General features: G+C 34.5%; 46 protein-coding genes, 1 tRNA gene and 3 pseudogenes (1 of these 50 running past the window's edge). 28 read left to right on the top strand and 22 right to left on the bottom strand.

The genetic code is table 11. From position 1 onward, the window contains the following. Window positions 1-325: 325 nt before the first annotated feature. The gene (locus tag NJT12_RS14140; protein ID WP_271336569.1) at window positions 326-955 is read right to left on the bottom strand and encodes a nitroreductase family protein; all 630 of its coding nucleotides are present in this window, start codon (window positions 953-955) and stop codon (window positions 326-328) included. A 267-nt stretch (window positions 956-1,222) separates the two neighbouring features. Between NJT12_RS14140 and NJT12_RS14145 the strand changes: the two genes are divergently transcribed. The 4 genes from NJT12_RS14145 (at window position 1,223) to NJT12_RS14160 (ending at window position 5,177) form a co-directional block, all read left to right on the top strand. Then, complete coding sequence (locus NJT12_RS14145; protein ID WP_271336570.1) at window positions 1,223-2,275, top strand: DUF1852 domain-containing protein; 1,053 nt, start codon at window positions 1,223-1,225, stop codon at window positions 2,273-2,275. A 30-nt stretch (window positions 2,276-2,305) separates the two neighbouring features. Continuing rightward, window positions 2,306-3,337: a methionine synthase gene (locus tag NJT12_RS14150; RefSeq protein ID WP_271336571.1), complete on the top strand. Its 1,032-nt coding sequence runs from the start codon at window positions 2,306-2,308 to the stop codon at window positions 3,335-3,337. 166 nt (window positions 3,338-3,503) lie between these two features. Beyond that, a complete protein-coding gene (locus NJT12_RS14155) occupies window positions 3,504-4,496 on the top strand; it encodes a bile acid:sodium symporter family protein (protein WP_271336572.1) in 993 nt (330 codons plus the stop codon). A gap of 228 nt (window positions 4,497-4,724) precedes the next feature. Beyond that, entirely contained in the window at window positions 4,725-5,177 is a 453-nt protein-coding gene (locus tag NJT12_RS14160; RefSeq protein WP_083694586.1) for an Lrp/AsnC family transcriptional regulator, read from the top strand. A 121-nt stretch (window positions 5,178-5,298) separates the two neighbouring features. Here NJT12_RS14160 and NJT12_RS14165 read toward each other — a convergent pair. From NJT12_RS14165 to NJT12_RS14175, 3 genes and pseudogenes are all read right to left on the bottom strand, one after another. Then, a pseudogene (locus NJT12_RS14165) lies at window positions 5,299-5,568 on the bottom strand (XRE family transcriptional regulator); the annotation flags it as partial. Between the two features lie 85 nt (window positions 5,569-5,653). Then, a complete protein-coding gene (locus NJT12_RS14170) occupies window positions 5,654-6,043 on the bottom strand; it encodes a hypothetical protein (protein WP_271336573.1) in 390 nt (129 codons plus the stop codon). A 214-nt stretch (window positions 6,044-6,257) separates the two neighbouring features. Continuing rightward, complete coding sequence (locus NJT12_RS14175; protein ID WP_271336574.1) at window positions 6,258-7,706, bottom strand: serine hydrolase domain-containing protein; 1,449 nt, start codon at window positions 7,704-7,706, stop codon at window positions 6,258-6,260. A 303-nt stretch (window positions 7,707-8,009) separates the two neighbouring features. On the opposite strand from NJT12_RS14175, the gene NJT12_RS14180 reads away from it, so the two are divergent. The 5 genes and pseudogenes from NJT12_RS14180 to NJT12_RS14200 all read left to right on the top strand — a co-directional run. Next, on the top strand, window positions 8,010-8,888 hold the full coding sequence (locus tag NJT12_RS14180) for a helix-turn-helix domain-containing protein (RefSeq protein WP_271336575.1): 879 nt from the start codon (window positions 8,010-8,012) through the stop codon (window positions 8,886-8,888). Between the two features lie 84 nt (window positions 8,889-8,972). Further along, a complete protein-coding gene (locus NJT12_RS14185; protein WP_271336576.1) occupies window positions 8,973-9,569 on the top strand; it encodes a DapH/DapD/GlmU-related protein in 597 nt (198 codons plus the stop codon). 11 nt (window positions 9,570-9,580) lie between these two features. Then, entirely contained in the window at window positions 9,581-10,036 is a 456-nt protein-coding gene (locus NJT12_RS14190) for a cyclophilin-like fold protein (RefSeq protein ID WP_271336577.1), read from the top strand. A gap of 7 nt (window positions 10,037-10,043) precedes the next feature. Beyond that, window positions 10,044-11,126: an alpha/beta hydrolase gene (locus NJT12_RS14195; protein ID WP_271336578.1), complete on the top strand. Its 1,083-nt coding sequence runs from the start codon at window positions 10,044-10,046 to the stop codon at window positions 11,124-11,126. A gap of 451 nt (window positions 11,127-11,577) precedes the next feature. Continuing rightward, window positions 11,578-12,067: pseudogene (locus NJT12_RS14200) on the top strand (SDR family NAD(P)-dependent oxidoreductase); the annotation flags it as partial. Between the two features lie 352 nt (window positions 12,068-12,419). On the opposite strand, the gene NJT12_RS14205 reads toward NJT12_RS14200, so the two are convergent. From NJT12_RS14205 to NJT12_RS14215, 3 genes are read right to left on the bottom strand one after another with little or no spacing between them, the layout of a single operon-like run. Next, entirely contained in the window at window positions 12,420-12,893 is a 474-nt protein-coding gene (locus NJT12_RS14205) for a cupin domain-containing protein (protein ID WP_271336579.1), read from the bottom strand. Window positions 12,894-12,919: 26 nt separating this feature from the next. Further along, window positions 12,920-13,351: a Dabb family protein gene (locus tag NJT12_RS14210; protein ID WP_271336580.1), complete on the bottom strand. Its 432-nt coding sequence runs from the start codon at window positions 13,349-13,351 to the stop codon at window positions 12,920-12,922. Window positions 13,352-13,363: 12 nt separating this feature from the next. Next, the gene (locus NJT12_RS14215) at window positions 13,364-14,692 is read right to left on the bottom strand and encodes a hypothetical protein (protein WP_271336581.1); all 1,329 of its coding nucleotides are present in this window, start codon (window positions 14,690-14,692) and stop codon (window positions 13,364-13,366) included. Between the two features lie 263 nt (window positions 14,693-14,955). Between NJT12_RS14215 and NJT12_RS14220 the strand changes: the two are divergent. Both NJT12_RS14220 and NJT12_RS14225 read left to right on the top strand, forming a co-directional pair. Beyond that, window positions 14,956-15,645 (top strand): annotated as a pseudogene (locus NJT12_RS14220) (response regulator transcription factor). Further along, the gene (locus NJT12_RS14225) at window positions 15,642-17,003 is read left to right on the top strand and encodes a sensor histidine kinase (protein WP_271336582.1); all 1,362 of its coding nucleotides are present in this window, start codon (window positions 15,642-15,644) and stop codon (window positions 17,001-17,003) included. The pseudogene NJT12_RS14220 and the gene NJT12_RS14225 overlap by 4 nt, the downstream one beginning before the upstream one ends. Before the next feature lie 180 nt (window positions 17,004-17,183). Here NJT12_RS14225 and NJT12_RS14230 read toward each other — a convergent pair whose 3' ends face one another. Next, window positions 17,184-17,732 (bottom strand): TetR/AcrR family transcriptional regulator, encoded by a 549-nt coding sequence (locus NJT12_RS14230; protein WP_271336583.1) that lies wholly within the window; start codon window positions 17,730-17,732, stop codon window positions 17,184-17,186. A 216-nt stretch (window positions 17,733-17,948) separates the two neighbouring features. Between NJT12_RS14230 and NJT12_RS14235 the strand changes: the two genes are divergently transcribed. Next, window positions 17,949-19,007: an NAD-dependent epimerase/dehydratase family protein gene (locus tag NJT12_RS14235; RefSeq protein ID WP_271336584.1), complete on the top strand. Its 1,059-nt coding sequence runs from the start codon at window positions 17,949-17,951 to the stop codon at window positions 19,005-19,007. 19 nt (window positions 19,008-19,026) lie between these two features. Beyond that, complete coding sequence (locus NJT12_RS14240; protein ID WP_271336585.1) at window positions 19,027-19,452, top strand: DUF2141 domain-containing protein; 426 nt, start codon at window positions 19,027-19,029, stop codon at window positions 19,450-19,452. Window positions 19,453-19,918: 466 nt separating this feature from the next. Here the strand turns inward: NJT12_RS14240 and NJT12_RS14245 are convergent, their stop codons facing one another. The 3 genes from NJT12_RS14245 to NJT12_RS14255 form a co-directional block, all read right to left on the bottom strand. Then, the gene (locus tag NJT12_RS14245; RefSeq protein WP_271336586.1) at window positions 19,919-20,539 is read right to left on the bottom strand and encodes an NAD(P)H-dependent oxidoreductase; all 621 of its coding nucleotides are present in this window, start codon (window positions 20,537-20,539) and stop codon (window positions 19,919-19,921) included. A gap of 27 nt (window positions 20,540-20,566) precedes the next feature. Next, entirely contained in the window at window positions 20,567-21,697 is a 1,131-nt protein-coding gene (locus NJT12_RS14250) for an aldo/keto reductase (RefSeq protein ID WP_271336587.1), read from the bottom strand. Window positions 21,698-21,803: 106 nt separating this feature from the next. After that, complete coding sequence (locus tag NJT12_RS14255; RefSeq protein WP_271336588.1) at window positions 21,804-22,685, bottom strand: helix-turn-helix domain-containing protein; 882 nt, start codon at window positions 22,683-22,685, stop codon at window positions 21,804-21,806. A gap of 1,055 nt (window positions 22,686-23,740) precedes the next feature. Here NJT12_RS14255 and NJT12_RS14260 point away from each other — a divergent pair. Then, a complete protein-coding gene (locus NJT12_RS14260; RefSeq protein ID WP_271336589.1) occupies window positions 23,741-24,604 on the top strand; it encodes a YoaK family protein in 864 nt (287 codons plus the stop codon). 14 nt (window positions 24,605-24,618) lie between these two features. Here NJT12_RS14260 and NJT12_RS14265 read toward each other — a convergent pair whose 3' ends face one another. Continuing rightward, window positions 24,619-28,551, bottom strand: a complete 3,933-nt coding sequence (locus NJT12_RS14265) for a hypothetical protein (RefSeq protein ID WP_271336590.1) — start codon at window positions 28,549-28,551, stop codon at window positions 24,619-24,621. 166 nt (window positions 28,552-28,717) lie between these two features. Here NJT12_RS14265 and NJT12_RS14270 point away from each other — a divergent pair, with 166 nt between their 5' ends. Further along, the gene (locus tag NJT12_RS14270) at window positions 28,718-28,888 is read left to right on the top strand and encodes a hypothetical protein (RefSeq protein WP_271336591.1); all 171 of its coding nucleotides are present in this window, start codon (window positions 28,718-28,720) and stop codon (window positions 28,886-28,888) included. Beyond that, the gene (locus NJT12_RS14275; RefSeq protein ID WP_271336592.1) at window positions 28,885-30,435 is read left to right on the top strand and encodes a recombinase family protein; all 1,551 of its coding nucleotides are present in this window, start codon (window positions 28,885-28,887) and stop codon (window positions 30,433-30,435) included. The genes NJT12_RS14270 and NJT12_RS14275 overlap by 4 nt, the downstream gene beginning before the upstream one ends. Here the strand turns inward: NJT12_RS14275 and NJT12_RS14280 are convergent. Further along, window positions 30,401-30,474 (bottom strand) — tRNA-Arg (locus NJT12_RS14280). The two genes, NJT12_RS14275 and NJT12_RS14280, sit on opposite strands and share 35 nt — an antisense overlap. 126 nt (window positions 30,475-30,600) lie before the next feature. Between NJT12_RS14280 and NJT12_RS14285 the strand changes: the two genes are divergently transcribed. Then, entirely contained in the window at window positions 30,601-31,113 is a 513-nt protein-coding gene (locus NJT12_RS14285) for an adenine phosphoribosyltransferase (RefSeq protein ID WP_271336593.1), read from the top strand. An 81-nt stretch (window positions 31,114-31,194) separates the two neighbouring features. Here the strand turns inward: NJT12_RS14285 and pheT are convergent, their stop codons facing one another. After that, the gene (pheT, locus tag NJT12_RS14290; protein WP_271336594.1) at window positions 31,195-33,615 is read right to left on the bottom strand and encodes a phenylalanine--tRNA ligase subunit beta; all 2,421 of its coding nucleotides are present in this window, start codon (window positions 33,613-33,615) and stop codon (window positions 31,195-31,197) included. A 275-nt stretch (window positions 33,616-33,890) separates the two neighbouring features. On the opposite strand from pheT, the gene NJT12_RS14295 reads away from it, so the two are divergent. The 3 genes from NJT12_RS14295 to NJT12_RS14305 all read left to right on the top strand — a co-directional run bounded on the left by NJT12_RS14295 (window position 33,891) and on the right by NJT12_RS14305 (window position 36,952). Further along, entirely contained in the window at window positions 33,891-35,396 is a 1,506-nt protein-coding gene (locus NJT12_RS14295) for an aldehyde dehydrogenase family protein (protein WP_271336595.1), read from the top strand. A 95-nt stretch (window positions 35,397-35,491) separates the two neighbouring features. Continuing rightward, window positions 35,492-36,511 carry an alcohol dehydrogenase AdhP gene (gene adhP, locus NJT12_RS14300; protein ID WP_271336596.1) on the top strand — a complete coding sequence of 340 codons (1,020 nt, stop codon included), beginning with the start codon at window positions 35,492-35,494 and terminating at the stop codon, window positions 36,509-36,511. 66 nt (window positions 36,512-36,577) lie between these two features. Beyond that, entirely contained in the window at window positions 36,578-36,952 is a 375-nt protein-coding gene (locus tag NJT12_RS14305; protein ID WP_271336597.1) for a DUF779 domain-containing protein, read from the top strand. A gap of 294 nt (window positions 36,953-37,246) precedes the next feature. Here the strand turns inward: NJT12_RS14305 and NJT12_RS14310 are convergent, their stop codons facing one another. The 6 genes from NJT12_RS14310 to recG all read right to left on the bottom strand — a co-directional run bounded on the left by NJT12_RS14310 (window position 37,247) and on the right by recG (window position 47,312). Then, window positions 37,247-38,170 (bottom strand): AraC family transcriptional regulator, encoded by a 924-nt coding sequence (locus tag NJT12_RS14310; RefSeq protein WP_271336598.1) that lies wholly within the window; start codon window positions 38,168-38,170, stop codon window positions 37,247-37,249. 72 nt (window positions 38,171-38,242) lie between these two features. Then, on the bottom strand, window positions 38,243-39,106 hold the full coding sequence (locus NJT12_RS14315; RefSeq protein ID WP_271336599.1) for a bestrophin family protein: 864 nt from the start codon (window positions 39,104-39,106) through the stop codon (window positions 38,243-38,245). Window positions 39,107-39,133: 27 nt separating this feature from the next. Next, complete coding sequence (locus tag NJT12_RS14320; RefSeq protein ID WP_271336600.1) at window positions 39,134-40,444, bottom strand: TolC family protein; 1,311 nt, start codon at window positions 40,442-40,444, stop codon at window positions 39,134-39,136. A 73-nt stretch (window positions 40,445-40,517) separates the two neighbouring features. Further along, window positions 40,518-43,616, bottom strand: coding sequence for an efflux RND transporter permease subunit (locus NJT12_RS14325; protein ID WP_271336601.1), 3,099 nt, complete (start codon window positions 43,614-43,616; stop codon window positions 40,518-40,520). A gap of 109 nt (window positions 43,617-43,725) precedes the next feature. Further along, window positions 43,726-44,787 (bottom strand): efflux RND transporter periplasmic adaptor subunit, encoded by a 1,062-nt coding sequence (locus NJT12_RS14330; RefSeq protein ID WP_271336602.1) that lies wholly within the window; start codon window positions 44,785-44,787, stop codon window positions 43,726-43,728. A gap of 416 nt (window positions 44,788-45,203) precedes the next feature. Next, window positions 45,204-47,312, bottom strand: coding sequence for an ATP-dependent DNA helicase RecG (gene recG, locus NJT12_RS14335; RefSeq protein WP_271336603.1), 2,109 nt, complete (start codon window positions 47,310-47,312; stop codon window positions 45,204-45,206). 326 nt (window positions 47,313-47,638) lie between these two features. Between recG and NJT12_RS14340 the strand changes: the two genes are divergently transcribed. Then, on the top strand, window positions 47,639-48,067 hold the full coding sequence (locus NJT12_RS14340; protein ID WP_271336604.1) for a hypothetical protein: 429 nt from the start codon (window positions 47,639-47,641) through the stop codon (window positions 48,065-48,067). Window positions 48,068-48,153: 86 nt separating this feature from the next. After that, entirely contained in the window at window positions 48,154-48,696 is a 543-nt protein-coding gene (locus tag NJT12_RS14345) for a DUF1697 domain-containing protein (RefSeq protein WP_271336605.1), read from the top strand. 85 nt (window positions 48,697-48,781) lie between these two features. Here the strand turns inward: NJT12_RS14345 and NJT12_RS14350 are convergent, their stop codons facing one another. Continuing rightward, a complete protein-coding gene (locus NJT12_RS14350; protein ID WP_271336606.1) occupies window positions 48,782-49,549 on the bottom strand; it encodes a Dph6-related ATP pyrophosphatase in 768 nt (255 codons plus the stop codon). A 67-nt stretch (window positions 49,550-49,616) separates the two neighbouring features. Here NJT12_RS14350 and NJT12_RS14355 point away from each other — a divergent pair, with 67 nt between their 5' ends. From NJT12_RS14355 to NJT12_RS14370, 4 genes are all read left to right on the top strand, one after another. Then, entirely contained in the window at window positions 49,617-51,677 is a 2,061-nt protein-coding gene (locus NJT12_RS14355; RefSeq protein ID WP_271336607.1) for a M1 family metallopeptidase, read from the top strand. Window positions 51,678-51,882: 205 nt separating this feature from the next. Then, entirely contained in the window at window positions 51,883-52,782 is a 900-nt protein-coding gene (locus NJT12_RS14360) for a patatin-like phospholipase family protein (RefSeq protein ID WP_271336608.1), read from the top strand. Between the two features lie 39 nt (window positions 52,783-52,821). Further along, on the top strand, window positions 52,822-53,229 hold the full coding sequence (locus tag NJT12_RS14365; RefSeq protein WP_271336609.1) for a hypothetical protein: 408 nt from the start codon (window positions 52,822-52,824) through the stop codon (window positions 53,227-53,229). Between the two features lie 46 nt (window positions 53,230-53,275). Continuing rightward, entirely contained in the window at window positions 53,276-54,010 is a 735-nt protein-coding gene (locus NJT12_RS14370; protein ID WP_271336610.1) for a hypothetical protein, read from the top strand. A 50-nt stretch (window positions 54,011-54,060) separates the two neighbouring features. Here the strand turns inward: NJT12_RS14370 and NJT12_RS14375 are convergent, their stop codons facing one another. Then, window positions 54,061-54,582 carry a DUF7935 family protein gene (locus NJT12_RS14375; protein ID WP_271336611.1) on the bottom strand — a complete coding sequence of 174 codons (522 nt, stop codon included), beginning with the start codon at window positions 54,580-54,582 and terminating at the stop codon, window positions 54,061-54,063. 124 nt (window positions 54,583-54,706) lie between these two features. Here NJT12_RS14375 and NJT12_RS14380 point away from each other — a divergent pair, with 124 nt between their 5' ends. Both NJT12_RS14380 and NJT12_RS14385 read left to right on the top strand, forming a co-directional pair. Next, the gene (locus tag NJT12_RS14380; protein ID WP_271336612.1) at window positions 54,707-55,474 is read left to right on the top strand and encodes a sulfite exporter TauE/SafE family protein; all 768 of its coding nucleotides are present in this window, start codon (window positions 54,707-54,709) and stop codon (window positions 55,472-55,474) included. Between the two features lie 216 nt (window positions 55,475-55,690). After that, a protein-coding gene (locus tag NJT12_RS14385; protein ID WP_271336634.1) for an ATP-dependent helicase crosses the window boundary here: on the top strand, window positions 55,691-57,671 show its 5' portion. It continues 359 nt past the right edge of the window; the window shows 1,981 of its 2,340 coding nt (coding positions 1-1,981); the start codon lies at window positions 55,691-55,693; the stop codon falls past the right edge of the window.

A 57,671-nucleotide genomic window follows, 5' to 3' on the forward strand; every position in this document is an offset into this window, starting at 1 on the left:
GACATGTACCTAAAATGTATCGTAAATTAAGAACCGCCTTGGTACGGATCCGTATGCCAGGTGGTGTGGAAGGTCACCTAGGGAACTAATCCCTAGGTTCCTATCCGATTGGTGATGTTTACTTCACAATTTGCAAATCATTTTTATGAACGATTTAAAGAAATTGGCGTACTTCTAAGTTAATTTATCATAATGCAATAAACCATGATTCTGTCACAAAACTTATGCGGGATAAAAACTGTATTATTTGCCTTAGCCCTTTATAGCAGAGAAGGTATCAAGTCCACAAAGTTGAACGTATACTTTTTCCATAATCATTAACATATTAATATAATTTCGTTATCATTTCATCTATTGGCAGACGAACTTTTTTCATAGTTGCCATGTAGTCTTTTTCCAAATCACGGTATCCTAATGCAAGGATAACTGCAGCATGCAGCCCTTTTTCTTTCAAGCCCAAAACTTCATCGATAGTGGCGGCATTAAATCCTTCGATAGGAGTGGCATCCACTTTCAATTCTGCCGCAGCAATAAGTGCTGTTCCTAGTGCAATATAAGCCTGTTTGGCAGCCCAAAGTGCTTTTTGTTCTGCGTTAATAGCGCTAAAATAGGAATGCAATCCATTTCTAAATCCTGATAAGGCACCAGCATCAAGACCTCTTTGCTTTTCTGTCATTGCCATGTAATCGTCAATATAAGTCGAAGACATATCATTGAATGCAGCAAAAACCAACAAATGAGAGCATGAGGTAATCTGTCCGTTATACGAATCAGTACCTAATTTTTTTTGGATTTCCAGGTTGCTTACAACAAAAACGCGGTAAGATTGCAGACCGCAAGAAGATGCTGAAAGATTTATAGCCTCTAAGATCTGATCGATCTTCTCTTCTGTTACTTTAATGTTATTGTACGCTTTTGCGGCGTAGCGCCATTTTAAATTTTCTATCAAATTCATTACTATGTCAATCTTAAATTTTGGCAAATATAAATGATATTATTTTCTTTTTCGAGTTTTTGAAGCGCTCTGGGAAACTCCAAGTCAATCATCTTAGGCTACTAAAGAATATTTATCTGTTTTACTTCATTATTATATTTGTTTAAAGATTAATAATCTTTAATAATTTATGTAAAAAGAATAATTAACTGATTTTATGTATAAATAAAAATATTTAATCTTTTATATTCAAATTTGCAGGGTAAAAAAACTAAATATCACCATCAAATGAAAGCGAACATACAAGAAGATAGGGGAATAAACGAAAAGCATAATATTGAAAACACCCAGAATACAATCCAGAATGATTTTGCATTCACACTAAAGAGCACTTGTTTAGATGAAAACTATCATCCCTCAAGTCAAACGCGTTTGACAACCAATTTTGCAAACCTGGCCAGAGGAGGTAATCGCCAACAAAACTTACGTAATGCATTAAATATGATTAACAATCGATTCAATGCATTGGCTCACGTGGACAATCCAAAAGCTGATCGTTACCTTGTAGAACTTGAAATCATCACAGTAACGATGAGTATTGATGATAAGAATGGTATTAAGAATCTGCCGTTGATTGAAGTTTTAAAAACGAATATTTTTGACCACAAGACTAGTCAGCGTATCGAAGGTATTGCCGGAAATAATTTTTCTTCTTATGTTCGTGATTATGATTTCAGTATTTTATTGATCGAGCACAATAAAAATAAATCTAATTTTTGTCTTCCTGAAAATTTTGGTGATTTGCATGGAAAACTGTATAAGTGCTTTGTCAGTTCAGCCACTTATAAAGAGCACTTCAAGATGTCACCGATCATTTGTCTAAGTGTATCGAGCAATAAAACTTATACTCGAACTGAGTATCAGCATCCGGTTCTGGGTTTTGAGTATCTGCAGGATCAGTATTCTATCACTGATGAATATTTCTCTAAAATGGGATTAAAAGTTCGTTTTTTCATGCCTCAGAATAGTGTGGCACCGATGTCTTTTTATCATTCCGGAGATCTGCTTGCTGATTATACTGATCTTGGACTAATCAGCTCAATCAGCACGATGGAGACTTTCCAGAAAATTTATCGCCCTGAAATCTACAATGCAAATTCAGTGGCTGGGAAAATCTATCAACCTAATCTTAAACACGAAGATTATTCATTGACCCGCGTGGTTTATGACCGCGAAGAGCGCAGCCAATTGGCTGTTGAACAGGGTAAATATGCAGAAGAACATTTCATTAAGCCTTATAAAAGTCTCCTGGAACAATGGTCTGCTAATTTTACCCTTTAATTGATTACAACACATTAAAATTATACTATTATGAAGAAATTATTATTACCCACCTCAATTGTTGGAAGTTTACCCAAACCTGCCTGGCTTGCACCACCCGAAAAACTTTGGTCACCATGGAAATTAGATGGCGATCAGCTATTTGAAGGGAAACAAGATGCTTTACGCATTTCTCTGCACGAACAACAATTGGCAGATCTGGATATCATTTCTGACGGTGAGCAGACACGTCAGCATTTTGTAACGACTTTTATCGAGCATTTAAGCGGTGTAGATTTTGAAAATCGTAAAACAGTAAAAATCCGTAACCGTTATGACGCGAGTGTTCCAGTGGTGGTAGGTGAGGTTGCACGTCAAAAAGCAGTTTTTGTTGAAGATGCTAAATTTTTACGTAAACAGACTAACAAGCCTATAAAATGGGCATTGCCAGGTCCGCTGACAATGGTAGATACCTTGTACGACGACCATTATAAAAGCCGGGAAAAATTGGCATGGGAATTTGCGATAGCACTCAATGAAGAAGCAAGAGAACTTCAAGACGCAGGGGTAGATATTATCCAGTTTGATGAACCTGCATTTAATGTGTTCTTTGATGAAGTAAACGATTGGGGAATGGCAGCATTAGAAAGAGCCATTGAAGGTTTACACTGTCAAACTGCGGTTCATATTTGCTATGGTTATGGAATACAGGCAAATACTGATTGGAAAAAGACATTAGGTTCAGAGTGGCGACAATACGAAGAAATTTTCCCGAAAATTCAAAAATCTAAAATTGATGTGGTGTCTTTAGAATGTCACAACTCTAATGTACCTTTAAATTTAATGGAACTTGTTCGAGGTAAAAAAGTAATGGTAGGTGCCATTGATGTAGCAAGCAACACTATCGAAACACCAGAAGAAGTAGCTGATACGCTGCGTAAAGCTCTTGAGTTTGTAGATGCCGAAAATCTTTACCCTTCTACAAACTGCGGTATGGCCCCACTATCTCGAAACGTAGCCAGAGGCAAGTTAAGTGCTTTACGCGCAGGGGCAGAAATTATACGTAAAGAACTTGGGATTTAGTCTCAATTTATTAATTAGAATAGGATTTCCTTGCCTCATGCGTGCTGTCCGTAGAATTTAGCAGAGCGAGTCTGCGGACAGACTAATGAATCTAGAGAATCCACGTTTATCTGCGTAAGACATTTTTGTAATCTTGACTCTACGGACGAATAATATTTAAAACACATTGAAGAAATTATTAGAAGTATTAAAAAAAGTAGGTTTCGACGGTTTCCTGTTAATGATAGCCACCATGATTCTGATGGCTTATTTTTTGCCAAAGCCAGGCATGATCAAAGAACCTGTTTCGCTGGAGGAGATTGCCAATGCTGGTGTTTCCTTGATTTTTTTGTTTTATGGCATGCGACTGAGTGTTGAGAAACTAAAAGCCGGACTTTCTAACTGGAAAATGCACATTGTCGTCCAGTTGACCACCTTTTTATTTTTTCCGCTCATTGTTTTGGCATTTCGCCCGTTGTTTGTCAATAACGGCTTCGAGCTGCTTTGGCTTGGTGTATTTTTTCTGGCAGCATTGCCATCCACAGTTTCCTCTTCGGTGGTGATGGTTTCCATCGCTAAGGGAAACATTCCCGCAGCCATTTTCAATGCTAGCATTTCCAGTTTGATTGGAGTAGTCGTTACGCCTATCTGGGTTGGGCTTTTTATAGCTTCTGCGACAGGCAATTTTGATGTTACTCATATCGTCATAAAGTTGATTCTTCAAGTCTTGCTGCCTGTCATCATTGGCATAAGCCTCAATTCCCGTTTGGGTGCCATTGCCGAAAAATACAAGAAACAGCTCAAATATTTCGATCAGGCAGTTATTCTAACGATTATTTACACGTCGTTTTGCAAGTCATTTTCCGAACATCTTTTTGAAGGCTTCACCGCCCTTGAACTTGCCGGACTCGCTGCAGGGATGATGGCGTTGTTTTTTGCTGTATTCTTTTGTGTCGGATTACTCAGCCGCTTGCTTGGTTTTTCAGATGAAGACCGTATTACTGTCTTATTCTGCGGGTCTAAAAAGTCATTGGTACACGGCACCGTTATGTCAAAAGTACTTTTTCAGCACAGCACCATCACTGGCATCATATTGCTGCCGCTCATGCTTTACCATGCCTTGCAATTGATTGCCGCTAGTATCATCGCTCAGGGTATGGCTCGACGAAAAGAAGTATAATTTTATTTATGACGTGGCCTTTTATCTTTTTTCGATCAAGGGCATCAAGGATAACTCTCCCTGCTATAAAATAATGCCTTTTAGATTTTTATACTGTGAAGATCAATGCTGCAGTATGTTATGTTTTTAACTTGTGTAAAATAAGATTTTTGTATTGTTTTTGGTTATATTTGAAGAATTTTATTCTGTTTTAGAAATAAATTAAACCTGTTTAAAGTAAAATATTCTATGGAACAAATAGATGATATTGATCTTCAATTATTAAATATACTGCATGATAATTCTAAGTATACAGTAAAAGAGCTTGCTAAGATGGTAAATCTTTCGGCATCGCCTGTTTTTGAGCGAATTAAAAGATTAGAAAACAGTGGCTATATTAAGAAGTATATAGCACTCCTTGATGCAGAAAAATTAAACAGGGGATTCATCGTTTTCTGTAATATCAAACTTAAACAGCACGATCGTAATATCGGAAATCAGTTTGTTAGTGATATTATGAAAATAGAAGAAGTTGTGGAATGTTACAATATCTCTGGTGATTACGATTTTTTAATGAAAGTTTCTGCTAAAGACATGAAGCATTATCAGGATTTTGTTTTTAATAAATTGGGATCAGTTGAAAGTATAGGGAGTACTCAAAGTACCTTTGTTATGTCGGAGATAAAAAATATGTATGGATAGTTCTGCGATGGCTTATTTATTTGAAATTCGTTTCCTGACTTCGTGTCCGTAAATAATGTTCTAAAACAAAAAAGAGACTTTCAAAGTCTCTTTAATAGAATTAATATATATTGACAAATAATTATTTATTAATCAATTTTTCAAGCCTCACCATCATCTCATCTTTTTCTTTCAGCATACGCTCGTATAACTCAATTTTTTCATCATATAATTGAACAATTTTGTCAACAGGATTGAAAGAGGGTTGGTAGCTAAATCCAGAGGCGACAGCGTTATCCTTAAAATCTTGGAATGAATAAGTATTTGCAATTACATTCACCGCTTGTTATTCATCAAAATTCTAAATAGCTTCAACAGGAATTTTTAATGCATCAGAGATTTTATTAAGTATACACTAGTATTAAGTATTCCGATTTTTTTAGTTTCTAAAGTGTCTTTAAGGTCTGAATTCTAAAATTAACAATTGTGACAATCTTTTAATCCAGTGGCAAAACTATCCTGTCCTTAATTTTAGATGACCATTGAACCTGCCACATACGTCCATCAAGCTGATCAATCAAAATGAAATTATATATATTCGTCGTTGGATAAAGAAAGAATCTGCCATTTTTTTCTTCTTCGGCTGAAACACGAGGTGTTAAAAATAAAGGAGATTCAAATTTTCCTTTTCCCGCATCCCATTGCACCTGCCACATTTGCCCATTTTTTGTGTTTAACTTAATAAATGTCCCAATATTATAGGTTGAAAAAAGGCGATACACAATATCGTTATCAGGCGAAACGATAGGAGTTGTGGTTGTTTGATTTTGTGCAAAGACAGTCATTGCTGTCAAACTAATAATTAGAGAAAATAGCATTTTATTCATATCGTCATTTCTATTTATTCGATTATTATTTAGCTCCTTGTTTTAAACTTGCGTTACGTTCTTCATTAATCGCGAATACCATTCAGTATCTTAGCGAGGCCAGTAAGTACGGAGCCTATTATGTTTTGTAAAGATAAAATTTCTTAACAAACGTAAACATTTTTGATTATAAAAAAGCATAAGACAATTTTTGTCGTGGTGTTTTTACAATGCTTTAATTTATTTTATTTGCCTGAGAACTGTCACCGTTTGCTTTCCAAATTTCAATCGATTTACCTTCTCCTTTAGGAAAGATGAGTTTCAAAGACTTTTCAGGAATTAAAAATTGATTTTCGGCAATGGGGATTAGCTGGTATCTGTCTGAGTTGATCAGTACAAAAAGCTTATCATCCTCTTTTGTAATTATCAAAAAATTTCCTTCCCAGTCAAACTGACCTGTAAATTGCTTTAATGACTTAATATCAATTGAGACTGCATCATAGAATTCGGGACGGAAATAATCCCATTTATATTCCTCGGCTACTGCACGCTGGATACAATCAAATAGATCCTGAGTATTTTCACCATTGCTCATCACGATAACAGCCTGATCATTATCAACTGATCCAAATATAAAGGAAGTAAAGCCATGACTGTGTCCATTATGCCTGAATACGATATCATTTTTATAGGTCCAAAGTGAAAATGCAAGTTTATCTTTATCTTCTCCTTTGTTAAAAACGTTTTTGCTCATTTCCTCAGATAATAGGATGTGCGACTCTGTTTTATAGTCTTTTATTAAAGAAATAACGAATTTTCCCAGATCATCGGGTGTTGTCCAGATTGCGCCTGCCGCTCCAAACGGATATATTTTACGCGGGAACGGACGTAGATTTCCGGAATATCCAGTTGCTACCCTGTTTCTTAACTGCTCAGGAAGTGACTGCTGAAAAGTACTGTTTTTCATCCCGCACGCGTTAAACACAAGCTGATCTACAGCATTGGCAAAGGATTGGCCACTTGCATCTGCAATCAGTTCTCCAACAATTAAGTAACCGGTGTTAGAATATTTACGGGTCTTTCCTGGCTCATTAAAAAAACGAAGTCCCGGATCAACAGAGGGGTTTTTACCATTCAGCATCTGTTCAAAGGTTGGAATAGAGTCCTTTTCCATATATTCTGACCAAAGTTGTCGGTCCAGACCAGAAGTGTGTGACAGTAATCTTCTTAAGGTTACTTTTTGTGTTTTTGTAAACTCGTTTTCGGGCATCTTCCATTCGACCAGTTTTTCATTTATATTTTTATCTAAATCCAGTTTACCTTTTTCCACAAGATTTAAAGCAGCAACTGCTGCAACAGGTTTGGCCAGAGAGGCTCCCGCAAATACCGTGTTGACATTTACCTTTATTTTTTTTTCAATATCGGCATATCCATAATCTGCAGACCACGCCATTTTGCCCTTATCAATAAAAATAATTCTTAACCCGGGGATGTTGTCGCGCTTTAAAAAATCAGAGATTGACATTTTTTTAGTCTGTCCTTTAATGGAATAAATTGGAATCAGATTGTTTTCTATATTTTTAAAATGCTTAAGATCTGTTTCTTTTCCGGACACATTATTCTGGGCTTTTGCAGTCCAAAATAAAACACACAATATTAATGATGCTAAAAATCGAGTTTTCATAATTATATTTTTCCGTTAATGATGATTGAAGTTATTAATAAGACAGTTAAATACTGTTTTTGTTACATCAAAATGATTTATAAGTAGGTTCTAAGGTCAAAAAAAAATAAAACTCCGAAGTTATTTGATTTTGGAGTTTTACAATTTGGTTTGGATACCCTGTTAGGCAATATCATTAAGTTAAGTTTTTAAAAGTAAAATTATTGTAACTCAAACCCGTTTTTATCCGCGTCAAAATTAGACGCTGATTTGAGAGTTAGATTATAAGATCTTAAACAAGTTTGAATTTCTTAACTTTACATAATGAAACAGAAGATAATAAGAGAAGTTTCCAAGTTTAATAATGAACTGAAACTGCAGGGGTTTAAAGCATTCCAGATAGAAGATGATGGTGCTGAAACCAGAACTTACAGCAGAAAAGAATTCTATAAGATCTGCTTAACTACAGGGAAAAGTAAGATTCATTATTCGGATAAGACCTATGAGCAGGAGGGTACGATTCTCTTCTTTGGGAATCCACACATTCCATATTCCTGGGAAACAATCTCCACGACTTATATTGGTTACACTATTTTATTCTCGGAAGAGTTTTTTAAAAACTCCGAGCGTTCTGAAAGTCTGCAGCAATCGTCTTTTTTTAAAATTGGAGGAACACCTGTTTTGAAAATAACAGAAGAGCAAAGAGGCTTTCTTAATACTATTTTTCATAAAATGATTACGGAACAAGAAAGTGATTATCAATTTAAAGATGAATTGATTCGCAATTACATCAGCCTCATTATACACGAATCTCTAAAGATGGAACCTTCTGAAAATTTCGAACAAAATAAGAATGCATCTTCCAGATTGTCATCTGTGTTTTTGGAATTATTAGAAAGACAATTTCCAATTGAAACCACTTCGGATCCACTTCAATTAAGAACAGCACAACATTATGCACAACATTTGAATGTGCATGTCAATTACCTGAACAGGGCTGTAAAAGAAGTTACAGGAAAACCGACAACGACTCACATTGCCGAGCGGATTATTACAGAAGCCAAAGCGCTCTTGCTCCATACTGATTGGAGTGTTTCGGAAATCGGTTACGCACTTGGGTTTGATTATCCAACTTACTTCAATAATTACTTCAAAAAAAATACCGGCACTAATCCCTCTACATTTCGTTTGTCAGAAGTTTGAATTTCTTAATCTTTGGTTTGATAATCATTACCGCCTTGCTTAAAGGCGGTCTTACCTTTGTATTGATTATTTAATTCAAATATTATGTCAGATACAAACCCAATTTCCAATGCCGCACCATTTCAAAAAGATATTTTTGAGAGACTTTTAGCTGGTGAAACCATATTTCCCGACGATTCGCAAATAGGCAGATTGAGAGATGAAGCATTTGCTTTGAAAGCGCTGCTTAATCAGATGAATAATGCTGTAAATCCTGAAGAAATCACGCAGATACTAAGCAGAATTATAGATAAAGAAGTTCAGGATGTTTCCGTATTTACACCTCTTTATATCAATTACGGAAAACATATTACAATTGGTAAAAATGTATTTATCAATTTTGACTGTACCTTTTTAGCATTGGGTGGAATTATTATTGAAGACGATGTTTTAATTGGTCCGAAAGTCAGTCTTATTACCGAAAATCATCCATTAGATCCTGAGGAAAGAAAAGGACTAACAGGTAAACCAATTCTCATTAAAAAAAATGCATGGATTGGTGCCAATGCTACGATTTTATCCGGCGTAACAATTGGAGAAAATGCAGTTGTTGCAGCAGGAGCAGTCGTATCTAAAGATGTTCCGGATAATACTGTCGTTGGTGGGATTCCTGCAAGATTCATTAAAAATATTCAACTTTAAAAGATATAATTATGAAACTGAAATTTTTATTGACAGTTATCGCTATTCTTTTTGCTTTTTCTTTTTGTAATGCGAGCTGCAAAAGTAACAATGAAAGAACACCAAGACAGAATAATAATAGTAAAATGAAAATTACAATTGGTACAGCAGTTTTTACAGCAACATTGTACAAAAAACCAAGTGCAGCTGCATTGAAAGTAATGCTTCCAATTACCGTAGATATGACTGAACTGAATGGTAATGAAATCTATTGCGATTTACCTGGTCGGCTTCCAATAAATTCTTCAGTTGGAGGAGATATAAAAGTGGGTGATCTAATGCTTTACGGAAACAATGTGCTGGTGCTTTTTTATAAAAGTTTCAACACTTCCTATAGTTATACAAAACTCGGATCTATAGACAATCCTGCAGGACTAGCTTCTACATTGGGTGCCGGAAATGTAGTTGTGAAATTTGAAAATAATTAAAATCATTATGAAAAATATAAAATTGAAAACAATTCAGAATAAAATAAAAAAAACATTCGCCATCGCAATATTATTCCTGATATCAGGGCAATTATTGGCACAAAAAGAAAAATCAAATTCAGAAAAAATGGATACATCAAAAGAACATTATACATTCCGGCTTAGTGACAAAGTAACACGTCAAAAAGTGAACTTCAAAAACCGTTACGGAATTACATTAAGCGGCGATTTGTACCTTCCGAAAAATGCAGGAAACGAAAAATTGTCTGCATTAGCAATCAGCGGACCGTTTGGAGCTGTGAAACAACAATCATCTGGACTATATGCTAACCAAATGGCAGAACGTGGTTTTATAGCTTTGGCTTTTGACCCATCCTATACAGGTGAAAGTGAAGGGGAACCACGAAATTTAGCATCTCCGGAAATCAATACAGAAGATTTCAGTGCTGCGATTGATTTTTTAGGATTACAAAAAATGGTGGATAGAAATAAAATTGGAATCATAGGGATTTGTGGTTTTGGAGGTTTTGCTTTAAACGCAACAGCTATTGATAAACGAGTAAAAGCCGTTGCTGCGACAAGTTTGTATGATATGACCAGAGTGATATCAAAAGGATACAATGATTCAGTAACATTAGAACAAAGAACCCAAACACTGGAAGCTTTGGGTGAGCAGCGTTGGAAAGATGCTGCAAAAGGAAAACCGGCAGATGGTCCAAGAAATTTACCGGAAAAATTGAAAGGCGACGAACCACAATTCGTAAAAGAATATTTTGATTATTACAGAACTCCGCGTGGTTTTCAAGTTAATTCTGTAAATTCAAATGGAGCTTGGCTCTTAACCAATGCGATATCTTTTATGAATATGCCAATATTGGCTTATGTAAAAGAAATTTCGCCAAGACCAATACTTTTAATCGCAGGAGAAAGTGCGCACTCAAGATATTTTAGCGAAGATATTTTTAAAGTAGCAAATGAACCAAAAGAATTAATAATTATCCCAAATGCAGTTCACATTGATTTATATGACAAAGTAAATGTAATCCCTTTCGATAAGTTAAAAAGTTTCTTTAATGATAATTTGAAGTAATATATCCGATGGCGATTTGACACAAACTCAAACAGGGTGGATAAAGCAAATTGATAACCTCTAAAAGCCATTTTTGATTTTGGAGGTTTTTTTGCATTCAAAAAAAAAAAATTACGGGACAGATTTCTGCTTCCTTTAGTTCTCGTCTTGATTCAAACTAACTTTATTATTTGGGTGAAAAAAAGGCAACAATTGTCTTCAATTGGCATCTTTTGTCTGTGGTGACAAAAAACTATAATTATCTATTCGAAGTTTTACGAAATGAAGATAAAATAATTTTTGAAGCTCGTATAATTATTACAAAGACGATTGAAGATAAATAATATTAATTTTTTGTAAGCTGGTTTAATTTTTACTAACGACCAGTTTGGAAACATCTTACCCCAATTTGGAAACAGATCGTATGGCTTAGTTTATGGAAATTTGCAGTGTAATTTAAAATACTATAAAAATGCAAAAAACAATTTTCATTACAGGAGCTTCTTCAGGTTTAGGAAAAGCTGCTGCTAAATTATTTCAGTCAAAAGGATGGAATGTAATCGCTACTATGCGTAATCCGGAAAAAGAAACAGGACTCAATCAATTGCAAAATATTACAACTGGTTGCCCTTGATGTTACCAATCCTGAACAAATTCAAACCACAATAAATAAAATTAACGCTGTATATAATGTCGATGTTGTGTTTAATAATGCGGGGTACGGATTAATGGGCGCACTGGAAGCTTTTACCGATGAGCAGATCTTAAAACAGCTCAATACAAATCTTCTGGGTGTAATCCGGGTTACTAAGGCATTTATTCCTAATTTTAGAGAAAAGAAAAGCGGCTTGTTTATCAGCACAACTTCAATGGGTGGTTTTTTGGCATTTCCATTGCATTCTATTTATCATGCATCCAAATTTGCTGTTGAAGGATGGTATGAGGAAATGTCCTTTGAATTAGTAAGCAATTTAGCTAAGACTAAAAAGAGCTGTTTGCCGACAGCTCTTTTAAATATAAATAAATTTTAGAATGACTTTTTTAATTTTTATAGGTTTTACCTGTAAGTCAGTATTTTTGAAATTTGATTTCTTACTCGATCTTTTTTCAGATTTTTTGGTGCCATTTTAATAAATTAGAATTCATTTGAAATGGACAGCATTTAAATTTTTTATTCAAACACTCAGAAATGCAAAAAGTAGGTGTTTGAAGGACAAACACCTACTTTTTGCATTTAATTAAACTATTTTATGCTTTAACAGACGCTCGGTTTAACTCAGTGAGTGCATTGAAGATCATAAAAAACTTTGATACTTATTTTTTTTCAGCCTGAAAAAGATCATCTGAATTATCTGTAATAGGAATATATAATCGTTCCCAAACATCACTATCGACCATATCCCAGCTATGGCCTTTTCCTTTAATGTCTTCCGCGAGCAGCACTACACCAGGTTCTATTATAAAAGTACTTCCATCTGATACCTTAAATTTAATTTTACCTTTTACAGTTATTACATATTGTTTTCTTGGTGCTGGATGTGCATTTTTTTCCCACGCTTCGGTTTTATTACTGTACCAGAATGAAGCAGTATTCATATGCTTTAATGATGGTATAGAACCTTTTTCGAAGGAACAGGTGCCATCAGGATTATTGATAAGGCGGTAAGCAGGAATTTCCGACGCTTCTTCAAGAGCTTTTACCTGAACTTTTTTGTGATCTTGTGCATAATTGCTGTTTGCTGACATAAAGGCTACAGTTAGGATAAATCCTTTTAATAAGTTTTTCATTTTGATATTAAATTTAAAAGTAATAATTATTTTGTTATTGATTGATTGTATACAGAATCGTGAACCATCATTTTATTAAAGAATGGTTTGTATTTTGCCACCAGAGCAAGATGTCCGTCAAGCTTACCATACGTTTCTAAGTCTTCAAGAGAGTCAAATTCCATTGAGGCATTGTAGGTAAATGAATTGTCCATGACAGGTCTGGGAGTCGAGTTTGCAGGTCCGCCATAACGTACGTTTTTTACATAAGGCAGTTTTTTAAGCCCTTCAAAAAAGTTTTGAAACTCTTTTACCTGCGCCTCTGTAAGTTCTGGCTTAAGCCAAAATAGGAGGTAATGAAAATAAATTGTCTTAGGCTGAGGCTCTGTTTCATTTGTGTTATTTGCCAATACTTTTCCTCCTATAAGCGAAAGTGCTCCGGCACTCGCTGATGTGATAATAAAATTTCTTCGTTGCATACTATTTAGCTTTTAATTAAAATCGATTCTGTATTTCAAAACAAACTGCCATTTTCGGTCTGATACATCGGCTAGACCGGCATTGTTCAAAGTATAAATGGGACGGTTCTGAGCATCAACCGTAAGTCGTGATGACATGCCATTCATTAATAATGATACACCAGCATCATAAGTCAATGCTTTGTCGTGAAGACCGTCAAGATCTGAAAGCATCACACTTGCAGCCGGCTGCAGCTGCAGATTGTTTTTGTCTTTGTTGAAGTAGGGGAGTGTACCGCCAATTTGTACGTAATACGTATTACCGGTTCCTATCACAGGCGAATTATTTCCTGCACCATTAAGACTGCTTGCAGCTGTATTTACGCCGCTTGCAGGATTACTTACACCCGAGTAACGTACATAATTTGGACCATAATTATTATTCATAGCCATGGCGTAAGCACTAAAAGAGGTACCTCGGTCTTTGTTGATAGGCGTATCGTAGAAAAGGTCAACGGCAAAACTTTTTTCGTCATCATTGATGGTGCTTTTCGTTTGGTCTAAATGCCATAGTGCATTGTGCATGTATTCAAATCCTGTACCCAGTGCAAGTACTTTCTTTTTACCGCTGTAGGTTCCGGAGTGAAATGGTGAAGAATTGTTTTCTGATTCAAAGAATTCATATTTAAAATACCCTGAATAATCTTTATTAGGACTCGTTTTACTAAATGCGGCAACATTGTATTGCGGATCTGTACTTACATTAGTATACGGATCTGCGATTACCAAACGGTAATCTAATTTGCCTATTTGTCCTTTTGCATAAATACTTAATTCCCGAACTGTTTCATCAGATATTCCGGCATTTCCCGTAGCATAAGACGGTAGATCGTATAATAAAGTATTCAAAGGGCCGGTAGTAAATCTTGATAATCCTCTCCAGGTAGACCTACCTGCACCGGCAGCAATTATATCGCTGAATTTGTATTCTGCATAAGCATCCAGAAGCTCAAATGCAGGTGTTGTTTTAGAGGCAACATTTACGTTAGTTAAACCACCCTGCAATACAAAGGTAAAATTCTCAGTAGGCTGGTAAGCCATTTTTACCCTTACCCTTCTTAGTGATAAATCTGAAATACTATTGACCTGTTCACCATTTACCAAACTTCCGGGGTTAAGCTCTGCGTAACGCGCCCATATCTCTGCGTAACCGCTAAAGGAGATCGATCGTGTTTTTTCGTCGTTTAGATAATGTGTAAGTGTAGGGTTTCCAAAATCGTTCTTTTTTTGGGCACTTACCGTATTGATTGCCCCTGCAAGCAGAGAGAAACAGATCCCAATTTTTAAATAACTTGTTTTCATGTATCGTTAAAATTTACATTTTGTTTGGTAGTGATCACTACTTGTTTTTGACATGACAAAGGTAGATTCAGCATAGTCTTTGGGTTATTAGAAAAGTATTAGAAAGGCTATAGAATGTTATTAGAAAATTAGTTGATTTGATATTAAGTTGTTTAAATTCAAGCGTTTAAGTTTGTGGTTTACAGGGCTTGCAGTTAGTAGTCTTTTAGAAAAAGAAAATATTGTCGTAAATTTGATCTCGATTTTAAAATCAACGAATACAGATGAAGATATTGATAGTTGAAGATAACAGTCGGGTTTCTGCCCTTCTTAAACGAGGGCTCGAAAGTCAGGGTTATCAGGTATATATTGCAGAAGAAGCAGAGGAAGGTCTTGTACTTTTATAAAAGATTGATTTTGAATTGATTATCACAGATATTATGCTGGGAATAATGGATGGGATAACGTTTTGTAAAAAAATACGTAATTCAGGAAAAAAAGTCCCAATAATCATGCTTACGGCACTCGGAACCATTGACGAAAAGATTGAAGGATTTGATGCGGGCGCGGATGATTATCTCGTTAAGCCTTTTGAAATACGTGAACTTTATGCAAGAGTTAAGGCTTTACTGCATCGCAAGCACGATTCAGGAAATACTTTAGAAGAAGCATCACAACTAATTTATAATGATCTTGTTATGGATAAACGGACCAAGGTTATCTATAGAGAAGGACAGACTATCAATCTTACTCCAAAAGAGTTCAATCTCCTGCATTTTATGATGCAAAATCCGGAAAGACTTCTCACGCGTGATGAAATAGCAGATAATGTCTGGGGCAATAATTTTGATACCGGAACCAACTACATCGACGTTTATATAGCCTATCTCAGAAAAAAAATCGACAAAGGTTTTGATCAAAAACTAATTCATACCAAAGTAGGGATGGGATTTATTTTAAGCAATAAAATATGAAATTAGTAACCCGTACCGCTCTTGCTTATGCTATTCTAACGGCTTTTATACTTTTTGTTTTTGCCTACAGCGTGTATTTTGTATCTGAAAAAAACAGAAAAGATGAATTTTTTGACCGGCTTGATTATAAAATCATCTGGCGCGCAGAGTTTATATTTGACGCCCAAATCAATAAAAACCTGATAAAGTTTTTGCACATTAAAAACAAGAAAGTGCTTAATGAGGCAGATATAAGCGTGTACGACAGCTACTTTCATCTTTATTTTTCAGATAATATGCCGCCGCTTGGTAATCAAAAGATATTAGAATCTATAAAAAAGAAGCAGTCTTTAAACTGGTCGGATGATAAATACCAATATCGAGGTGTTTTATATATAGATAATAATAGGGAATTTTATGTAATAGGCAGGGCGGTAGATATTTCTGGTCTCAATCATATCAATGCTTTCAAAGAGAACCTGCTTTATGTCTATTTTACCTCTATAATCCTGATCTTTATAATTGGTTTTGGGTTTTCTTACTATACCTTAAAACCTTTAAAAGATATTATTTTCCAAATTAGAGATATATCAGAGCATAATCTGAATAAACGCATCGTAGTACCAAAAGCAAAAGATGAACTTTATGAGCTCACTCAGACTTTTAATGCGACTTTTAACCGGTTAGAGAAATCCTTTAATAACCATCGAAATTTTGTAACCACAATATCGCACGAATTCCGTACACCTCTGTCTATTTTGATAGCAGAAATTGAACTTGGAAAAGAACTCAATCAAACTGTTGAGGACTACAAAATATCATTAGATAATGCTTTAGAAGAAGCAAATCATGTTTCTCAGCTTTCAACTGCCCTTCTTGATTTTGCACGTGCTAACTATGACAGGTCTCAAATAAAAATGTCGGATATCAGAATAGATGAAATCCTGGTTGATGCCAAGCTTAATCTTTTAAATAAGAAAGATGTCAAATACAAAATAAGCATAAGTTATAGCACCTTAGACTATACTGATGAGAATTTTTACAACTATTTCGGTAATCAATACTTGTTGCAATCAGCCTTTTCGAATATAATGGAAAATGGATGTAAATATTCTGCAGATCATTCCTGCCACGTAGACATTAGCGGTGCTGCAGATGAAATTGTCCTGACTTTTTCTGATAACGGAATTGGTATTCCTGAGGGAGATTTAGAACAGATCTATGATTTGTTTTACAGGGGAAAAAACAAAAGTTATGAAAACGGTTATGGCGTGGGGCTCTCTATTGTTAAACAAATTATTAACCTACATAACGGTTCAATCGATGTGAGTTCAACTGTTGGAAAAGGAACAAAATTTACAGTTACGCTTCCTATATAGTTATGATAACAAGAGTGACATTTATAGTTATCATGTTTCTACTTTTGAATTAATTTACTTTGAGCACTACTGTAATGTATCTCATTAAAGAAAGATTAACCAATTCGTTTTTAAAATCCATGATAATTGTTTACTTTGCTTTGAGAGATTCGACTAGGAATTGGTGACTTATAAAAATTGCTATAATTTATTGAGTTTATTTACCAGATAACTTATCGTTTGTGCAATACTTTCAGCAGGAATAGAGAAATCATTTTCGATCCAATTTTTGATGACAGCAATACTTCCTTTTTCGCCAAATTGGTATGCCATTTCAGTAAAAGGCTTTACTTCGGCAGTAAGTTCTATTTGATTTTCAACTGGAAAATTATTGCGAACACTTCTCAGGATCCGCGACAGAATTCCGCTTCCATCCGCTTTGGTAAACACAATTTTACTCATCTGCTTATCGCTTTCCAGTAACTGGCAGCTGAGCAGTATCACATCATCCATATTGGTGCTTGTACGCAAAACCGCTGAGAGTTTTTCAAAAACATCATCTTCTATTTCAAGCAGTATATCCAGCGGAATATTATAATGCCTATAAAATGTATTGCGGTTGACATCGGCTGTTTTACACAGTTCGGTTATGGTAATTTCGCTCAATTCCCTCTCGTGCAGCAAACTAAATAATGCCTCGCGCAATATTTTTTTAGTATACTGAACCCTTCTGTCTTTTCTTAAATCCATCACAAATTATTTTATATACGCTACAAAAGCATTAGTCTTTGTTCGCTAATGTACAGTTGCATCCTTTTTTGAAACAACAAATACATTCTTCTTTAATAGTTTTACGTAGTAATTAAAAAGAACACAACGTTAAATATTGAACATATTGTATAACAAATATAGCTTTTTCATCAAAATTTAAGCGGATTGAAAAGGACAATGTTAAATTTAAAAAAAATGGAAAATAAGATATCACGAAAAAAAATACTGCTGACCGGTGCATCTGGAACTGTAGGATTTGAAACCTTGCAGCATCTGGTTCAGCATACGGATTATGAAATAACGGTTTTTGATGTAAAAACCCAAAATTCGGTAAAAAAACTGGCTCCCTTTCGATCTCGGGTAGAGATTATGTATGGCGACATCAGCAATAGAGATGAAGTGCTAAAAGTTGCAAAAAATAAGGATGTAGCGATCCATTTGGCAGCAGTCATTCCACCTCTTGCAGATATAGATCCAGAGATGGCTTACAGTGTCAATGTGAAAGGGACCGAAAATCTTATTTACGCCTTAGAGAAGAATTCACCGGATTGTTATCTGATTTTTAGTTCCAGTATTTCAGTTTATGGTGACCGGATGAAGAATCCCCAGATAAGTAGCACTGATATTTTGCAGCCCAGTCCCGGTGATCAGTATGGAGAAACAAAGGTGTTGTGTGAGTCGTTGATTGTGAAATCCAAACTATCATGGAGTATTTTTCGTCTGGCTGCAATTATGGGGAACCATAAGATATCGAAATTGATGTTTCATATGCCGCTAGATACACCAATGGAAATCTGCACGCCAAAAGATACGGGAAGAGCTTTTGCTAAAGCAATTGAAAACCAAAAAAAACTAGAGAAGCAAATATTCAACTTAGGAGGGGGAGAGGATTGTGTTATTACTTATAGATCTTTTCTGGACAAAATGTTTGCTGAATTTGGCTTAGGCGAAGCTGATTTTCCTGAAAAGGCGTTTGCAGAGAAAAATTTTCACTGCGGGATTTTAAAAGATGGTGAAGATTTAGATAATATTCTAGGTTTTCGACAGCAAAATTTGAATGATTATTTCGAGATGGTACGCCAGAAAATTCATCCTCTCCAAAAAAAGATCACCTTTATATTTAAAAGTATTATAAAAAAATGGCTGCTCTCACAATCAGAACCCTATCAGGCGTTTAAAAAAGGGAGCGTTAAAAAAATGAATCACTTTTTTAACCAATTAGAGAAAGAGAAGTTAGAAAAGGTTCTATTGTAAATCCTAAATAATATTACTTATGAAAATTAAAATGATAAGCTTGATAGTACTTTTAATAGTTAATTCAGCACTGTTTGCACAACATAATTTCAGCGTTGAAGTGTCAGGCATAGAACCCGGCAAAGGATCTGTTTTTTTTGGATTGTATGATAAAGAGAAAGGCTTTCTTGATAATGAGTCACAGATTGCCACCGCAAAAGTAAAAGCTACAGAAAATAAAGTGGTCTACACGTTCAAAAACCTACCGGATGGCGATTATGCTATTGCTGTTTATCAAGACTTGAATAATAACGGAAAATGTGATAGAAATATGATTGGTTATCCGATAGAAGGATTTGGATTTTCTAAAAATTATAAACCAAAACTCTCAGCACCTAATTTTGATGAAGTAAAAATTGCAATTAACCAGTATGCTAAAACCAGTATTGCATTGATTGTAAAATAGAAGACCGTTGCTTAGTTATGGGAATTACATATTGTTATACTCTGCTGCTCATGACTACATTAATATCTATACAGGCGGGCTTTAAATTTTCTTTTAGGAATTGCAAAGGGTGAGCCCCGTCGCATAAACGTAAGTTTTTAGTTACGTGATTAAGTGTAAAAAAAAGGCGCCAATTGTCTTCAATTGGCGCCTTCTGGTTTTTGTGACCTCGACGGGACAAATTTCTATAAATTTTATGGATGATTTGAAGAAATTGGCTTACTATATGTAGTACCTGTCTTTCATTGTCTTTGTAAATTTGGTTTAGATGTCCTGTTGGGGATTGATGTAAAATATTTTTAAACATTGATGCACTTGTTAAAATAATAACCTCCTAAGTCATTTGATTTTGGAGGTTTTTTTGATTCAATAAGTATTTCGATTTTGTTATAAGATATATAACCCTGAATTTACAGAGATTCTGATTCTAATCCTCAAGAATTAATAGGTGTTTGTTTTCTATAATCTTTTCTAAATGTTTAGGGTAATTTTTTAAATCTTTAGCAATATCTCCATCTTTAAATATATCAAAACAGTTATAAACTTTTAAAATTTCTACACCGCAAAAACGATAATTGCTTGTAATATTTAAAAATAAATCTTCGGTTCCTTTCCCTTGCATTAAAGATTGTAAAGGATTGTCAAAACTTTCAGCGGGTGCATTGAAAGTAGCAGAAATCATAAATTTTTTTCCCTGCATTTTTCCACCTGTCCCGTATTGCTTGGTTAAGTCTTCTCTGGTTCTTCCGTCGCCTGACAGAAACTTTTGACTGTGTAATCCGCTGTTAAAAACTTCATCTACATATTTTTTATATATCCACGGTGCACCAAACCAATTGACTGGTGTTTGAAGAATGACAATATCAGCTTGGAGATGTTTTTCTACTTCTTCATCTGCGTCGTAGCCGTCTTCTACTTTCGTTTCTATAATTTCAAAATCTTTTGATTCAAAAAAATCTTTAGCTTTTTGGTTGAAAGCATCGTTTAATAATCCTTCTGACCAATTGGGATACGTTAAATGTGTATTGATTAATAATACCTTTTTCATCTTTATTATAATTTCCTGATTTTGTAATTAAATAGTATAATCTATTGAACTCATATGTGCTTCGCCCATACGATCGCCATATATTGGGAATTTTGTAAAACAGATTTCTATACTTTGAATATCTTCTTTTGTTAAATGAATTTTTGACGCGCCAAGATTTTCCAATAAATGTTCCTCAGTACGGGTACCAGGAATTGGAACGATATTCGGACTTTTAGCAAGTAACCACGCCAGGGCAATCTGAGATGGAGTTGCATTCTTTTTTTTAGCATACTCTTTTAACCACTCTATCATTGGCATGTTCAGTGGTAAAAATTCTTTTGAAAAACGAGGAAAACCCGAACGGAAATCTGATTCTTTATCGTATTTAGTGGTTGTGTCGTATTTACCAGTCAAAAAACCCGCACCAACAGGAGCCCACGCGACAAATCCGATACCTAAATCTTCACAGGTTTTAAGCACTCCATTTAATTCGACATTACGTGTCCATAATGAATATTCCGACTGAACAGCGGATACTTTTTGAACGGCATGTGCACGCTGAATTGTTTTTGCACTTGCTTCAGAGAGTCCAAAATGCAAAACTTTGCCCTGTTGAATAAGCTCCTTAATAGTGCCTGCAACTTCTTCGATTGGCACGTTAGGATCAACTCGATGTTGGTAATATAAATCAATATGATCGGTTCGGAGACGTGTAAGTGATTCTTCAACAACTTTTTTGATTCGTTCAGGTCTGCTGTCTAATCCTGCAGTACCATCAATTGCGAACCCGAATTTTGTGGCAATCTTGACTTCATTACGAAAAGGCTCAAGTGCTTCGCCAACAAGTTTTTCATCTGTATAAGGACCATATACTTCTGCTGTGTCGAAAAACCTTACTCCATTTTCAAACGCCGTACGTATGGTTTTAATAGATTGTTGATGATTTGCAGGTGGGTTGTAATTTCCGACCATATTCATGCATCCAAGACCAATTTCTGAAACTTCCAGAGTTCCTAGTTTTCTTGTTTTCATATTGTTTGTTTTTTTATCGTTGATTTGTTTTGAATATGATGAAGTATTTGTTGCAGACAATAAGTTTGGTGCAATTAGCAAACCCGCACCAACAACTGCTGTTTGCTGAATAAATTTCCTTCTTGAATTTTCTTCGCTTTTCATATTGTATTTTTTAATGATACAAATTTAGATTTAGCGTAAGGAAGCAAAGGAAACTGATCACTAATAAAAAGGAAACAAATTACGGATAACAAAAAAAAACACCATCTTACGAAGGCGTTTTAGTATTAATTTGGACAAGTTGCAGTCGGTATTCTTTTGGCGTGAGATTGACCTGCTTTTTGAAGAATTTTGAAAAATAATTGGGATATTCAAAACCTAATTCATAAGCTACTTCTGCGGTTTTCATTTGAGGATTTTGTTCCAAAAGCTCCTTCGCTTTTTTGATAACAAATTCATGAATAGTTTCAAGTGTAGACTTTTGAGTAAAATGTTTTACAATATCACCCAAATAATTAGCGGTTAGTCCCAATTTATCAGCAAAATATTGAACATTTGGAATTTGAGGGACAGGTTGATTGTAATAATCAATTAAACTTTGTTGAAAATCAGATATGATGTGATTGTATTGTTTAGGATCGGTTAAAAACTGTCTTTTGTAAAATGCTTCAACTAACGAAATCAAAACATTAACGTAGGAAAGTAGAACCGAAAAATGTTTTTTATCGCTTTCGTAATATTTTATCATTAATTTAAAAACCAGACTAATCTCTTGTATTTCTTCTTCTGTTAAATATAATGCCTCGTGTTGTCCGTAGTCTAAATAAGTCTTAAATAAAAAACGGTTTTCCTCAATTATTTTTTTGGATAGCTGTAAATACATTCCAGTATATGTTGGTTCAACATCCCAGCCTGTAGTCAAAACTAACTCAGGACTATTAAAAAATACAGCATTAATTGGTTTCTCTGTGGGTGTAATTTTACTCTTAAAATTTATTTTGATTGAAATTCTGTAAAAATCAACCATTACCGCTTCTGATTTTAAAAGCATGTTTGGCGGGTCATAATAGCCAACGTCAATGTCATTGTCCAATGGTTTGTCCAACCCTATGTAATCATTGTACGATTTGAAGTCTTTGAAAAGTTTCATTTGTAGTTTGTTTTTGATTCTGATGAAAACTTCAGATCAATTGATTGTAGACATTAAAATTGCAGTAATGAAACAATTATTATGTCTTTATGCAAAAAATTAGTTTCTTATGAGGCTAATATAAGAAATATCTTTGCGATAATTGGTTTCTGGTCTAAAGGTGGGTAGATGTTTAATAAAATTATTTTTTTTAAATTTTCTTCAAATCCTGCGAAAAATGTTTTGTAAACATGTTTGTAAGTTCCAAAATAATTTTAGAAATCTTTAAGTTAATTGGATGAAGCGCGTTTGTTTTATGAAAGCGCATAAGGGGCTATTAAATAATAGAAAAGGCATAAAAAAATCCCATTTCGTTAGAAATGGGATTTTAATTTGGGACCTCGACTGGACAAATTTCTATAAATTTTATGGAAGATTTAAAGAGATTGGCTTACTACTGGTAGGGGATGTCTTTGTACGGCATCATAAGTTTGGTTTGGATGTCCTGTTGGGGATTGAGACAAAAATGTATTTAGTTTTATATATGATTTTGTCACAAAATGTAATCTGATGTTTTTATTTAAAGTAAAAAAATAAAAACTTAATTTTTTGTGGTAAAAAAGTAATCCACTCCATATTGTATTTGCATTTTGAATTGCATTATAATAAAAGTGCCAATGCAAGTAAGGCTATAAAAAACACCTGCCATGGATGATATAAAACGGAAAGTTCGAAAGAACTGGATACTAGGCAACAAACTCGACTATAATTAAATTAAAGTTTAATTTCTAAGAATATATTCAAAATTATACGTATTTTGGATCAGGATGATACTATATCAGTTTTTTTGAAATACCAGTTAAAACCACTGGCGAATTACAAGAGTTTATTGCAGCATTTAGCAATAAAGAAAATCTGCCAGATGCTATTACTTTTTTAGCAAATAATTAAGATCAATCGATCGTTTATCTGTGACACCATTTTTTTGCTGATGGTTTATATCTTACTTAGTTTAAGTGGAATCTTATCGTTCACGAATAATTATAATTTTAAGGATCGTAAAATACTAAAATACAATGTTCAAACATCAGGGAAACAAAAGAAATCTAAGACATAATCTTAAAATAGCCTCTTTATTATCATTTGTTGCAGGACTGGTAAATGTAGCGGGTTTTTTGGCAGTTCAAAAATTAACAACCAATGTTACAGGACACTTTGCTTTTTTTGTAGATGAGATTTTTAAACTTAATTTCAAGCAGGGATTTATTTACTTTCTCTATATCTTCTTTTTTTTCCTGGGATCTTTTTTTTCAAGTTTACTCGTTGAGTTTCTCTTGCGAAAAAATGAAAAATACACTTATGTAATTCCAACAGCAATTGAAAGCATAATTTTGTTCGGGATTGCTGTCTTTGGAGAGCATTTAATTATACAGAATCCTGACTTTATAGCCTATACCTTATTATTTGCAATGGGTTTACAGAATTCTCTGGTCACAAAAATATCTAATGCTACTGTAAGAACAACACACCTGACAGGGCTTTTTACAGATTTGGGAATCGAATTATCCCAACTGTTTTTTTATCATGAAGATTCCTTTAGAAAAAAGCTGTTTGTCTCGATAAAATTACGAATGACCATTATTAGCTTTTTTTTTACAGGAGGAATAACAGGTGGAATTTTTTATTCTAATATGGGATTACATGTTTTATTAATAGGAGTTATGGCTTTGCTTTTAGGACTCTTATATAACCGGAATTTGCAGTATACCAACATAGATATCGAAGAAAGAAATAACATGCTGGAGGATATTATTAATAAAGATACCGACAATCTGCGAGGTACGGTTATACTTGGATTCAACCTTGAATACGACACTTATCCCTATTCGTTAGTTGCCGGTAATCTTGGTACCAATCTTCAGGATGACCTTGAGCTGTAAGTACTGCAAATCTATTATGAGAATGGCATATTGTTGGCTGCCTGCTCTTGGGTAATCTCAATTATCTTATGCAAAAAATCGTTTTCTGATTTTGTGCGGCCGGATCCAAGGGTATTATTTACCCACGTCGTAAATTCGCTTTCCTTATCTATTTTTGCCTCAGCCAGGTAGGTAGTGATTTTTCTTTGGCTGCTGTCCCTGATATCCAGTAGCCATGACTTGTCAAATGCCTGATGTGTATCCAAGGTTTTGGTTGCTTGATTGAGTTTCCATAACTCCATTACGACTTGTGCTTTTTTTTCAGTTTTTTCATTAGCCTGCATGGGAATGATCTTAAGTCCAGGAAAGCAAGGCAGTAATTCATCAGTGGGTAAAATAGGATATATATATTCCATTTTTAACGCCTTGTTATTTCCCGAAGTAAGGAATTGCTCCATTGAGATAAAGAAGTCTCTGGAGGCACGTACGGCATTTGTTATCGTATTATTGGAAACGCTGACCAATGTAAAAAAAGTTGCAGGGTATCCTGCCAGGGGACTTAAAGCTGCCAATATCTTTATTAAGTATTCTTCATTGCGGAAATCTATACCTTCTATAGCAATAGGTACGGTAATTAAGGTCTCCGTTTCTATAAATTGTTTGGGAGCAGTAAGACTTATTCCCGTAATTTGAGATGTAGTATCGAGTATGAACGAGAGCTGATGTAAGCGATTGAGCATGAAATTGCGGTACCACAGCTCAATAGCCTTTTTAGCTACAGCTACTTTTGGCTGTTCCTCAATAGGAAGGTGTGCCATAGTGTAAAGCACACTTTGGTAAAGCCTTGTGTATAGAATATTCTCCTGCCGGTCCCTTGAATCAGAATCAAAATAAGCAATAGTAAGTTTTTCCATTTCATGGAACGCCTCCTGCATCTGTTCAAGGTTAAAAAAAGCAGCTTTTAAATTGATGCAGGCTACGTTGCGGTCATTATCCCCTTTTGGAGAAAATAGGCTATACACCTGATTGTTGGAATTATTTAAAGAGTTAATCCATTTTTTAATCGGCTTTTCCATATTTGCCCTATGTTTGCTATCAGTCATTTTCCTGCCATAGCTCGGATAAGGTTTTTCAGGATTTATAGAGGTGCCGAGTTTCTCCCTTGAAATTTCAAAAGCCTTTAGGGCTCCATGATGTTTGGATGCATTGGCTTCAAATTTGGCATCGGTTATCTTTAGCAAGTTTCGTACCCATTCTATCGCTATATCTCGAATATCAAGCATATTTTTCTGCCACTGATAGGCCGAACTGACTTCATAATTTTTTTCGATGGTATCTGTCCAGATGCGGTTGTAACGGCTTTCGAAACGATCAGTTATATTTTGTGGGCTCATGCTTTTTTGGGAATCTCTTAAGGTATGTTCTACAATTTCCCTGGAAGGATAAGGCAGCATTAGTGCAGTAGCTTTGTACATTTTGAAAAAGGGAAGAAAATTAAATACGATTTCAATGCGGTTTACACTTAAATCATTGGCAGGAATATTTTCAGTGCCATCAATGATATATTCTAGCAAGATATCTTTTCCTTCCTGCTTTATTGATAAAGTATTGGTTGTTCTTCTCAGATAGTTTATGATATATGTTTTATGTTTTTTTGTAAAGTCTTGAAATTTAGCGGGATGGAATATTCTGTGGAATTGCATGAGACCTTTGGCTTCTTCCAAGGGCATGGCAGGCAGATTTGCATGGAGAGCCTTGGGATCAAATAAATGCAAAAAGCTTATATCCAGTTTTAATTTTCCGAACCATTTGGAAAGATCGTCGAGCCCTGAGTAGGATATTGCCTGTACTGTCCTTGTAGCCAGAGCTTCTTTTAACATCTCGGCAAAATAGCAAACATCGGTCGTGTCAGGATTATAGGGTGGCAATTCTTTCAGGATTTCCACATAGTACTCGAGATTCTTACGCATTCCTTGCGGTACGATACTAATTAGGCTTTCGAATGTATTTAGGTTCAAGCCGGGAATGGTATGCAGGGTGAAGAGCAATATGCCCCCTTTTTGAAATGCCCGGTCGTAGACATGCTTATTCTCTATCCAATATTTTTGAGGTTCGCCATGGGTAATACCGTCCAATGCATTTGCAATGGCTATATAAGGGCGCTCCTTAAGCATCCCTGCCATCTGACGGTAAAAAGCTTTGCGGTCTGTCTGTCCAAGGAGCAGAGGTGCAGCTATAAAGAAATCTTCTGTATCGCTTTGATCAAGTATGGGATAAAGATTGATAAGGGATTCAGATAAGGAAAGGCTCCTGTGGAGTATATCGCGCATATGAATGGAGCGTACGGGATGTAGGCCTTCGATAAAAGTATTTTCAAAATTCAGGAAATACTCATCCTGAAGTTCGGAAAGTACTTCTCCTCGGTCTTGAGTAAATCCGGTGGATGAGGCAATATATTCAAGGAGCTGCGATGTATTGATTTTTATATTCATAGAATCTGCCAGAGATACCATTCGGAGTATTTCTATTTTGGCAGCGGCTCCGATACGTTGATTGAGCGTTTTTATTTGGGCATCTATTCGCTCGTGTATCATCTGACCACGGGTTAATAGAAAGGTATATTCAATAAGAAGGCCTCTTTGACTAACTTGCTCCCAGACAGGCTGCCATTGGGAGATATCAGGATGTATTTTTCCCTTATTACTAAACTGCTTGAATATTTCTCTGGCTTCTTCTGGGGATAGAGAAATATCGATATGGCGCACTGCTATCCTGGATATATCGGATCCATAACGGATCCAGTCTTCGTGACGAGAGGTAATGATATATTTTACAGGTAGCTGTGCGGTAAGTTCCACTAGATGTGCCCAATATTCCAGAGCAGATGACAAACCGTCTACGACCACTAGTGGATATTGCCCGATGGCAACCCGGGATTCCATAAACTCTGTAATGGAGTTGGCTTGTTCATGGTTTCTTACGCTGCTTATGCGATAAACAGTATGTTGAGGGCAAAGATTGTAGCTCACTTGCCAGGCCAGTGTGGATTTACCTTGTCCGCTTGATGAGCGTATGATAACGACATCACTTAATTTCAAGGTATCATATATTTCCTTTTCCCAAAACTTCCTGCGTGCTGGTAGTCCTGAGGCAATATGATAAGGTTGTGCAGCCTTGCCATCATAATAATGACTGTCATTTCCAGCACTGCTGTTCAAATAATCTACGGGTTCAATCCATTTATGTTTGATAGCCTCATTTATAGGTGCTTTTGAAAAAGTATCATTAATATCTGTAAAAAGCAGTGCTAGATTTTCATAACCTATAGTTTGACGTTTTTGCGACCATTGAAGCACATGATAGGACAAACCGCTAATAAACTGCATTTCGGTACCACGGTTAACATTCCAATTCTTGTAGAGATGTCCATTTATTTCTTGAGTAAGCTCAGATATAGTATGTTTTTCAAAGGTAATTCTTTGCAAAAAATCCACAATATTAAATTCATTTTCATAGACCAGTTTTATTTTTTTCTGCCAATGTTCAAATGCTCGGTTACTTAATCTGGAATCAAATAATTCTTGCAAAAGACCTTCAGCTATTTTAAAGTTATAAACCAGCCTGAAGGTACTCTGGAGATCGGCAAGGTAGATCGGTATAAAATTTTGAAGCACTCCCATTGCCCAGAAATCAGCTGCATTAATTTTGTTTTCGGAGGATTTTAATTGGATATAATTGTGACTGTCTAAAGTTAACGCGGGACGGATAAGATCTACGTCCTCAATACCTTCCAATCGAATTGTAGTTGTCGAGTTTGAGTCGGCGAGCTGTGCTAGCAGTAAGTGGCAGCTGTAAAGCATTTGGTAGTTGATACCACGAAAATTGACTGCCCCGCCGGTCCTTTTACGTAAAAGTTCTTCCAAAGTGTAAGAAGTAAGAGCCGTGGAAACTTTGGAGGATTTACTCATATTGGTTTGTTAAAAGTTAATATTTTGTTGGAAGAGAAAGATACAGAAAAATTATTAGTTTTAATTTGGAAATAGACTTCCTTATAAGGACAAGAAGTGCTAATGATTAAACCTTAATCATTTCTAAGTTTAAATTACTTTTTTATGAACTTAAAAAAGCGGAATTATGGAGAAAGATATTGACTACAGTAATTCAAAGTTGACACCGGAAAAGGCTTTACAGATGCTTAGATCTGAGGGATTAGATATTACTATTGAACAGGCAGAGGAAATCTTGTATTTCTTAAGAATAATTGCTAATATCGCTGTGTTAAAACATTTAAATGTAACAAAATGAGTAAGATAGCGGACTTGTACATTCGTGTAAGTACTGATGAGCAGGCAGAAAAAGGTTTCTCGCAACGTAATCAGGAAGAAATGTTAAGAAAATATTGTAGCATAAACCAAATACAGATACGTAATGTAATTTATGAAGATCATTCAGCAAAGACTTTTAATAGACCTCAATGGAAAAAATTCTTAGCTGATGTGAAGAAATATAAAAATAAAATTAATCTGGTTCTTTTTATGAAATGGGATAGATTCAGCCGTAATGCGGGTGATGCTTATCAAATGATCAATGTCTTACGGAAACTGGGTATTGACCCGCAGGCTATAGAGCAGCCACTTGACCTGAGTGTTCCGGAAAACAAAATGATGCTTGCATTTTACCTGGCTGCCCCCGAAGTTGAAAATGACCGTCGAGCATTAAATACCTTTCAGGGACTTAGAAGGGGTAAGAAAGAAGGAAGGCATATGGGCATGGCTCCTTATGGATATGCCAATAAGATAACTGAGGATGGAAAAAAATATATTGCCATTGTACCGGAGAAAGCAGCAAAACTAGTTTGGATATTCGAACAGGTTGCTAGAAATGTTTTTAGTACCGAGTCTATTTACCAGATGGCCAAGGACAAGGGACTGATCCTGTCCAAGAGTAACTTGTGGATCATCCTTAGGAATCCACTTTACTGCGGAAAAATAGTAGTTCCTAAATACAGAGACGAAGAAGAAAGATGGGTAACTGGACAACACGATGCCATTATTAGTGATGGCTTATTTTATCGCGTACAAGATGTACTTGACAGTAAAGCGAGGACATATAGGCCAAAGATTAAGACAATTGAAAATTTCCCATTGCGAGGTTTCTTTCTATGTCCCGAATGCGGTCAGAAGTTAACAGGCAGCAAATGTAAAGGAAGGAATAAATATTACTACTATTATCATTGTGATAAAGATTGTAAATGGAGAGTTAACTCTGAGATTGTCAATAAAATATTTAAAGACAATTTAAATAAATTCAAACCTTTACAAGAGGTAAAGAAACTATATGCGGCAGTTTTGCTTGAAGGATACAGAGAACACACTGGATTAGTAGCTAACGAAAAAAAGAAGTCGCTTGAACAAATTGCAGCTTACGAAAAGAAATTATCGGTTGCCAGAAATCTATTAGTAAGTGAGAAAATTGATGCTGAGGACTATAATCTGATGAAGAATGAATACAATGAAATTATCAGTAATCTGGAAAAAGAGATAGGAAATGTAGAGGACGACAGAGGGAATATAGAGTATTTAACGAACTCGGGATTGGAAAACCTCTTGAAGCTTGGTGAAGCCTTTGATAATGCGAGTTTAGCCGATTCAAGGGAGATAATTGGTTTAATTTTTCCTGAAAATTTTACATTTCGAGAAAACAAAATCCAAACCGCTAGGATCAACGAAATGGTTAACTGTATATACTTGGTAAACAACAGATTACGGGCAAAAAAAAACGGGACAAAAGATGATATTTTTCTTTTGTCCCGAGTAGTGACCTCGACTGGATTCAAACCAGTAACCTCTTGAGCCGTAATCAAGTGCGCTATTCAGTTGCGCCACGAGGCCTTTTTTGTTTGCAATAAGCTTATTTTTTGTACCTTTATTGTGCCCTTATTGTGCCCTTATTGCGGGTGCAAAGATAGGAATAAATGTGAGATATCCAAGCATAAAATAACATAAAAATGAAAAAAAATGAAGATTGAAAATTATATACGTGATATTCAGGGATTTCCAAAAAAAGAAATTTTGTTTAAAGACATCACTCCGTTACTAAATGATGCGATAGCCAGAAAAGAGGCGCTTTCTATTTTAGTAGGATCGCTAAACGGACAAAATATAGATAAGGTTGTAGGAGCAGAGAGCCGGGGTTTTTTCTTTGGTATATTATTGGCTCAGGAATTAAATGCAGGTTTTGTTCCTGTGAGAAAACCCAAAAAACTTCCTTATGAAATAATATCGGCTTCTTATGAACTGGAATACGGTATAGATAGTTTAGAGATGCACACAGACGCAATAAAAAAAGGCGACAGGGTTTTGATTCATGATGATGTTTTAGCGACAGGAGGGACAGCGAAGGCTGTTTGTGAACTTGTAGAAAAATTAGGAGGTGAAATTGTACAATGCAATTTCCTGATGGAACTTAGTTTTTTAAACGGAAGAGAAAAAATTAAGGAACATCCAATTTTTGCTGCTATTACCTATTAAGGATAGAAATTGTCAAAAATAAAAAATCCCAATTCTGAAATAATTCAAAATTGGGATTCTTATGTTTTGTAGAAAACGATCTTATCTCAAAGTAGCTCCAAGTTCCGTCTCGAAAGTTTGTTGCAATTTAGACATGATTTTGTCAATTTGAGCGTCAGTAAGCGTTTTTGTATTGTCCTGAATGGTAAAGCTCAAAGCGTATGATTTTTTTCCTTCCGGAAGCTTTTCACCTTCATAAACATCAAATAAATTGACATCTTTCAAAAGTGACTTTTCAGTTTGCTTCGCCAGATTAAAAATACTTTCATAAGTGGTGCTTTTATCAATCAATAAAGCAAGATCTCTACGAACTTCTGGATACTTAGGAATTTCAGTATATTTAATTTTTCCCGTGATGATTTTCAATACCAAATCCCAATTAAAATCAGCAAAATATACATCCTGTTTGATTCCGAAATGTTTTAGTATTGATTTTTTTACAACACCCATTTCTACTAATGTGTCATTGTTGTAGCAAATCGCAGTTCCTTCTGAAAATATATCGGTTTGCACCGGCGCATTAGAAATTTTGTCAATTCCCAAACGGGCAAGAATTCCTTTTACATATCCTTTTAATAAAAAGAAATCAGTAGTTTTTTGTGGGTTTGTCCAGCTTTCTCTATTTCTGTTTCCGGAAACCAATAAAGTCAGATGTTTGTGTTCTTCGTATCCGTTAAGATATTTATGATATGACTTACCGTATTCGAATAATTTTAAATCAGAATTTTTTCTGTTGATGTTATATGAAATAGCCTCTAAACCAGAAAACAATAATGACTGGCGCATGGTAGCCAAATCACTGCTTAAAGGATTTAGCATAGTAACATTATGCTCTTCTTTTAATACGGTTGATAATTTAGCATAAGCTGCTGTAGTCAACGAATTGGCCATCATTTCATGAAAACCTTGCGAGTTTAATTGAGACGCAATTACATTTTGTACTTTATAATCTTCAGTTCTAGGCGAATTAGAAACTGTTGCATTGAATTTTTTTGAAAAGTTAATGTTGTTATAACCGTAAACTCTCAGGATTTCTTCAATTACGTCAATTTCTCGTTGTACATCTACACGATAAGCCGGTATTGTTAAACCTAAACCAGAATCAGAAACGCTGTTTACTTTAATATCTAAAGAAACTAATATCTTTTTGATTGTATCTTTTGGAATTTCCTGACCAATAATTTTAGAAACATGACTAAAGTTTAGTAAAACAGAAACATCTTCTGCTTTTTTAGGATATACTTCTACAACATCAGATGTCAATTTACCGCCAGCGACCTCTAAAATTAATAGAGCAGCACGTTTCAATGCATATTCAGTGATAGTTGGATCAATTCCTCTTTCAAATCTAAAAGAAGCATCCGTATTCAATTGATGTCTTTTAGCTGTTTTACGAATACTTACAGCATCAAAATAAGCACTTTCTAAAAATATAGTAGTTGTACCTTCAGTTACACCTGATTTTTTTCCACCAAAAACACCTGCAATACAAAGAGGACCTTTTTCGTCACAAATCATTAGATCCTCTTTATGCAATGTTCTTTCAACATCGTCTAAAGTGACAAATTTTGTACCTTCAGGAACCGTTTTTACAATTATTTTTCCGTTAATTTTTGCAGCATCAAACGCGTGAAGAGGTTGACCTAATTCGTGTAAAACATAATTAGTAACGTCAACAATGTTATTTTTTGGAGTTAGTCCAATAGCTTTTAAGCGATCCTGTAACCATGCAGGAGATTCTTTTACAGAAATCCCTGAGATTGTTACTCCGCAATATCTTGGTGCTAGAAGTGGCTCTTCTACATTTACATCAATTTTCAAAGTACGCATGTCAACCCTGAAGTTACTTACAGACGGAGTAATTAATTCGATATTGACACCGCGTTGCAACATTCCGGCTCTTAAATCACGTGCTGTTCCAAAATGACTCATTGCATCTGCACGATTAGGAGTTAATCCTATTTCGAAAACTTCATCATTTACAACTTGAAATACTTCTGATACTGCTGTTCCGGGTGCCAATGCAGCATCCAGAACCATGATTCCGTCGTGACTTGTGCCCAATCCTAGTTCATCCTCAGCACAAATCATTCCGTGACTTTCATGTCCGCGAATTTTTCCTTTTTTAATAGTAAATTCAACACCATCTTTATCATATAAAACAGTTCCAATAGTAGCTACCGGTACTTTTTGTCCTGCTGCAACATTCGCCGCTCCACAAACAATTTGTATAGGAGATTCTAAACCAATATTTACAGTAGTAATCTTTAATCTGTCTGCATCAGGATGTTTCTCACAAGTAAGTACGTGCCCTACAACAACACCTATTAAACCGCCTTTAACCGATTGGTATTTTTCGACCACTTCTACTTCAAGACCTAAATCTGTTAATAGTTCTGAAGTTTGCTCAGAAGTCCAGTCTGTTTTAATAAATTGTTTTAACCAGTTATAAGATATTTTCATGTTAACTTTTTTATTCTTTGTATAAGGATACAAATATAAGGATTGCGTGTGGTAGTAAGAAACAATTTATTTGGTTTTTTCGAGCTGTTTTTATTCAGTATTAAAGTTTCTGTTATTGAGTATTCTACATATTTACTGCTAATATTTTATTAATTTATAATTAAATATTAGTTATAAAAACGAATGTGAAATATTTGTGCTACTATGTGAATGAATAGTGCTATTCTGTTAAGAAGTATGAAGGTAAATTTGAAATGAATCAAAAACATAATATCATGAGCAATACCATCCAAAGACCTGAATTTAAGGCGAAATATGACAATTACATAAACGGCAAATTTACCGCACCGGTTAAAGGCGAATATTATGATGTTCTTTCTCCTATTGATGGAAAAGTATTTACAAAGGCCGCACATTCAGGCAAAGAAGATTTAGAATTAGCTGTAGATGCCGCATACGAAGCATTTAAAACCTGGGGAAAAACATCAGTTACAGAGCGTAGTATTTTATTAAATAAGATTGCACAAAAAATAGAAGATAACCTAGAGTATATTGCTACAGTAGAGACTATTGATAACGGAAAACCAATTCGCGAAACACTTGCTGCAGATATTCCGTTGGCAATTGATCACTTTAGGTATTTTGCAGGCGTAATTCGTGCTGAAGAAAGTTCAATTGCAGAACTTGATTCTCAGACAGTTTCTATTGCTTTAAGCGAACCATTAGGTGTTGTTGCCCAGATAATTCCATGGAATTTCCCAATTCTGATGGCAGTCTGGAAAATTGCTCCGGCATTGGCCGCAGGAAATACAATTGTTTTAAAACCCGCAGAAAGTACTCCAATTTCTATTTTAGTACTAATGGAATTAATAGGAGATATTCTGCCTCCCGGAGTTTTGAATATCGTAAATGGCTTTGGTGCAGAATTAGGCCGTCCGTTAGTGACCAACAAAAAAGTTTCTAAAGCCGCTTTTACTGGTTCTACCACTACAGGACGTTTGGTGATGCAATATGCTACAGAAAATATTATTCCGGTTACTCTGGAACTTGGTGGTAAATCTCCAAATATATTCTTTCCGTCAGTAGCAGATCATGATGATGACTTTTTTGACAAAGCAATCGAAGGCGCTGTTTTATTTGCCTTAAATCAAGGTGAAATATGTACTTGTCCGTCAAGACTATTAATTCATGAGGATATCTACGAAAAGTTCATTGCAAAAGTTATCGAACGTACGGAAGCAATTATTGCAGGAAATCCGTTAGATAAATCAACAATGATTGGTGCGCAGACTTCATTAGTGCAGAAACAAAAAATCATGTCCTACATTAAACTTGGCAAAGAAGAAGGTGCAGAATTGTTGACAGGAGGAGATGAAAATCATTTAGGAGGAGACCTTGAAGGCGGTTATTATATCAAACCAACTTTGTTTAAAGGGAATAATAAAATGAGAATTTTTCAGGAAGAGATTTTTGGACCAGTACTCGCAGTAACAACATTTAAAACTACTGAAGAAGCTATAGAAATCGCCAATGATACTATGTATGGTTTGGGAGCAGGAGTATGGACACGTGATGCACATGAAATTTATCAGGTTCCAAGAGCGATCCAATCAGGTCGTGTATGGATCAATCAGTATCATTCTTACCCAGCGGGAGCACCTTTTGGAGGTTATAAACAATCCGGAATTGGTCGTGAAAATCATAAAATGATGTTAGGACAATACCGTCAAACCAAGAATATGCTGATTTCATACGATAAAAAGAAATTAGGTTTCTTCTAAAAATAAATTACAACCCCTATATAAATTAGAGAGCAATATGTTAAACAAAAGTGTATTGTTCTCGCTAATAAATCATCTATATGCTACCTAAAACTATGAAAGCCGCAGTTATTAGAGAATTTGGTTCTCTTTTACAAATTGAAGAAGTCGAAGTTAAACGCCCGGGAAGAAATGAAATTCTTGTAAAAGTAATTGCAAGTGGAGTTTGTCATACTGATTTACACGCAATTGAAGGAGATTGGCCGGTTAAACCGAAAATGCCATTAATTCCGGGTCATGAAGCTGTAGGATATGTAGTTGCTTTAGGGCAGGACGTAAAAAATGTTAAAGAAGGAGATGCAGTTGGTGTGCCATGGCTTTATAGTGCATGTGGTGGTTGTGATCAATGCATAACGGGTTGGGAAACATTATGCGATACACAGCAAAATGGAGGTTATAGTGTAGATGGAGGATTTGCAGAATATGTAATTGCAGATGCAAGATATGTTGGGATTTTACCATCTAATGTGAATTTTATGGAAATGGCACCAATACTTTGCGCAGGAGTAACCGTGTACAAAGGACTTAAAGAAACCGAAGTAAAACCTGGTGAATGGGTTGCAATTTCAGGAATTGGAGGTCTTGGACATGTTGCTGTACAATACGCAAAAGCAATGGGAATGCATGTTGCAGCAATTGATGTTGCCGATGATAAACTTGATTTGGCTAAAAGACTTGGAGCAGATTTAGTAGTAAACGCAAAAAATCAAAATCCTGGAGAATTCTTAAAGAAAGAAGTCGGTGGAATGCACGGGGCATTGATTACCGCAGTTTCTCCTATTGCTTTCAAGCAAGGTCTTGAAACATTAAGAAGAAAGGGTACAATGGCACTCAACGGACTTCCTCCGGGAAATTTTGATTTATCAATTTTTGATACTGTTTTAAACAGGATTACAATTCGAGGTTCAATTGTAGGAACTCGTAAAGACATGAAAGAAGCAATTGAATTTGCTGTTGAAGGAAAAGTCAAAGCTACCGTTACGCCAGCAAAACTGGAAAATATTAACGAAGTTTTTGACAAAATGAAAAAGGGGCAAATTGAAGGACGAGTCGTTCTTGAAATTGCAAAAGCATAATTAAAATCATAAAAGTAACAAGCTTATAGTATTATAAGTTTGTTACTTTTTTAAATTATTAGAATCATGATAAAAAGACTTGACGCCACACAAAAAGCTATTGATTTAATAAAAGTTCTAAAAGAAAAACACGGTAATTTAATGTTTTACCAGGCTGGAGGCTGTTGTGAAGGTACACAACCACAATGTTTTGAAAAAGGCGGATATTATCAGCGTATGGGAGATGTTTGTATAGGAACTATTGAAGATACTGAATTTTGGGTCGACAAGGATTTATTCGAATATTGGAAACATGCGCATTTTACATTAACGGTAATAGACGCTTTTGGAGTAGGGGGCTTTTCACTGGAAACTCCTTTAAAAAAAACATTTCAAATTGAATATCGAATTTTTACTGAAGAAGAAGAGAAAGATCTTGAACCGGTTAAGTTTATTGATTAAAGAGCAGTTCAAAGAAACGGAGTTGTAAATTAATAAAGTTTTTTTGTCCATTATATTCACTAAAAAATGATAAAAAATAACATTTAAATCGTTTCGAAAAATGAGTTATTTCTATTATGTTCAAACCCGACAGGTTTTTAAAACCTGTCGGGTTTACTATGTGTAACGGTTAGTAAAGCTTCTATGAGAATCTAAAAAGGACTCCAATTTATTACCAAAGGCAAAATGCCATAATCGACTGCGAGAAACCTTTGACACTTGGCAGTTCTGGATCCTTGTGCCTTTTAAAGAAAATTAATTAACATACAGTAATTGATATTGCTTAGGAGTAATTCCCTCGTGTTTTTTAAACAACCTGATAAAATAATTTGCGTCTTCAAAACCGGATAAGTAGCAAACTTCATTTATTTGAATTGCAGGGTTTCGAAGTAATTTTTTAGCTTGTTTTATTTTTTCATTCAAAATATACTCAATCGGACTCATGCCTAACTCTCGTTTAAAGAACCGATAGAAAGATGCTGTGCTCATACAAGCTTTGTCACTCAGGTTTTTAAGGTTTATATTTTCTTTTAAATTGAGTTTAATAAATTCAGTTACTTCAAAAATCGGATTGTTGGATTGAATTGCAATTCCATCATCAATCGATTTTATCGTTTGTGTTTGTATAATTCGGATTAGTAATTCCTGCAAAGTCAAGTCAGCAAGAGCGTCTTTGGTAATAGAAGTTCCCATGCATTCCTTAATCAGTTTATTGATTGTTGAAGCAAGATCTACATTATTGTAAAAGAAATAGTTTTGATAATTTAATTGCCAATAAGCATCAGCACCTTCTTTTGGATAACGCTCGTTTAGAAAGTTTAATGTCTCTGTTATTTTAGGTTTGTCTATTGCTAATGCAAGGCATTGGGTGGGATTTTCTCTGGAAGCTTCAGGAAAATCAATTTTCATTTCTACGTTCGACGGAATAACCACTGTTTCGCCTGGCAGATAATCAAATCCGGGTTCATCAAAAAGATGCATTACTTTTTTACCTCTTAACATACTGGTTACCACAAAATCATTGAATTTTAAAGGAACCAGGTTCGAAGATTCGTAGGTTTCGAAAATATTTAGTTCACAATGGTTTAGTGTATAAACGGTCCTGTTTTCGATAAGAGTTTTTAATGATTTTTTATTTGATAATTGCGGAGGATTGATTAAAGCACGTTGGTTATTCATTGTGATTAAATTTTAAGTAAAGACTTTAAATTTAATAAAAATTTTAATAGAAAACTTACATTTAACGTTTAATTAAATGAGTTCTTCAACATGTTTTTTTATGTTTTCTGCAATTTTTTTGGTAGGCAAATCATTTTCATCGTCACCAAAAGGATCTTCAATTTCTTCAGCGATAAGCTCTAAACTAGCCAATACATAAAAAATGAAAACAACGACCGGAGCAACAAAATAACCCAGACTAATAGAATAACCAAAAGGTAATGTCATGGTGTAAAAGAAAATGAATTTTTTTATAAAAGCGCTGTAAGAATAGGGGATAGGAGTGTTTTTTATTCTCTCGCACGCTCCGCAGATATCAGTAAAAGATTGTAATTCTTCATTTAAAATAATAAGTTGATCCCCTGTGATTTTTTTAGCATCATATAAATCGTTGATCTTATGAAACATCATTCTTTTTACCTGATTCGGTTTATGTTTATGATGATCAATTTCAAGATCTACATCTTCAAAAAGTTGTTTGCTCGTTTCAGAATCATGCAAATGTTTGTGTAAAATTGAAGCATAAGTGGGAATGAATTTTCTGAAAAACTTTCGATCGTTTTCATCTTTAAGCATTGCCGAAAGTTTGATAGCCAGATTACGGCTATTATTCACGAGACCTCCCCATAATTTCCGACCTTCCCACCAACGATCATACGCTGTATTGGTTCTGAAAACAAGCAATAACGAAATTACAAATCCTAACATTCCGTGCATAATTGGAATGTTGTGGATGTAATCGTTTTTACCAAATTTAAAATACGCGATTTCAAGATATCCGATAATACAGGAATAAATTCCGATAGCGATCATAATCGGAAACAGCTTTCTTACGGTATCTGATTTATGAACATGGAATATAAAAGTAAACCAATCTTTTGTATTATATGAGATCATTGATGTTTGTTTTGAAACAAATTTACTTTAAAAATTAATATTTCCAGCCAATTCTTTTAAGGCAATTTCGGATAGTTTCGCTTCATATTGTGCATTACTGTAACGTACTTTTGCGTTAACATAATTTAATTGAGCTGTTCTGAAATCCAGAGTTGTAATGGTTCCAATTCTAAATTTGTCCAGCGTGATGTCTAAATTTTGTTTTGCAATTGCTTCGTTATCTTCTTCAAGACCAATTAATTCCAGATTGGTCAAGTACGTTTGAAAAGCAGTGCTTAATTGTGTATTTAGAATCATATTTTGCTGCTCAATCGCAATTTGAGAATTTTCGATTTCCAGTTTTGCTACCTTTTCATTTCGGTGTTGGTTAAAACCATCAAATATATTCAGAGTAGCGTTAAAACCATAATTAAAACCTTTTGACGAAGCTTCACTTGTAAAACCTAAACTAGATTGCGTTTCAGAAAAATTGTAACCGGATGTTAAGTTTACTATCGGATATCGATTTGCTTTTACCTGTTTTAGCTGTAATTCGGCAATTCTTTTGTTGATGATTTGCGATTCTAAAGCCGGGTTCTGTTTCCGTGCTAATTCCATTAAATCAATCAAAACCAATTTATTATCAACTTTTACCAAATCAGTTACAGTAAAGTTAATTTTAGGGTCACGGGCTAAATATTGATTCAGTAATATTTTGGCATTCGCATAAGATTCCTTTTGTCTTAACAAGGCTACCTGATCTGAATTTAAATCTACCTGAGCATTTAATACCTCAAGTTTCGATGCTTTTCCAATGCTGAAACGATTCTTGGCTAATGTTAATCTTTGTTTTGAGATTACAATTGTAGTATCTAAAGCAGATAATTGCTGTTGTTGCTGTACTAAATCATAATAAGCCGAGTTTACCTGACCAATTTTCATTAAAATGGTTCTTTTTAATTCCGCATCGCCTAATTTTTGCAACTCTTTTAACTGGTCTAATCTGGCAAACATTTTCATACCGTCAAAAACAGTCCATCCTAAACTTACACCATAATTTAAACTATTGTTTTTAGCATTGTTTAAGGATGTCGAAGTTCCATCCTGACGTGTTTGTGATGAATTTGTGACACTGTTATTGTCTGTAACAGATGCTGTAGCTGTTGGTAGCATACCTGCGTTTCCAACAGTTACATTGGTTTCTGTGATTTTCGTATTGTTTTTGGCGATCTTAATTTCAAAATTATTTTCCAAAGCTATTTTCATAGCGTCTTCAATAGTCAGGACATCCTGAGCGCTGCTTTTTGCTATGCAAAACAAAAATAAAACGATACTTATTAATGTTGTTTTAGTTTTCATGTGATGAATTGTTGGCTGCGAATTAAGCTTTAAGACGAAATTCGCTGTCTATATTTTTTCAAATTTTTAATATCTATTTAATGCTCTCTCTTTCATATTCTTCGATATGATCAAACTCAGGATAATGTTTTCGGGCTTTAGACCACATTAAGTAAATCGCCGGAATTACAAAAAGGGTCAATGCCAATGAGAAAATAGTTCCTCCAACAATAACAACTCCCATTCCGATTCTACTTGTAGACGCTGCCCCAAGAGACATTGCAATAGGTAATGCTCCTAAGGCAATTGCTAAACTGGTCATCAAAATTGGACGTAAACGCGCTTCTGATGCTTCAAGAATTGCTTCGAGTTTTGGTTTTCCCTGTTCTCGTAACTGATTTGCAAATTCTACAATCAAAATACCATTCTTGGTCACCAAACCAATAAGCATTACGGTACCAATCTGACTGAATATATTCCAGGTTTGATTGAACAGCCATAAGGAAAATAAAGCTCCTGCAACTGCCATTGGTACTGTAAGGATGATAATTAAGGGATCAATGAAACTTTCAAATTGTGCCGCCAAAATCAAAAATATTAATAATAACGCTAATCCAAAAGCAAAAGAAGTGTTAGAGCTGCTTTCGACAAAATCTCTTGATTCTCCACTTAAATCTGTTGTAAAACTTTCGTCCAGCACTTTTGCTTTTATTTTATCCATTTCCTTAATACCATCGCTTATACTTTTTCCCGGTGCCAAACCTGCTGAAACAGTTGCTGACATATAGCGGTTGTTGTGATACAATTGCGGTGGATTACTTTGTTCTTCCACATTTACAACATTATCCATCTGGATTAGTTCTCCTTTTTTATTCTTAACAAACATCGAAGTTAAATCCAAAGGTTTAGAGCGGTCTTTTTGATCAAATTGACCAATAACCTGATATTGTTTTCCGTTTTTAATGAAATAACCAAAACGTTGTCCGCTTAATGAAAGTTGCAAAGTCTGAGCGATATCAATAATTGAGATTCCTAGGCTTTCTGCTTTTTCACGATCGATGCTCACATTGATTTCAGGTTTATTAAATTTAAGGTTAACATCAGTGACAGAGAAAACATCACTTTTGCCCACTTCATCCATAAAAACAGGAATCTTCTCTCTTAATTTTTCAAAATTAGGAGCCTGGATTATATATTGAATCGGTAAACCTCCACGTCTGTTAACGGCAATTGTAGGTTGCTGAATAACCGATGTTTTAGCATCCGGATATCTCTTGGTCATTTTTGTTAACTGATCTGCGATTTCTTTTTGAGACCTGTTTCTTTCGTCCGGTTCTTTTAGCGACAACCTGACAAAACCGCTATTCGTTGACGAAGATCCGTAACCAGGCGAAGTAATTACCAAACTTACTTTTTTCTCAGGAATCGAATCATCTACCAATTTAGAGATTTCCTGCATAAAACGATCCGTATATTCGTATGATGAACCTTCAGGAGTTGTCATTCGCATGGTAACAGAACTACGGTCATCATAAGGAGCAGTTTCTTTTGGGAGTATTGTAAAGAATAAATAAATGATTCCAAAACAAGCAATAAGAATAGGGAAGGAGATCCATTTTTTTTCCATGAATTTACTTAATGCACTTGCGTAACCACTATTTAATTTTTCGAAAAATGGTTCAGTTCTAACATAGAATTTTGATTTTTTCTGTTCTCCGCCTTTCATTAAATAAGCATTTAGCATTGGCGTCAAAGTCAGGGATACAAAGGCAGAAATTAATACCGCGGCACCAATAACGACTCCAAATTCCCGAAAGAGTCGACCTACGAAACCTTCCAGAAAAATTACAGGCAAAAATACTGCAGCAAGCGTTACCGAAATAGAAATTACAGCATAGAAAATTTCGTTAGAGCCTTTGATTGCAGCTTCAATTGGCGACATTCCTTCTTCGACTTTTTTGAAGATGTTTTCAGTAACAACGATTCCATCATCAACAACAAGACCCGTTGCCAAAACAATAGCCAATAAAGTCAATACGTTGATTGAAAACCCAAAAAGCCACATGATAAAAAAGGTAGCAATCAAGGAAACCGGAATATCAATCAATGGCCTGAAAGCAATTGCCCAGTCTCTAAAAAACAAGTAAATAATAATGATTACCAAAATAATCGAAATTCCTAAAGTCTCTGCAACTTCAAGTACAGATTTCTTTACGAAAATAGTATTATCAAGCGCAATATTTAGTTTAATATCTTTTGGAAGATCTTTTTTTAAGGCGTCATATTTTTTGTAGAATTCAGATGAAATATCAAGATAGTTGGCTCCCGGCATTGGCACAATAGCCAGACCAATCATAGGTAGTCCGGATTGACTTAATTTTGTTTCGATATTTTCAGGACCTAATTCTGCACCTCCAATATCGCTTAAACGAACAATTTTGTCTCCGTCCGTACGGATAATAATATTGTTGAACTCTTCCGGTTTAGAAAGATTACCAACCGTTTTTACCGTTAGCTCCGTATTATTTCCGGTTAGTTTTCCTGAAGGCAATTCGACATTTTGCGCGTTTAATGCATTACGGACTTCGGCTACAGTACAGCCATAAGCAGTTAATTTTACAGGATCAATCCACAAACGCATTGCATAACGTTTTTGTCCCCAAATTTGCACACCGCTTACACCGGGAATAGTTTCTAATCGTTGCGAAATGACATTTTCGGCGTAATCACTTAATTCTAATGCACTTCTGGTATCACTTTGAACCGTCATTGAAATGATTGCATCACTGTCAGCATCAGCTTTTGATACGACCGGCGGAGCATCTATATCCTGCGGTAAACTCCTGATCGCTTGCGAAACTTTATCACGAACATCATTTGCAGCTTCTTCCAGGTTTTTATCCAGATTAAATTCGATAGTTATATTGCTGCTTCCCTGATTACTCGATGATGTAATATTTCGGATTCCGTCGATAGCATTTACAGCCTTTTCGAGAGGTTCAGTAATTTGCGATTCGATAATGTCAGAATTGGCTCCTGTATAATTGGTTCTAATAGAAACCTGTGCGGGGTCAATTGAAGGAAATTCCCTGACACCCAAAAAAGTATAACCAATGAAACCGAATAAAATAATCAAAAGATTCAGTACAATAGTTAAAACAGGTCTTTTTATACTTGTTGTTGATAAACTCATTATGAAGTAATATTTTAGATTTTAGAGTTGAGATTTTAGAATAAAGAAAATAGAGTACAGATTATAGATTTAAAATTTAAACTCATAATTCATAACTTATAACTCAAAACTATTCTTTGACTTTAACTTTTATAGGTGCATCATTTTTTAAGGACATAACACCACTAGTAATCACTGTATCTCCGGCTTTTAATCCTGATAAAATCAAAATAGAAGCATCTGTTCTCGTAGTGGCATCTACCATAACTTCTTTGGCTTTGCCCATATTAGCAATGTATACTTTTTTACCGTTTTGCACTGGTACTATTGCTTCTGTAGGAACAACAATTGCATCTTTAATAATATTTAAAGGTAATTTGACATCAGCGAATGTTCCCGGAAAAAGCTTTCCGTCAATATTGTCAGCAATGGCACGAATTTGCAAAGTACGTGTTGCAACTGCTACTTCTGGTTCGATGGCATAAATCTTTGCAGTATAAACTTTATCTGAACCGGAAACCTTAAACTCAATTGATGATCCGGTTTTTACTTGTGAAGCGTATTTTTCAGGTATAGAAAATGTAATTTTTAATTTTCCGGTATTAACTAATTTGGCAACTAAAATTGTTGGCGTAATATAGGTACCCGGAGAAATAGAGCGCAAACCAATTTTTCCTGAAAAAGGAGCCTTTACAGAAGTTTTGGCAATTTGAGCCCTGATTAATTGACTTTGCGCTTGTGCTGATGCGTGATCTGCTCTTGCTACATCAAGTTCTTCCTGACTAATCGCTTCCTTTTGAAGTAATAATTTGGCTCTTCTTTCGTTTTCTGCAGCCAAACCTTCTCTGGTTACAGCCTGTCTTAATTGTGCTTTAAGTTCAAGATCATTAACCTTAAAAAGGACCTGACCTTTATTGACATTACTGCCTTCATTAAAGTAAATTCCTTCGACTATTCCAGAAACTTCGCTATGAATTTCTATCTGCTCGTTAGCCTCAATAGACCCTGAAAGTGATAAGTTATTATCGAAAGTAGCTGTTTTAACAACTATTCCGGTTACCGAAGTAGGTTTGTCTTTGTCTCCAAAATTTTTAGACTCTTCGTTTTTCTTTTTGTTAGAAACTATTCTGTAGGTTATAAATCCTCCGATGCATATAATCAGTAAGGCGTAAACAAGGTTTTTTACTTTCATAAAATTGAGTAAATGTTTTTTTTGGGTGTGTTTTTAGTAAGCTTGCAAATTTAACTTTTTGAAACGAAAACGAAAGATGTTAGGTTTTATTTAACACTTGATTAATGTTAATTTTAAATGTCTTTTAACAGCTATTTATGTTAAGTTTTTGTAATTGGACATAGTTTTTAGGAAAAGGTTTAAAATGAATTCGATTTATTTTGGAAATAATTAGAGAATCAGATTCAAATTGAAAACTATCAAACTTTTTATGTGTTTTTACCTATGTTTTTTTACTGCAATGAAGTGTCTTTTTTAAGCTTTGTAGTTACTAAGTCGTTAGGTTTTTGAGTTTGTGATTCTAAATCCTGAAATGGTGCACTTTGCTGAAATAAGATTTTAGTATTTAATCTTTTTTTATTTAGAACCTTTGTAGCTTAACTAATATAATTCCAGATGTTTTTCTTTTTTGTCAATTCAATAAAAATAGCTTTCAGTATAGCATGTTCCGGTTTTTGTAATGGCGCATCTTCTTTAAGAATTTTCAAGGCGTAGTTTCGGGCAAGACCCAAAATGTCCCGGTCACGAACAATATCCGCAATTTGAAGGTTTAAAACACCACTTTGTTGCGTTCCCATTAAGTCACCCGGACCCCGGAGTTTAAGATCGACTTCGGCAATTTCGAAACCATCATTCGTCTGAACCATAGTATCCATTCGGGTTTTACTGTCAGAACTTAATTTATAGCTCGTCATTAAAATACAATAACTTTGTTCAGCTCCACGGCCAACACGGCCACGTAACTGATGCAATTGTGATAACCCGAAACGTTCTGCACTTTCGATAATCATAACACTTGCATTAGGTACATTTACCCCAACTTCTATTACGGTTGTGGCGACCATTATGTTCGTTTTACCTTCAGAAAAGCGTTTCATTTCAGCATCTTTATCTGCCGGTTTCATTTTTCCGTGCAATATCGAAATTGAATATTGAGGTAACGGAAAATCACGCGAAATACTTTCGTAACCGTCCATTAGATCCTTAAAATCCATTTTTTCAGATTCCTGGATCAAAGGATAAACGATATATATTTGTCTTCCCAGAGCAATTTCGTCTCTTAAGAATTTCCATACTTTAAGGCGGTTACTGTCAAATCTGTGTACAGTTTGAATTGGTTTTCTGCCGGGAGGTAATTCATCAATGACCGAAATATCTAAATCCCCGTACAAACTCATAGCTAATGTCCTTGGAATTGGAGTAGCTGTCATCACGAGAACATGTGGCGGAATCTCGTTCTTTTTCCACAGTTTTGATCTCTGTTCAACTCCAAAACGATGTTGCTCATCAATTACAGCCAACCCAAGGTTTTGAAACTTTACCTTATCCTCCAGTAAAGCATGCGTGCCAATTAAAATATGCAGACTTCCGTTTTCAAGTTCTTCATGGATGATTCTTCGGGCTGCAATTTTAGTCGAGCCTGTAAGGATTTTTATATTGATGTTTAATGTATTGGCCAGTTCTGATAATCCTATAAAATGCTGATTTGCCAGGATTTCTGTTGGGGCCATCAGGCAAGCCTGAAAACCATTGTCAATTGCCAGAAGCATGCTTAAAAAAGCAACAATAGTTTTTCCGGAACCCACGTCACCTTGCAATAATCGGTTCATTTGGGCATTACTTCCCATGTCTGAACGGATTTCTTTAACTACTCTTTTTTGCGCATTTGTAAGCTGAAAAGGCAGATGATTCTGGTAAAATTCATTAAAAAATTCACCCACTTTTGTAAATGGATGTCCTTTTATTTTATGTTTCCTAATCAGATTTTTAGTAATTAATTGCAATTGAATAAAGAACAATTCTTCAAATTTTAATCTAAATTGTGCTTTTGCCAAAGCTTCAGTACTTTTAGGAAAATGTATATTGAATAAAGCGGCTCTCTTTGAAATCAGCTTTAACTCTTCGACTAAATAAGGCGGAAAAGTTTCTGTAAACAAAGCCTGTGTTTCAATAAACAATTGCTCCATCATTTTATTGATAGTGCGGTTTGAAATACCTCTGTTGGTCAGGGTTTCAGTCGAAGGATAAACAGCTTGCATGGCTGAACGAAGACTTTTTTCATGCTCGCTTAGCAATTCAATTTCCGGATGCGCCATACTAAACTGACTTCCGTAGAGAGAACATTTTCCAAAAATTACGCAAACTTCATTTAGTTTCAAACTTTCACGTATCCATTTATGTCCCTGAAACCAATTCAGGTCTATTTGTCCTGTATCATCCACGAAAGTGGCCACCAGACGCTTTTTGTTTTTAGCAAACTCAACAGTTTTGACATTGATGATTTTACCTATAATCTGAACTTCAGCACCTGTATTTTGAAGTTCATTAATTTTGTAATAACGGGTTCTGTCAATATATCTATTCGGAAAAAAATTAACTAAATCTCGATATTTATGAATACCCAGTTCCTTACGAAGCAATTGGCCACGATTGGGACCAACACCTTTTAAGTATTCAATTGGGGTTTCAAGGAGATTATTAAACATTAATTTATTTTAGATTATTGATTTAAGAATATGGAAAAAAGATTTTGATCTGTTTTCTATGCTCTATTTTCTATTCTCTTTTAGTAAGCGAAGATAGATTTTAATTAGGAAATTTAAAAGTGTTATCAGATCTCAAAAATAAAAATCTGAAAATTATAATGATGATTTTTTAGTCTTATTGTAGTTTTTGATTTAATCGAAAAGCCTTTAGTAATAAGGTACAAAAAAATTTAATAATATATAAGCATTATTTTTTTATTAAACGAAGCAACCATTTAACACAATAAGAATCTATTAAATATACAAAGTCTTAAAAACTAAAATAAATGAAAAAAATAGGGATTGCAGTCATTCTAATGTTAATTTTCATTTCTTGTTCAAATGAAAAAGCAAAATCACCAAAGGTATCTGATTATCATGGAAAATGGGAACTAATTGAAGTGACAGGTTTTAGACCGGCCAATATTATCTTTGATAAGTTAGGCTGGCAGGAATCTTATGTTTTTAATACTGATGAAACATTCACAAAGACAAGAACAAAAGACAACAAAACAACTACTGCCACAGGTAAATTTGCAGTTAAAAAGCTCGATAATGAAACACATTTTGAATTAACTTATGAAGAAAACAATGATATTATAGGGACTTGCACTGGAAATTTAATCGAGGATCTTTCTATTAATAAAGAAGGATTACTGGTAAATTCATGGCAAATGTGCGACGGCCCGGGATTGATATATAAAAAGTCGAAATAAAAAGCTGTAAGTTTGCAGGGATATAAAAGAGTATTTAATTTTAAGTTATTGAATGCTCTTTATTTTTTTTATTTTAATTTTTAGAAATGACAACACATTTAGCGCTTTTAAGAGGAATCAACGTTTCCGGCCACAATATGATGAAAATGGAAGCCTTGAAAACCATGTTAGAAAATATTGGTTTTCAAAATGTGCGAACCTATTTACAATCCGGAAATGTCTTTGTTGACACCGACGAAGAAAGTGCTTCGAAAGTGGGTTTTATGATCAAACAGGAAATTTTTAAGGTTTTTGGACATGAAGTTCCTACAATTGTCATTACCAAACAAGATCTGGAATTGTGTTTTAAGAATAGTCCATTTTTAAAAGAAAAAGAACTGGACATGAAAAAACTTTATGTCGCTTTTGTCTCTGTAGCTCTAAAAAGTGAAAATATAAATGACTTAAAAATCAGCCAGTTTAAACCTGATGAAGCGAGTATTGACGGAAACAGGATTTTTATTAAATACGCTGTTGGAGCAGGAAAAACAAGATTCGATCAAAAATATATTGAGAAAAAACTAAATGTTACAGCGACTATTAGAAACTGGAATACGGTTACTAATTTGTTGGCGATGTATTCTGAATGAGAAAATAAAATAGTTTTGCTGCGTATTTCATGAAGTTCGACAAATCTAGATTTGCAAAAAAAAAGTAAAATTAGCAGCATTTTTTTTAAACTATCAAATCACAATACCAAAATCCAAAATCAAAAGGATTACTTGTATTAGCATCACAAGCAGTATTAGAAGAATCTTGAATTTTAGGTTTTTCGTATTTGCGATAAACGATTTCTCCTATTTCAAATTTTATTGGTTCTGAAAAAATAGGACCGTCAAAAGTAAAGGTATGAAATTCGCCATTTTCACCACAAACATCTACATTTTTAGGTAAATCGTTTATGAATTCCTGATCGATAATTCGGCCAGCAAAACTTTTATCCAGATATTGTTCATTTACGCAAACTACAATTGTTTTAAAACCGAGTGATATAAATTCCTGAATTAAGTCTTTGGTTGGGATTTTCCAAAGAGGAAAAACACCTTCAAAACTAATTTTACCCAATTGATCTTCGCGGTATTTACGTAAATCTTCCAGAAAAATATCTCCAAAAATTGAATGTGTAATTCCTTGATTTTTAAGCTCTATTAAAGTTTCGGTCAGTACGTTCTCATAAACTTCCATCGTGGGCATTTCCGGAATCTGCAAAATCTTTAATGGCAATCCGATACTTTTTGCTTGCGCTTCAAGTAATTCAATACGAACACCATGCATAGAAATTCGTTGAAATTCCTGATTGACACTCGTTAATAAATATTCGATTTTATAATCAGGATCCTGTATTATTTTATATAAAGCCAAAGCAGAATCTTTTCCGCTGCTCCAGTTAAATAAGGCTTTTTTTGGTGTTGACACTTCGTAATAATTTTCTATTGTAAACATACAAATTTCATTCGATTTGTTAGCGAAACCTTTGTAACTTTGGGATTTTGCCTTCAAATTCATTTCAATGAAATACATCTTTTTATTTATTACCAGTTTCGTTTTTGCGCAACAAACTAAATTCGTTGATTTTAAATCGGTTAACGGACAATTAAAATTAAACGCAACCGAAAAATCCGTTTCAGGAACGGTTGTTTATCAATTTGATATTCTAAACCCTATTGATACGATTAAAATCGATGCTAAAAACATGGAATTTTCTCATGTTCAAATTGATAATAAAGACGTGCTTTTTATCAATACAGGCAAAGAATTGCAAATCATCAGTAATTTTCAAAAAGGAGAGAAGCATCTTACTTTTGAATACTCAGCAAAACCTAAGCAAGCTTTGTATTTTGTAAACATTGAAAATTCTGAAGTTCAAATCTGGACACAAGGACAAGGAAGATATACGAGTAACTGGTTTCCGAGTTTTGATGATGTCAAAGAAAAAGTGATTTTTAGTTTGGGAATTACATATGACAAGGATTATCAGGTAGTTTCTAACGGAATTTTAAGCGAAAAGAAATCAAACGGAAATTCAATTCATTGGCAATATCGCATGGAAAATCCAATGAGTTCCTATTTATTGATGCTTGCTATTGGCAAATACGACAAGAAAGAATTTAGGGCAAAATCTAAAATTCCGTTAGAATATTATCTTGAAAATAAGGATACCAATCGCTTTGAACCAACCTACAGATATTCAAAACGTATTTTTGATTTTTTAGAAAAAGAAATAGGAGTGAAGTATCCGTGGCAAGTTTATAGAGAAATTCCGGTTCGTGATTTCTTGTATGCCGGAATGGAAAACACCACTACTACACTTTTTGCAACTCGTTATGTAGTGGATTCAATAGGTTTTGAAGATCGTAATTATACAAATGTTGATGCTCACGAATTGGCACATCACTGGTTTGGCGATCTAATAACGGCAGAGAACAGTACACATCACTGGCTTCAGGAAGGTTTTGCAACTTATTATGCTGCATTGGCTGAACGGGAGATTTATGGCGACGATTTTTTCTATTCAAAATTATATCAGACAGCGCAGCAGATAAAATTTGCTTCGAGATCTGATACTATTCCGGTTTTGAATGCTAAGGCAAGTTCATTGACTTTCTATGAAAAAGGAGCGTGGGCACTATTTGTTTTGCACGAGTCTATTGGAGATAAAGCCTTCAAAAAAGCCATAAAAAGTTATCTGAAAAAGTACGCTTATCAAACTGTTAATACACAAAATTTCTTTGATGAAATTAGAAAAGTATCCAATTTTGATTTGGAAAAATTTCAGAAAACCTGGTTGGAATCTACCGCTTTTGATACCCCGGCGGCGAATGCTCTATTGAGTAAAAACAAAGCAATTCAGGTTCGGTTAGAAGTTGATAAGCTAAAGAAAACGCCATTGGTCGAGAAACAGGATTTTTTAAGAAAGACTTTAGAATCGGATGTTTATGAGTCTGTAAAAGAATCGATTGTAAGTCAAATAGAAAGTGAGAAATACGAAGATAAAAAAGAATTATTACAGGTCGCTTTGCAAACTAACAATATACAAGTTCGTCAGGCTGTTGCTGCTTCGTTGAGTAAAATTCCCGAAGGCTTTAGAATTGAATACGAAACTTTGCTGAACGACAAATCATATCAGACCCAAGAAGTTGTCCTGTATTATTTATGGAAAAATTTTCCTGATCATCGCACAGAATATCTGAACAAATCAAAAAACTGGATTGGTTTCAACGATTATAATCTTCGAACTTTATGGCTTTCATTGGCTTTGTCGACACCAAATTATAGTGATAATCCAGAAGATTTAGTTTCGGAGTTAATTGCTTTTTCTTCCACAAAGTACGAAGCTACAACGAGGCAAAATGCACTTGAGAAACTTCTTTCTTTCAAAATTATAAACGATCAGGTATTATCAAATTTGGTAAATGCAACTACACATCATATGTGGCAATTTTCTAAATTCGGAAGAGACTCCATTAGGTTTTTATTAAAAAATTCCGAAATGCGTGCTTCGTTTGAAAGAATTTTGCCTAATTTGAACCCCGATGAACAATTTCAGCTGAATCGTTTGTTGAAAGAATAAGGAACAAAGAATATAGAATAAAGAATATAGAGAATAGAACAAAGAATATAGAATATAGAACAAAGAATATAGAATATAGAATATATAGAATAGAAGTAAGAGGATAAGTAATCAATTAGAGCGCATAGAAAATCTTTGCTCTATATTCTATTCTCTATATTCTCTAATCTATTTTCTAAATAATTACAAAACCTACAATATATTTATGAAAGCATTGGTTATTTCTGGCGGAGGAAGTAAAGGAGCGTTTGCTGGTGGCGTAGCGCAGTATTTAATAGAGGAAAAAAAACATGAATATGATTTGTTTATAGGAACTTCTACAGGAAGTTTACTTATTCCGCATCTGGCGCTTGGTCAGATAAAAAAAATTCACTCCGTTTATACTAATGTTACAATGAGCGGAATCTTTAATATTTGCCCATTTGTAGTTAAAGTTAAAGATGGAGTTGATATTGTTACAATCAATCACTTCAATGTTTTACGTCAGTTTTTTAAAGGAAAAAGAACTTTTGGAGAAAGCAAAGGACTGCAGAAATACATTAAAGCAAACTTCTCGTTATCAGATTTTAACAAGCTGAAAAAACAGCATTGCGATGTTGTTATTACAGTAACCAATTTTACTAAAAACGAATCGGAATATAAGTCTATAAAAGATTGCACATATGATGAGTTTTGCGATTGGTCATGGATTTCGAGTAATTATGTTCCGTTCATGAGTTTGGTAGAAAAAAATAACTACGAATACGGAGATGGCGGATTTTCTAGTTTAGTTCCTATTCGTGAAGCTATTAATCGTGGTGCAACAGAAATTGACGTAATCATTCTGGAAACGGAAGTTAATATGACCAAAACGGTTATTGGTAAAAATCCGTTTTCTTTAATGATCGATTTGTTCCGAATTGCCTTAGATCAGGTTGAAAAACACGATATTGCTATAGGAAAACTAATGGCAAACAATAAGAATGTAAAGCTTAACTTATATTACACACCAACCAGACTCACTGATAATGCACTTATTTTTAATAAGGAAGTAATGAAAGAATGGTGGGAACAAGGCTATGAATATGCTCAGAATAAGTCTGAGGTAATGAGTGATAACAGGTAATTTATTTAATTGTAAAAAAAAAAAACAGATTCAATAAAAATGAGTGAATTTAGACATAGTGTTTGCGAACCAACAAAGCCAAAAATTATTGAAAAGGGAAAGATTGATTCTTCGGAAATAATAAAAACATTTCAAAATTTTCCATGGAAATTACATCTGGAAGAGATGGAAAATGCAAAGAACGTATATCATTCACCTTCGCTTGAGTTTGAAAATTCAGGCAATAGAAATGCCCTGTCAATATCTGCTGTTGGTAAACCTGATAAATATGAATTTTATGTATTTTTTAAAAGAGCTAAAATTCAAAAAACCTGGTTTGGCTTAAGTGAAAAACTCAACAAAAATTTCATTTCTGAATTGACAGATCAAAATGAAGAAAAAACAACAGAAATATTAAAAGCTTTGGCTGATAATGATTTGGCTTTTTTAGAACAAAATTTTCAATAATAACCTGTTTTTAGAATTCAGATTGACATTCAATACGTGTTTTAAAATGAAAAATATAACCTTACTTCTGTACTTCTTGTTTTCTTTAAATACATTCAGTCAGGACAATTTATGCAGAACTTCGATCTGGAATAATGCAGCACTGTTTCAAAAAAACGAACTAAACAAATACACAAATAATGATTTTTCTGTTTTATGGAATAAAACAGAAAACAAGTATGTCTACGGCGTTATTGGTGACAATTACCAGAGAATATTAATAAAATTTATTTCGATTAAAAGAAATGATAAAAATAAAAATGAATACATTGTTAATGGCAAATCGCAGGTTAAATCAAATATATGTGATTTTGCTGGGACAATAACAATTACAAAGATACAAGAACTTAAAAAAGTGAAATTCGGACTTGATGATGAATATAAAAATTCAGGTATAAAAAGCCAGGGATTATTGGTGGCCAATTATAAGTTTGTTGAAAATAAAAATCAAAAAAACACAGGAGAATTTCAAGGAAAGCTAGCAACTATATTTTATGTAGATAAAAATGGTTTTATTAAATACGATGATATTGAAATTCATAAAGATAGCTATTTCAATAATGCATTTGTAGGCACTTGGAAATCTAATAATTCCGGCAAAGAAAAAGTATGCAATTGGGGAGATTATCGTGTACCTAATACAAATTGCGATTTTGATATAGGAGCAGGGGAATTAAGTATATCAAAAAAATACATAAAAAATGGCTGGGTAGATGAACCACATCAAAAATGGTGGAAATAAAAATTTGACAAGATAAATAAAATCATAATCAATCTTGTCAAACTGCAATTTTACCACAATCCGGCAACTTCATTCTTAATATAGCCTAAAGCAGCATTACTTGGAGATTGTTTCTCTAATAAATCATTCAAAAGTTTCTCACGCAACTTATCTGCATTTTCTACACGATCGCTCATAGCTGCTTTACGGATAATTTGGATAGTCGAATTTTTGGCAGTTGTAATAATTGTCCAACATTCGTCAGACATATATATTTGCTGTGTCAGATTGTGTTCAAATTCATGCTCGATCTGATCGATTAGAAAGTTTTCGTAATCATGCTTTTCGTTAGAAATTGGCGCAATTCTTATAAGTAATTTCGTCAGGTTAATACGCTCTAAAAACAATGTCATTCGCTCATAAGCCTGCAAGCGTATTGGTAAAGATTCTTTATGCGCTTCCTTGTTCAATAAAAAATTGTGCTTTTTATCATTGTTTTTTATATGTAATTCAAAAAAACTGTAAGCAACAAATCCTGTAACAATAGCTGGTAAAGTATAACTGGCCAATTCTATAATTCTTGTAAAATCCATTTGGTTCAAATTTTCAACAAAAATATAATTTTTAGGGAGAAATCCACTTTAAATTAATTGTAATAAACAAAACGGAAGTCTACTTTTGTACATTACTTTCAAAACTGCCTGAAATACAATATTAATGGATTCATATATTATAATTTTACTTTGCTTGGCTGCTTTCGCTGCGGGATTTATTGATGCAATTGTTGGCGGTGGTGGATTGATACAGACACCAATGGGATTAATTTTATTACCCAATTTACCAGTTTCAACAGTTATTGGAACGTTAAAAATTCCGGCTTTTAGCGGAACTGCTTTTGCCGCATTTCAATATATGAAAAAAGTTGTGATTCAGTGGAGGTTGCTGTTGATCATGATGTGTTTAGCCGTTCCGTCGGCATTTTTAGGTTCAACTTTGCTAACGATGGTAAGTAATGATTTTATGAAGCCGCTTTTGCTGGTAGTATTGTCTTTATTATTTGTTTATACCTATGCAAAGAAAAATTTTGGGCAGCATGTTGCAAAAGATCATTCTCCTGCAACACAAATATTTTATGCCGTTATTATTAGTATAATTGTTGGTTTCTATGACGGATTTATTGGTCCCGGAACCGGTAGTTTTTTTGTAGTGGCTTTTATTGCTCTTTTAGGCTTTGATTTTTTGCATGCTTCAGCAAATGCCAAAATGGTCAATCTGGCTACTAATTTTGGATCTATATGTTTGTTTATGATAAAAGGAAAGATCATTTGGTCAATTGCAATTCCTATGGCAATTAGCAACGGACTTGGAGGATGGCTTGGTGCTAAATTAGCAATTAATAAAGGAAATGGCTTTATTAGGATTTTCTTTTTAATTGTAGTAATCGGTACATTGATACGATTTGCCTATGATGTATTTTATAAATAATTTTTGGTCTAAATAATTGATGTAAGGCATTATAACTTATAGCTCAAATAAATATTTTAAATTTGATTTAGAGAAGTATTACAAGTAATACAGATTAAATGGACTTATATTACTTATATGGTTTAAAAAAACAGCATCCCTTTTAGAACCTTAATAACTTAGTAGCTATTTCAATCAATAATTCTTATTTTTGCACTAATTATGGAGAAAAATTTCATGCAAAAGTACATTGACCAACTCAATGAAGCACAAAGACAGCCTGTTTTAAAGAAAGACGGGCCAATGATTATTATTGCTGGTGCAGGTTCAGGAAAAACTCGTGTTTTAACAATTAGAATTGCTTATTTGATGGCTCAGGGCGTTGATGCATTCAACATTTTGTCGCTTACTTTTACCAATAAGGCCGCCCGTGAGATGAAACACAGGATATCTGATATTGTAGGAGCAACGGAGGCAAAAAACCTTTGGATGGGAACTTTTCACTCGATTTTTGCACGTATTCTTCGTGCGGAATCAGATCATTTAGGTTACCCATCGAATTTTACGATTTATGATTCTCAGGATTCGGCAAGACTAATTTCTTCTATTATAAAAGAGATGCAGCTTGATCGCGACGTCTATAAACCAAAACAGATTCTGGGCAGAATTTCAAATTATAAAAATAGTTTGATTACAGTAAAAGCATATTTTAACGATCCTGAATTGGTCGAGGCTGATGCAATGGCAAAAAGACCAAGATTGGGAGAGATTTATCAGCACTATGTAGATCGTTGTTTTAAAGCAGGAGCAATGGATTTTGATGATTTATTGCTGAAAACCAATGAGCTATTAACTCGTTTTCCAGAAGTATTATCCAAATACCAAAACCGTTTTCGCTATATATTGGTTGATGAGTATCAGGATACAAATCACTCACAGTATTTGATTGTAAGAGCGTTGTCAGATAAATTTCAGAATATTTGTGTTGTTGGCGATGATGCGCAGAGTATTTATGCTTTCCGTGGAGCGAATATTAATAATATTTTGAATTTCCAGAAAGATTATGAAGGCGTAATAATGTTCCGTTTAGAGCAAAATTACCGTTCAACGCGAAATATAGTTGAAGCGGCAAATACTGTAATGGAGCACAATAAAACCAAACTTGATAAAATAGTCTGGACTGCAAATGATTTTGGTCAAAAAATTAAAGTCCACAGAAGTTTAACAGATGCTGAAGAAGGTCGATTTGTAGCGAGTACGATTTTTGAACAAAAAATGCAGAACCAGCTTCATAACGGTTCATTTGCGATTTTATATCGTACCAATGCACAATCCCGTGCAATGGAGGACGCTTTAAGAAAACGTGATATCCCGTATCGAATTTATGGCGGATTGTCATTCTATCAACGTAAAGAGATTAAAGATGTTTTGTGTTATTTACGTTTGGTAATTAATCCAAAAGATGAAGAGGCATTGGTTCGAGTAATCAATTATCCGGCACGTGGAATTGGTGATACGACTGTTGAAAAACTGACAATTGCTGCCAACCACTACAAACGTTCGATTTGGGAAGTGATGGTGAATATTGATAAAATTGACTTGAAATTAAACACAGGAACGAAAAATAAAATCAATGATTTCGTGACGATGATCCAGAATTTTCAGGTGATTGATCAAAATCAGGATGCTTTTTATATTACTGATTATGTTGCCAAGAAAACAGGATTAGTTCAGGAGCTTAAAAAAGATGCTACACCAGAAGGTATGGCAAAAATTCAAAACATAGAAGAGCTTCTAAATGGTTTAAAAGATTTTACTGAAGGACAAAAAGAAATTGATGGTGCGAGAGGGGCTTTGTCTGAATTTATGGAAGATGTAGCGCTTGCGACTGATTTAGACAAAGATACATCAGACGAAGATCGTGTTGCGCTGATGACAATTCACTTAGCAAAAGGACTTGAATTTCCTCATGTTTTTGTGGTTGGTATGGAGGAAGATTTGTTTCCTAGTGCAATGAGTATGAGTACGAGAAGCGAATTAGAAGAAGAACGTCGTTTATTTTATGTAGCTTTAACTCGTGCAGAACATCAAGCATATTTAACTTATGCACAATCGCGTTACCGTTGGGGAAAATTAACAGATAGTGAACCTTCACGTTTTATTGAAGAAATTGACGGACAATATCTTGAATATCTGACTCCTGCAGAAAGTAATTACC

Source organism: Flavobacterium azizsancarii, assembly GCF_027980145.1.
GTDB classification, from domain to species: Bacteria; Bacteroidota; Bacteroidia; order Flavobacteriales; family Flavobacteriaceae; genus Flavobacterium; species Flavobacterium azizsancarii.

What these genes read in the sequence shown, in the direction of transcription:
- NJT12_RS14380 (WP_271336612.1), top strand. Translation starts at nt 54,707, where the DNA reads ATGGATTCATATATTATAATTTTACTTTGCTTGGCTGCTTTCGCTGCG.
- NJT12_RS14195 (WP_271336578.1), top strand. Translation starts at nt 10,044, where the DNA reads ATGAAAAATATAAAATTGAAAACAATTCAGAATAAAATAAAAAAAACA.
- NJT12_RS14160 (WP_083694586.1), top strand. Translation starts at nt 4,725, where the DNA reads ATGGAACAAATAGATGATATTGATCTTCAATTATTAAATATACTGCAT.
- NJT12_RS14285 (WP_271336593.1), top strand. Translation starts at nt 30,601, where the DNA reads ATGAAGATTGAAAATTATATACGTGATATTCAGGGATTTCCAAAAAAA.
- NJT12_RS14320 (WP_271336600.1), bottom strand. Translation starts at nt 40,444, where the DNA reads ATGAAAACTAAAACAACATTAATAAGTATCGTTTTATTTTTGTTTTGC.
- NJT12_RS14360 (WP_271336608.1), top strand. Translation starts at nt 51,883, where the DNA reads ATGAAAGCATTGGTTATTTCTGGCGGAGGAAGTAAAGGAGCGTTTGCT.
- NJT12_RS14215 (WP_271336581.1), bottom strand. Translation starts at nt 14,692, where the DNA reads ATGAAAACAAGTTATTTAAAAATTGGGATCTGTTTCTCTCTGCTTGCA.
- NJT12_RS14375 (WP_271336611.1), bottom strand. Translation starts at nt 54,582, where the DNA reads ATGGATTTTACAAGAATTATAGAATTGGCCAGTTATACTTTACCAGCT.
- NJT12_RS14190 (WP_271336577.1), top strand. Translation starts at nt 9,581, where the DNA reads ATGAAACTGAAATTTTTATTGACAGTTATCGCTATTCTTTTTGCTTTT.
- recG (WP_271336603.1), bottom strand. Translation starts at nt 47,312, where the DNA reads ATGTTTAATAATCTCCTTGAAACCCCAATTGAATACTTAAAAGGTGTT.
- NJT12_RS14255 (WP_271336588.1), bottom strand. Translation starts at nt 22,685, where the DNA reads ATGAAACTTTTCAAAGACTTCAAATCGTACAATGATTACATAGGGTTG.
- NJT12_RS14260 (WP_271336589.1), top strand. Translation starts at nt 23,741, where the DNA reads ATGTTCAAACATCAGGGAAACAAAAGAAATCTAAGACATAATCTTAAA.
- NJT12_RS14265 (WP_271336590.1), bottom strand. Translation starts at nt 28,551, where the DNA reads ATGAGTAAATCCTCCAAAGTTTCCACGGCTCTTACTTCTTACACTTTG.
- NJT12_RS14245 (WP_271336586.1), bottom strand. Translation starts at nt 20,539, where the DNA reads ATGAAAAAGGTATTATTAATCAATACACATTTAACGTATCCCAATTGG.
- NJT12_RS14140 (WP_271336569.1), bottom strand. Translation starts at nt 955, where the DNA reads ATGAATTTGATAGAAAATTTAAAATGGCGCTACGCCGCAAAAGCGTAC.
- NJT12_RS14250 (WP_271336587.1), bottom strand. Translation starts at nt 21,697, where the DNA reads ATGAAAAGCGAAGAAAATTCAAGAAGGAAATTTATTCAGCAAACAGCA.
- NJT12_RS14295 (WP_271336595.1), top strand. Translation starts at nt 33,891, where the DNA reads ATGAGCAATACCATCCAAAGACCTGAATTTAAGGCGAAATATGACAAT.
- NJT12_RS14305 (WP_271336597.1), top strand. Translation starts at nt 36,578, where the DNA reads ATGATAAAAAGACTTGACGCCACACAAAAAGCTATTGATTTAATAAAA.
- NJT12_RS14225 (WP_271336582.1), top strand. Translation starts at nt 15,642, where the DNA reads ATGAAATTAGTAACCCGTACCGCTCTTGCTTATGCTATTCTAACGGCT.
- NJT12_RS14185 (WP_271336576.1), top strand. Translation starts at nt 8,973, where the DNA reads ATGTCAGATACAAACCCAATTTCCAATGCCGCACCATTTCAAAAAGAT.
- NJT12_RS14345 (WP_271336605.1), top strand. Translation starts at nt 48,154, where the DNA reads ATGACAACACATTTAGCGCTTTTAAGAGGAATCAACGTTTCCGGCCAC.
- NJT12_RS14315 (WP_271336599.1), bottom strand. Translation starts at nt 39,106, where the DNA reads ATGATCTCATATAATACAAAAGATTGGTTTACTTTTATATTCCATGTT.
- NJT12_RS14310 (WP_271336598.1), bottom strand. Translation starts at nt 38,170, where the DNA reads ATGAATAACCAACGTGCTTTAATCAATCCTCCGCAATTATCAAATAAA.
- NJT12_RS14180 (WP_271336575.1), top strand. Translation starts at nt 8,010, where the DNA reads ATGAAACAGAAGATAATAAGAGAAGTTTCCAAGTTTAATAATGAACTG.
- NJT12_RS14240 (WP_271336585.1), top strand. Translation starts at nt 19,027, where the DNA reads ATGAAAATTAAAATGATAAGCTTGATAGTACTTTTAATAGTTAATTCA.
- NJT12_RS14235 (WP_271336584.1), top strand. Translation starts at nt 17,949, where the DNA reads ATGGAAAATAAGATATCACGAAAAAAAATACTGCTGACCGGTGCATCT.
- NJT12_RS14325 (WP_271336601.1), bottom strand. Translation starts at nt 43,616, where the DNA reads ATGAGTTTATCAACAACAAGTATAAAAAGACCTGTTTTAACTATTGTA.
- NJT12_RS14210 (WP_271336580.1), bottom strand. Translation starts at nt 13,351, where the DNA reads ATGCAACGAAGAAATTTTATTATCACATCAGCGAGTGCCGGAGCACTT.
- NJT12_RS14270 (WP_271336591.1), top strand. Translation starts at nt 28,718, where the DNA reads ATGGAGAAAGATATTGACTACAGTAATTCAAAGTTGACACCGGAAAAG.
- adhP (WP_271336596.1), top strand. Translation starts at nt 35,492, where the DNA reads ATGAAAGCCGCAGTTATTAGAGAATTTGGTTCTCTTTTACAAATTGAA.
- NJT12_RS14150 (WP_271336571.1), top strand. Translation starts at nt 2,306, where the DNA reads ATGAAGAAATTATTATTACCCACCTCAATTGTTGGAAGTTTACCCAAA.
- NJT12_RS14330 (WP_271336602.1), bottom strand. Translation starts at nt 44,787, where the DNA reads ATGAAAGTAAAAAACCTTGTTTACGCCTTACTGATTATATGCATCGGA.
- NJT12_RS14175 (WP_271336574.1), bottom strand. Translation starts at nt 7,706, where the DNA reads ATGAAAACTCGATTTTTAGCATCATTAATATTGTGTGTTTTATTTTGG.
- NJT12_RS14370 (WP_271336610.1), top strand. Translation starts at nt 53,276, where the DNA reads ATGAAAAATATAACCTTACTTCTGTACTTCTTGTTTTCTTTAAATACA.
- NJT12_RS14365 (WP_271336609.1), top strand. Translation starts at nt 52,822, where the DNA reads ATGAGTGAATTTAGACATAGTGTTTGCGAACCAACAAAGCCAAAAATT.
- NJT12_RS14145 (WP_271336570.1), top strand. Translation starts at nt 1,223, where the DNA reads ATGAAAGCGAACATACAAGAAGATAGGGGAATAAACGAAAAGCATAAT.
- NJT12_RS14170 (WP_271336573.1), bottom strand. Translation starts at nt 6,043, where the DNA reads ATGAATAAAATGCTATTTTCTCTAATTATTAGTTTGACAGCAATGACT.
- NJT12_RS14275 (WP_271336592.1), top strand. Translation starts at nt 28,885, where the DNA reads ATGAGTAAGATAGCGGACTTGTACATTCGTGTAAGTACTGATGAGCAG.
- NJT12_RS14340 (WP_271336604.1), top strand. Translation starts at nt 47,639, where the DNA reads ATGAAAAAAATAGGGATTGCAGTCATTCTAATGTTAATTTTCATTTCT.
- NJT12_RS14205 (WP_271336579.1), bottom strand. Translation starts at nt 12,893, where the DNA reads ATGAAAAACTTATTAAAAGGATTTATCCTAACTGTAGCCTTTATGTCA.
- NJT12_RS14355 (WP_271336607.1), top strand. Translation starts at nt 49,617, where the DNA reads ATGAAATACATCTTTTTATTTATTACCAGTTTCGTTTTTGCGCAACAA.
- pheT (WP_271336594.1), bottom strand. Translation starts at nt 33,615, where the DNA reads ATGAAAATATCTTATAACTGGTTAAAACAATTTATTAAAACAGACTGG.
- NJT12_RS14350 (WP_271336606.1), bottom strand. Translation starts at nt 49,549, where the DNA reads ATGTTTACAATAGAAAATTATTACGAAGTGTCAACACCAAAAAAAGCC.
- NJT12_RS14230 (WP_271336583.1), bottom strand. Translation starts at nt 17,732, where the DNA reads ATGGATTTAAGAAAAGACAGAAGGGTTCAGTATACTAAAAAAATATTG.